General features: G+C 67.4%; 32 protein-coding genes and 1 pseudogene. 22 read left to right on the top strand and 11 right to left on the bottom strand.

What is annotated here, in order from left to right; translation table 11 throughout:
* Positions 1-267 (top strand): annotated as a pseudogene (locus FV217_RS11135) (hypothetical protein); the annotation flags it as partial.
* Positions 268-342: 75 nt separating this feature from the next.
* On the opposite strand, the gene FV217_RS11130 reads toward FV217_RS11135, so the two are convergent.
* Positions 343-780, bottom strand: a complete 438-nt coding sequence (locus FV217_RS11130) for a L,D-transpeptidase (protein WP_238232623.1) — start codon at positions 778-780, stop codon at positions 343-345.
* Between the two features lie 268 nt (positions 781-1,048).
* Here FV217_RS11130 and FV217_RS11125 point away from each other — a divergent pair, with 268 nt between their 5' ends.
* From FV217_RS11125 to addB, 13 genes are all read left to right on the top strand, one after another.
* The gene (locus FV217_RS11125; RefSeq protein ID WP_147817249.1) at positions 1,049-2,443 is read left to right on the top strand and encodes a dicarboxylate/amino acid:cation symporter; all 1,395 of its coding nucleotides are present in this window, start codon (positions 1,049-1,051) and stop codon (positions 2,441-2,443) included.
* Between the two features lie 10 nt (positions 2,444-2,453).
* A complete protein-coding gene (locus tag FV217_RS11120; protein WP_238232640.1) occupies positions 2,454-3,368 on the top strand; it encodes an ROK family protein in 915 nt (304 codons plus the stop codon).
* 105 nt (positions 3,369-3,473) lie between these two features.
* On the top strand, positions 3,474-4,766 hold the full coding sequence (locus tag FV217_RS11115) for an aminotransferase (protein WP_147817247.1): 1,293 nt from the start codon (positions 3,474-3,476) through the stop codon (positions 4,764-4,766).
* A 112-nt stretch (positions 4,767-4,878) separates the two neighbouring features.
* Positions 4,879-5,643, top strand: coding sequence for an N-acetylmuramoyl-L-alanine amidase (locus tag FV217_RS11110; protein WP_147817246.1), 765 nt, complete (start codon positions 4,879-4,881; stop codon positions 5,641-5,643).
* 66 nt (positions 5,644-5,709) lie between these two features.
* Complete coding sequence (locus tag FV217_RS11105) at positions 5,710-6,720, top strand: metalloregulator ArsR/SmtB family transcription factor (RefSeq protein WP_147817245.1); 1,011 nt, start codon at positions 5,710-5,712, stop codon at positions 6,718-6,720.
* A 61-nt stretch (positions 6,721-6,781) separates the two neighbouring features.
* Positions 6,782-7,705 carry a methylenetetrahydrofolate reductase [NAD(P)H] gene (gene metF, locus FV217_RS11100; protein ID WP_147817244.1) on the top strand — a complete coding sequence of 308 codons (924 nt, stop codon included), beginning with the start codon at positions 6,782-6,784 and terminating at the stop codon, positions 7,703-7,705.
* A 101-nt stretch (positions 7,706-7,806) separates the two neighbouring features.
* Positions 7,807-11,556: a methionine synthase gene (gene metH, locus FV217_RS11095; protein WP_147817243.1), complete on the top strand. Its 3,750-nt coding sequence runs from the start codon at positions 7,807-7,809 to the stop codon at positions 11,554-11,556.
* Positions 11,557-11,735: 179 nt separating this feature from the next.
* The gene (ahcY, locus tag FV217_RS11090; protein WP_147817242.1) at positions 11,736-13,142 is read left to right on the top strand and encodes an adenosylhomocysteinase; all 1,407 of its coding nucleotides are present in this window, start codon (positions 11,736-11,738) and stop codon (positions 13,140-13,142) included.
* Between the two features lie 369 nt (positions 13,143-13,511).
* Positions 13,512-16,028 carry a PAS domain-containing sensor histidine kinase gene (locus tag FV217_RS11085; protein ID WP_147817241.1) on the top strand — a complete coding sequence of 839 codons (2,517 nt, stop codon included), beginning with the start codon at positions 13,512-13,514 and terminating at the stop codon, positions 16,026-16,028.
* Between the two features lie 120 nt (positions 16,029-16,148).
* A complete protein-coding gene (tsaE, locus tag FV217_RS11080) occupies positions 16,149-17,810 on the top strand; it encodes a tRNA (adenosine(37)-N6)-threonylcarbamoyltransferase complex ATPase subunit type 1 TsaE (protein ID WP_147817240.1) in 1,662 nt (553 codons plus the stop codon).
* Positions 17,811-17,817: 7 nt separating this feature from the next.
* Entirely contained in the window at positions 17,818-18,243 is a 426-nt protein-coding gene (locus FV217_RS11075) for a VOC family protein (protein WP_147817239.1), read from the top strand.
* A gap of 94 nt (positions 18,244-18,337) precedes the next feature.
* Positions 18,338-19,084 (top strand): nucleotidyltransferase family protein, encoded by a 747-nt coding sequence (locus tag FV217_RS11070; RefSeq protein WP_147817238.1) that lies wholly within the window; start codon positions 18,338-18,340, stop codon positions 19,082-19,084.
* Between the two features lie 38 nt (positions 19,085-19,122).
* Positions 19,123-22,248: a double-strand break repair protein AddB gene (addB, locus tag FV217_RS11065; RefSeq protein WP_147817237.1), complete on the top strand. Its 3,126-nt coding sequence runs from the start codon at positions 19,123-19,125 to the stop codon at positions 22,246-22,248.
* On the opposite strand, the gene murJ is transcribed toward addB, so the two are convergent.
* Positions 22,234-23,763, bottom strand: coding sequence for a murein biosynthesis integral membrane protein MurJ (gene murJ, locus FV217_RS11060; RefSeq protein WP_147817236.1), 1,530 nt, complete (start codon positions 23,761-23,763; stop codon positions 22,234-22,236). The genes addB and murJ overlap by 15 nt on opposite strands.
* Before the next feature lie 261 nt (positions 23,764-24,024).
* A complete protein-coding gene (locus tag FV217_RS11055) occupies positions 24,025-24,621 on the bottom strand; it encodes a superoxide dismutase (protein WP_147817235.1) in 597 nt (198 codons plus the stop codon).
* Between the two features lie 270 nt (positions 24,622-24,891).
* Between FV217_RS11055 and FV217_RS11050 the strand changes: the two genes are divergently transcribed.
* Positions 24,892-25,833, top strand: coding sequence for a hypothetical protein (locus tag FV217_RS11050; protein ID WP_147817234.1), 942 nt, complete (start codon positions 24,892-24,894; stop codon positions 25,831-25,833).
* A gap of 188 nt (positions 25,834-26,021) precedes the next feature.
* Here FV217_RS11050 and FV217_RS11045 read toward each other — a convergent pair whose 3' ends face one another.
* The 5 genes from FV217_RS11045 to FV217_RS11025 all read right to left on the bottom strand — a co-directional run bounded on the left by FV217_RS11045 (position 26,022) and on the right by FV217_RS11025 (position 32,220).
* Positions 26,022-27,734, bottom strand: a complete 1,713-nt coding sequence (locus FV217_RS11045) for an HWE histidine kinase domain-containing protein (RefSeq protein WP_246682765.1) — start codon at positions 27,732-27,734, stop codon at positions 26,022-26,024.
* 333 nt (positions 27,735-28,067) lie between these two features.
* On the bottom strand, positions 28,068-29,021 hold the full coding sequence (locus FV217_RS11040; protein ID WP_147817233.1) for a glycosyltransferase family 2 protein: 954 nt from the start codon (positions 29,019-29,021) through the stop codon (positions 28,068-28,070).
* Positions 29,018-29,932, bottom strand: coding sequence for a glycosyltransferase family 2 protein (locus tag FV217_RS11035; RefSeq protein ID WP_147817232.1), 915 nt, complete (start codon positions 29,930-29,932; stop codon positions 29,018-29,020). Before FV217_RS11035 ends, FV217_RS11040 begins: the two co-directional genes overlap by 4 nt.
* The gene (locus tag FV217_RS11030) at positions 29,929-31,407 is read right to left on the bottom strand and encodes a M48 family metalloprotease (protein ID WP_147817231.1); all 1,479 of its coding nucleotides are present in this window, start codon (positions 31,405-31,407) and stop codon (positions 29,929-29,931) included. Before FV217_RS11030 ends, FV217_RS11035 begins: the two co-directional genes overlap by 4 nt.
* A 6-nt stretch (positions 31,408-31,413) precedes the next feature.
* Complete coding sequence (locus tag FV217_RS11025; protein ID WP_246682764.1) at positions 31,414-32,220, bottom strand: DNA-binding protein; 807 nt, start codon at positions 32,218-32,220, stop codon at positions 31,414-31,416.
* A gap of 659 nt (positions 32,221-32,879) precedes the next feature.
* On the opposite strand from FV217_RS11025, the gene FV217_RS11020 reads away from it, so the two are divergent.
* The 7 genes from FV217_RS11020 to FV217_RS10990 all read left to right on the top strand — a co-directional run bounded on the left by FV217_RS11020 (position 32,880) and on the right by FV217_RS10990 (position 39,803).
* Positions 32,880-33,290, top strand: coding sequence for a helix-turn-helix transcriptional regulator (locus FV217_RS11020; protein WP_147817230.1), 411 nt, complete (start codon positions 32,880-32,882; stop codon positions 33,288-33,290).
* A 154-nt stretch (positions 33,291-33,444) separates the two neighbouring features.
* Complete coding sequence (gene metK / locus FV217_RS11015) at positions 33,445-34,623, top strand: methionine adenosyltransferase (protein ID WP_147817229.1); 1,179 nt, start codon at positions 33,445-33,447, stop codon at positions 34,621-34,623.
* A 167-nt stretch (positions 34,624-34,790) separates the two neighbouring features.
* Positions 34,791-35,483, top strand: a complete 693-nt coding sequence (locus FV217_RS11010) for a tRNA (guanine(46)-N(7))-methyltransferase TrmB (RefSeq protein WP_147817250.1) — start codon at positions 34,791-34,793, stop codon at positions 35,481-35,483.
* 147 nt (positions 35,484-35,630) lie between these two features.
* A complete protein-coding gene (locus FV217_RS11005) occupies positions 35,631-36,545 on the top strand; it encodes a manganese catalase family protein (RefSeq protein ID WP_147817228.1) in 915 nt (304 codons plus the stop codon).
* A 744-nt stretch (positions 36,546-37,289) separates the two neighbouring features.
* On the top strand, positions 37,290-37,733 hold the full coding sequence (locus tag FV217_RS11000) for a recombinase family protein (protein WP_147817227.1): 444 nt from the start codon (positions 37,290-37,292) through the stop codon (positions 37,731-37,733).
* Positions 37,734-38,226: 493 nt separating this feature from the next.
* Complete coding sequence (locus FV217_RS10995) at positions 38,227-39,291, top strand: AAA family ATPase (RefSeq protein WP_147817226.1); 1,065 nt, start codon at positions 38,227-38,229, stop codon at positions 39,289-39,291.
* Positions 39,292-39,293: 2 nt separating this feature from the next.
* The gene (locus tag FV217_RS10990) at positions 39,294-39,803 is read left to right on the top strand and encodes a hypothetical protein (RefSeq protein ID WP_147817225.1); all 510 of its coding nucleotides are present in this window, start codon (positions 39,294-39,296) and stop codon (positions 39,801-39,803) included.
* Positions 39,804-40,132: 329 nt separating this feature from the next.
* On the opposite strand, the gene FV217_RS10985 is transcribed toward FV217_RS10990, so the two are convergent.
* The 3 genes from FV217_RS10985 to FV217_RS10975 form a co-directional block, all read right to left on the bottom strand.
* On the bottom strand, positions 40,133-41,899 hold the full coding sequence (locus FV217_RS10985) for an ABC transporter ATP-binding protein (RefSeq protein ID WP_147817224.1): 1,767 nt from the start codon (positions 41,897-41,899) through the stop codon (positions 40,133-40,135).
* Between the two features lie 195 nt (positions 41,900-42,094).
* A complete protein-coding gene (locus tag FV217_RS10980) occupies positions 42,095-43,423 on the bottom strand; it encodes an MFS transporter (protein ID WP_147817223.1) in 1,329 nt (442 codons plus the stop codon).
* A partial coding sequence (locus FV217_RS10975) for a PRC-barrel domain-containing protein (RefSeq protein WP_147817222.1) occupies positions 43,420-43,976 on the bottom strand: 557 nt, incomplete at its 5' end. The genes FV217_RS10975 and FV217_RS10980, both read right to left, overlap by 4 nt.

The raw sequence follows: 43,976 nt of genomic DNA, 5'->3' as shown, positions 1-43,976 counted from the left end.
CCTCCGGCGCCGCCCGAGCCTGTCGCCGAAACGCCGCCGGCCGCGGCCGAGCCCGCCAAGCCGTCGCCGGCTTCGGTGGAGATGAAGCCCGCCCCCGCGCCAGCCGAAGACAAGGGCGACGCGCGGATCGACGACGTGATCGAGAGCCTCTCACAGGCCCTCAGCGCGGCCATTCAACAGCCCAAGGAACCGGCCAAGGACGACGAGAACGGCAGCTCGTTCGAACGCTGGACCGTGCGGCCGCGCCGTACGAACCAGCAGACCTGATCTTTCGAGATCAGGGTCCCGTCGTCGCTCGAGAGGGGCCGGCAGCGCATGATGCGCTGACGGCCCCTCTCGCGTTCACCGAATCACGACCTGCGTGCCGCCATAGGCCTGCGTCAGAGCGTAGAGCGCCGCAGCGTTGCCCGGCGCGAGGCGGATGCAACCGTGGCTCGCCTGACGACCGAGATGCCCGACGGCATAGGTACCGTGGATCGCGTAGCCGCCCCGGAAGAACATCGAGTAAGGCATCGGTGAGTTGTGGTACTTCCTCGAGTAGTGCATCCGCGCCATGTGACCGACGCGGTAATTGCCGCTCGGCGTGACGAAGCCCCTGCGCGCCGTGGATACGGCCCAGTCGTGTGCCAGAACGCCGTTGACGTAGACCCTCATGCGCTGGCTCGACTTGCTGATCTGGGCGACAACGCCGGCCTCGGCGGGCGCTGCGGTGACGAAGACGAGCGCGCACAGCGAGAGGGCGGCCAGAATGGCCCTGTTCAAAAAGCGCGAGAAGGTCACGGGATAACTCCGCGTTAAGCAGTCGCCGCCCTCGAAGCTCTTGTAACGACGAGAAAATCTTCGCCGCAGCGAGAAACTCGGCCGCACAAGTACTCGTGCCACCAGCACGTGTGGCGGAAAAGAGGCGCCGCCACATTCTCGACAACTTTCTTGCAAGCAGAGCGCAGTCGAACTACCGACATGCCGTTGAGCAGTAACGGCAAACCCGCTAGCGTCGGCGTAGGGCCCATCAGAGGCCGATTAGGTCTAGTGTTAACGGCGAGGAAACATGGCCCAGTCGATGACGCATGCCCCGGGCGCTGCCGCTCCCGCCGGGCACCACACCCCGTGGTATAGGGTCCTCTATATCCAGGTGCTGATCGCCATCGCGCTGGGCGTATTGCTCGGCTGGCTCCACCCCGAATGGGGCAAGTCGGTGAAGTGGATGGGCGATGCCTTCATCGCTCTCATCAAGATGATGATCGCGCCGATCATCTTCTGTACCATCGTCCACGGCATCGCCTCGATCGGTGACCTCAAGAAGGTCGGCCGCGTCGGCCTGAAGGCGCTGATCTACTTCGAGGTCGTGTCGAGCGTCGCGCTGCTGATCGGCATCCTCGTCGGTGAGATCGTCCGGCCCGGCGCCGGCTTCGGCGCCGACATCAGCAAGCTCGATGCGAAGGCCGTCGAGGGCTACGCCAGCAAGGCCGCCGCCGACTCGACCATCGCCCACCTTCTCGGCATCATCCCCAAGAGCTTCTTCGAGGCGCTCGCCGGCGGCGATCTGCTGCAGGTGCTTCTGGTCTCGATCCTCACCGGCGTCGTCCTCACCGGGATGGGCGCCAAGGGCGAGAGCATCACCCACGGCATCGACGCGGCGGGGCAGGTGTTCTTCCGCATCATCGGCATCATCGTGAAGCTCGCGCCGATCGGCGCCTTCGGCGCGATGGCCTTCACGGTCGGCCAGTACGGCATCGGCAAGGTCATCGATCTCGCCTGGCTGGTGGGCACCTTCTACACCACGTCGCTGCTGTTCATCTTCGTCGTGCTGGGCGGGATCGCGGCCTTCTCCGGCTTCTCGATCTTCAAGTTCCTCGCCTTCATCAAGGACGAGCTGCTGATCGTGCTCGGCACCTCCTCCTCCGAGACGGTGCTGCCGCACATGATGACCAAGATGAAGCGCCTCGGCGCCTCGGATTCGGTCGTCGGGCTCGTCATCCCGACGGGCTATTCGTTCAATCTCGACGGCACCAACATCTACATGACGCTCACCACGCTGTTCCTGGCGCAAGCCGTGGGTGCGGACCTGACCTTCGGCCAGTATGCGACGATCTTCCTCGTCGCGATGCTGACCTCGAAGGGTGCCTCGGGCGTCACCGGCGCGGGCTTCATCACCCTGGCCGCGACGCTCGCTGCAATCCCCGGCAATCCGGTGCCGGTCGCGGCGATGACCCTGGTGCTCGGCGTCGACAAGTTCATGTCGGAGTGCCGCGCGCTGACAAACCTCATCGGCAACGGCGTCGCCACGGTGGTGGTGTCGCGCTGGGAGGGCGAACTCGACCGCGAAAAGCTGCGTCAGGTGATGGCGCACCCGATCGCCATCGGCACCGACATCTCGGACCACTCGCCGGATGCCCCCTCGCAGGTCGGCACCGACGGGCCGCGGATCGTCGCCGCCCAGTAGCCACGCCGCCATGGAGCGGGTGCGCATCGGCATCGATTTCGGCGGCACAAAGATCGCCGGGATCGTGCTGGCGGCGGATGGGCGGACGCTTGCCGCGCGCCGCATCCCGACGCCGCGCGGCGACTATGCCGGGTCGCTCGGCGCCATCGCCGGCCTGGTGGCCAGCCTCGAAACCGAGGCGGGGATCGCCGGCGGCAGTGTCGGCATCGGCATGCCCGGCGCGGTCTCGCCGGCCACGGGTCTCATCAAGAACGCCAACTCGACCTGGCTGATCGGCACGCCATTCGAGGCCGACCTGACGCAAGCGCTTGGTCGGCCGGTGCGGATCGAGAACGACGCGAACTGCCTCGCCGTTTCCGAAGCCAATGACGGGGCCGGCGCCGGCGCGCATCTCGTCTGGGCCGCGATCCTTGGGACCGGCATCGGCTCGGGCATCGCCATCGACGGGCGTCCGCTCTCCGGCCGAGGGAGGGTCAGCGGTGAATGGGGCCACAACCCCCTGCCCTGGCCCCGCGACGACGAGCGTCCCGGTCCCGCCTGCTATTGCGGCCGCCACGGCTGCATCGAGACTTGGCTTTCCGGTCCGGCGCTGGCCGCCGACCACAGGCGCCGCACGGCGCAAGCCCTGACCGGGGAGGCGATCGTCGCGGCGATGCGCACCGGTGATCCCGATGCGAAAGGCACCTTCGCGGTCCTGCTCGACCGGATGGGCCGGGGCATCGCCCATGTCGTGAACATCCTCGATCCGGACGTGATCGTGCTTGGCGGCGGCCTCTCGACGGTGCCGGAGCTCGTCGCCGGCCTGCCCGCGGCGATCGGTCCGCACGTCTTCTCCGACGTGTTCGACACGCCGGTCCGGGCGAGCCTGCACGGCGACGCCTCGGGCGTGCGCGGTGCGGCCTGGCTCTGGGACGCGCCCATCTGAGGGCTGCATGGGAGCGTTCCATGTGCGCTCCCTACACAGGGAGGCCGGCCGCTTGTATGGGGGAGCCCGATCCCGCCCCTTAGCCTTCTCGCGTTCGAGGTATCGATGACGACGCTCACCAGCCTGGATTCCGACGCGCTGCGCAGCCTGCACGACACGACGCGCGCCGAGTACGAGGCCTTCAAGGCGCGCGGGCTCAAGCTCGACATGACCCGCGGAAAACCCTCGCCCGAGCAGCTCGACCTCTCGAACCCGATGCTGACCCTGCCCGGCAACGGCGACTTCTTCGCCGAGGGCAACGTCGACGCCCGCAATTACGGCGGCCTGCAGGGCCTGCCCGAGACCCGCGCGCTGTTCTCGCAGATGGTGCAGGCGCCGGCCGAGCAGATCGTCGTCGGCGACAATTCGAGCCTCGCGCTCATGCACGGCACCATCGCCTCGGCCATGCTGAAGGGCGTGCCGGGCTCGACGGCGCCCTGGGGCCAGGGTGCTCCGACCTTCCTCTGCCCCGTCCCCGGCTACGACCGCCACTTCGCGATCTGCGAAGAGTTCGGCATTCGCATGATCCCGGTGCCGATGACCGGCCACGGACCTGACATGGACGCGGTCGAGCGCCTTGTCGCCGATCCGGCCGTGAAGGGCATCTGGTGCGTGCCGAAATACTCGAACCCGTCGGGCGAGACCTATTCGGAGGAGACCTCGCGCCGTCTCGCCGCGATGGAGACCGCCGCGCCGGACTTCCGGATCATGTGGGACAACGCCTATTCGGTCCATCACCTCACCCAGGACCACCACACCGTCCCCGATATCCTGGCGCTCTGCACTGATGCCGGAAACCCGGACCGGGCCTTCATCTTCGCCTCGACCTCGAAGGTGACGCTCGCCGGCGCGGGCCTCGCCTTCTTCGCGAGCTCGCCCGAGAACGTGCGCTGGTACCTGGAGCGCGCCGCCTTCCGCACGATCGGCCCGGACAAGCTCAACCAGCTCCGCCACGTCCGCTTCCTCAAGGACAATGCCGGACTCGAGAAGCACATGGCGGCGCAGGCCGCGATCATCGCGCCGAAATTCGAGGCGTTGCTCGAGACTCTCGAGGCGAAACTCGGTGGCACGGGCGCCGCCGAATGGCTGCGCCCGGAAGGCGGCTACTTCGTCACCGTCGACGCCGTCGAGGGTACGGCCAAGCGGATCGTGACGCTCGCCAAGGATGCCGGCATCGCCCTGACGCCGGCCGGCGCGACCTCGCCTTATGGTCGCGATCCGCACGACCGGACGTTGCGCCTCGCGCCGACCTTCCCATCCCTGTCGGACGTGCGCGCCGCCTCGGAGGGCATCGCGCTCTGCATCCTGCTCGCGGCAATCGAGAAGCGGGCGGGCGATGCGCCCGGCGCGAGCCGCTAAATCCGAGGCGGACCAAGCCGGCTCGGCACGCTCCCGGCAACCGAGCCTCGCTTGCATCGCCTGCGGCGCACCTTAAACGGGTATCATCGGGGCGGCACGGACGGGTCTTCGCATGCGCAGCTTTCGGCCTGCGGCGACGTCCTCGTGCGGCGCGGTCCTCGTGCTGCTGTGCGTGCAGGCCTCACCGGCCGCGGCACAATGCGACCGGTCCGCGTTCCGGATCGTCCTGGACGTCGGCCACAGCCCCGAATCGCCCGGCGCCACGAGTGCCCGCGGCGTCGACGAGTACCGCTTCAATCTGAGCCTCGCCGGGGTGATCGAGACGCACCTCGTCCGGCAGGGCTACGCCGAGACAACGCGGATGCTGTCCGACGGTGGTAGGGCGGGGCTTGGAATGCGGGCGGCCAAGGCGAACGCGCTCGCGCCCAGCCTCTTTCTCTCGGTGCACCACGATTCCGTGCAGAAGGCCTATTTGAAGACCTGGATGGTCGAGGGTACCGAGCGAAAGTTCAGTGACCGCTTCAAGGGGTGGTCGCTGTTCGTGTCGCAGGCCAACGGACGTTTCCGCGAGAGCGCTGCTTTCGCGCAGATGCTCGCGGACCGGCTGCTCGCCGCCGGCCTGCCCTTCACCCGCCATCACGCGGAAAAGCTCCGTGGCGAGAGCCGTCCCTTTCTGGACGCCGAGCGCGGAATCTACCGCTTCGACGAGCTCGCCGTGCTGAAGGCGACGGAAGCGCCAGCCGTGTTGATGGAAGCCGGCCTCATCATCAACCGCGACGAAGAGCTGTTGCTTTCAGCTCCAGAGCGCCAGGACCGGATCGCTGCGGCCATCACCGCTGCCGTCGATGACTTCTGTTCGGCGCAGGCCGGACCGTAATGACGGCTCAGAGACCGGACCAGAAAGCGCTTGCCAACGGTTCGCGTCGAACATAAAGATATCTTTATGTCTAACACGGGCCAGGATACGATTGCGTCGATCCCGTTCGCGGAAGCGGTCGGCATGCTGCGCGCCGTCGCCGAAGAGACGCGGCTGCGGATCCTTGCCCTGCTCGCCGACGGCGAATTGTCGGTCACCGACCTCACCGATATCCTGGGCCAGTCCCAGCCGCGCATCTCGCGCCATCTGAAGCTTCTCGTCGAGGCCGGGCTGGTCGAGCGCCATCGCGAGGGCGCCTGGGCGTTCTTCCGGTTGCGCGAGGGCCGTGCCGGCCTGATCGACCCGATGATCGCCGGACTCGATCGCAAGAATGCTCCACTTTCCGAGGACCGGGCTCGGCTGGAGGCCGTCCGCGAACAGCGCGCCGAGTCGGCGCAGGCCTTCTTCGCGCGGCTCGCTCCAAAATGGGACCGTCTGCGCTCGCTCCACGTGCCCGAGGCGACGGTGGAGGCCGCTGTGCGCGATGCGCTCGGTGATCGCCCGATCCGCAGCCTCGTCGATCTCGGCACCGGGACCGGCCGCATGCTCGGGCTGCTCGCGCCGCTGGCGACGCGCGCGACCGGGCTGGATTCCAGTCATGCGATGCTCTCGGTGGCGCGGGCCAACCTGGAGCAGGCGGGTCTCGCCAAGGTCGACCTGCGCCAGGGCGACATCCATGCGCCGCCGTTCGGCCGCGGCGGGTTCGATCTCGTCGTCGTGCATCAGGTGCTGCACTACCTCGACGATCCGGCGCGCGCGCTCCGCGAAGCCGTGCGGCTCGTGGCACCGGGCGGGCGCCTGCTCGTGGTCGATTTCGCGCCGCACGGCCTCGAACATCTGCGCGAGGCTCAAGCCCACCGCCGCCTCGGCTTCGCGGCCGACCAAGTCACCAACTGGCTCGTCGAGTCCGGCCTCGACCGTGTCGAGCACCGCGACATCGCGCCGACCGACGGCACAGAGCACCCGCTGACCGTGACCCTCTGGCTCGCCGAGGACACGGCCGTCACCGCACTCAATTCCGAACGCGCCGTCGCCTGAAAGGGCGAGCCTGCGCTATCCTTCCCGCCTCGTCTGAACCAGAGACATAGAGGACGATACGATGCCCGACGCCAACTCCCACCGCGCCAGCCGCGACGGCTTCCGCCCGATCCGCGTCTCGATCGAGTTCTTCCCGCCGAAGACCGACGAGATGGAAAAGATTCTGTGGTCGTCGATCGAGCGGCTCGCGCCGCTGCAGCCGAAATTCGTCTCGGTCACCTACGGTGCCGGCGGCTCGACGCGCGAGCGCACGCACAACACCGTCGCGCGCATGGTCAAGGAGACCAGCCTCAAGCCGGCCGCGCACCTCACCTGCGTCAACGCCACCAAGGAAGAGATCGACGAGGTCGTGCAGTCCTATTGGGATGCCGGCGTCCGCCACATCGTGGCGCTCCGCGGCGATCCGGCCGACGGCGTCGGCGCGACCTACAAGCCGCATCCGGGCGGATACGCCCAATCCTGCGATCTCGTCGCCGGCATCAAGAAGATCGGCGACTTCAAGGTCGCGGTCTCGGCCTATCCCGAGATGCACCCAGAGGCCGCCTCGATGGACGCGGACATCGACGCGCTGAAGGCGAAGGTCGATGCCGGCGCCGACCAGGCCATCACCCAGTTCTTCTTCGAGAACGACATCTACCTGCGCTACCTCGACAAGGTCCGTGCGGCCGGGATCACGATTCCGATCATCCCGGGCATCCTGCCGGTGCAGAACTTCAAGCAGGCCGCGAATTTCGCCCGCCGCACCGGCGCGTCGGTGCCCTACTGGCTCGCCGCCCGCTTCGAAGGCCTCGAGAACGATCCCGATACCCGCCGCCTCGTCGCGGCCGCCGTCGCGGCCGAGCAGGTCGTCGACCTCGTCGACCAGGGCATCAACGACTTCCACTTCTACTCGATGAACCGCTCCGACCTCGTCTATGCGATCTGCCATATCCTGGGCCTGCGCTCGCAGGGGACCAAGGTGGCGGAGCGGAAGGCGGCGGCTTAAGTCGCGCTGAATTTCCTTCCTGACCCTTCGAGGCCGCCGCTTCCTGCCGGCGCCTCAGGGTGAGGTGGTTTGATGGGACTTGGCGTCCCCGAGGATACGCAATGACAGAACTCCGCCCCGTCGACGGCACCGAGATCGAAGCCGCGCTCCGTCAGCGCGCCAGCGAAAAAATCCTCGTGCTCGACGGCGCGATGGGCACGGTGATCCAGCGGCTCGGCTACGGCGAGGCGGACTTTCGCGGTTCGCGGTTCATGGATCACTCCCATGATCAGAAGGGCAACAACGACCTTCTGATCCTGACGCAGCCCGATGCGATCCGGCAGATCCATCTCGACTACTTCCTCGCCGGCGCCGACGTCTGCGAGACCAACACCTTTTCCGGCACGACGATCGCCCAGGCCGATTACGGCATGGAATCGATCATCCACGAGTTGAACAGCGAGGGCGCGCGGCTGGCCCGCGAGGCGGCCAAGCTCGCCGAGGAGCAGGATGGCCGCCGCCGCTTCGTCGCCGGTGCCATCGGCCCGACCAACCGCACGCTCTCGATCTCGCCGGACGTGAACAACCCCGGCTACCGCGCCGTGACCTTCGATCAGGTCAAGGAGGCCTATGCCGAGCAGGTCCGCGGCCTGATGGATGGCGGCGCCGAGCTGATCCTGATCGAGACGATCTTCGACACGCTCAACGCCAAGGCCGCCATCGCCGCCACCTGGCAGGTCTTCGACGAGCGCGGCGTCAAGCTGCCGATCCAGATCTCCGGCACCATCACCGACCTCTCCGGCCGCACCCTCTCGGGCCAGACGCCCGAGGCGTTCTGGAACGCGCTGCGCCACTGCGCGCCGATGACTTTCGGCCTCAACTGCGCGCTCGGCGCCAAGGAGATGCGCGGCCATATCAGCGAGCTCTCGCGCATCTGCGACACGCTGGTCTGCGCCTATCCGAATGCCGGCTTGCCGAACGAGTTCGGGCTCTACGACGAGAGCCCCGAGGCGATGGGCAAGCTCGTCGGCGAATTCGCGGCGTCCGGCATCGTCAACATGGTCGGCGGCTGCTGCGGCACGACGCCGGACCACATCCGCGCCATCGCGGAGGCCGTCGCCGACAAGAAGCCACGCGCCATTCCGGACGTGCCGCGCCTGATGCGCCTGTCGGGCCTGGAGCCCTTCACGCTCGCGAAGGAGATCCCCTTCGTGAACGTCGGCGAGCGCACGAACGTCACCGGCTCGGCCAAGTTCCGCAAGCTCATCAAGAACGGCGATTTTTCTGCCGCCCTCGACGTCGCCCGCGATCAGGTCGCGGCCGGCGCGCAGATCATCGACATCAACATGGACGAGGGCCTACTCGACTCGCAGAAAGCGATGGTCGAGTTCCTCAACCTCGTCGCCGCCGAGCCCGACATCGCCCGCGTGCCGGTGATGGTCGATTCCTCGAAGTTCGAGGTGATCGAAGCCGGCCTGAAGTGCATCCAGGGCAAGCCGATCGTGAACTCGATCTCCATGAAGGAGGGCGAGGAGAAGTTCATCGAAGCCGCCAAGATCTGCCGGTCCTATGGCGCGGCCATCGTGGTCATGGCCTTCGACGAGGAGGGCCAGGCCGACACGCTGGAGCGCAAGGTCGAGATCTGCACCCGCGCCTACAAGATCCTGACCGAGGAGATCGGCTTCCCGCCGGAAGACATCATCTTCGATCCGAACGTGTTTGCGGTCGCCACCGGCATCGAGGAGCACAACGGCTACGGCGTCGCCTTCATCGAGGCGACCCGGATCATCCGCGAGACCCTGCCCCACACCCACATCTCGGGCGGCATCTCGAACCTCAGCTTCGCCTTCCGCGGCAACGAGCCGGTGCGCGAGGCGATGCACGCGGTGTTCCTGTACCACGCCATCCAGGTCGGCATGGACATGGGCATCGTCAACGCCGGCCAGCTCGCGGTCTACGACGAGTTGCCGCCCGAGCTGCGCGAGCTCTGCGAGGACGTCGTCCTCAACCGGCGCGACGATTCCACCGAGCGGCTTCTCGACGCCGCGGAGCGCTTCAAGAGCGGCGGCGAGGCCAAGGCCAAGACCACCGATCTGCGCTGGCGCGAGGCCCCGGTCGAGAAGCGGATCGAACACGCGCTCGTCAACGGCATCACCGAATACATCCTCGCCGACACGGAAGAGGCCCGCCAGGGCGTCGAGCGCCCGCTCCACGTCATCGAGGGCCCGCTGATGGCCGGCATGAACGTGGTCGGCGACCTGTTCGGCTCCGGAAAGATGTTCCTGCCGCAGGTGGTGAAGTCGGCCCGCGTGATGAAGCAGGCGGTCGCCTATCTCGAGCCGTACATGGAGGCCGAAAAGCTCGCCAACGGCGGCGACGGCAAGCGGCGCGCCGCCGGCAAGGTGCTGATGGCCACCGTGAAGGGCGACGTCCACGACATCGGCAAGAACATTGTCGGCGTCGTGCTCGCCTGCAACAACTACGAGATCATCGATCTCGGCGTGATGGTGCCGGCCGCCAAGATCCTCGACATCGCTAAGAAGGAGGAGGTCGACATCATCGGCCTCTCCGGCCTGATCACGCCATCCCTCGACGAGATGGTCCACGTCGCCGCCGAGATGGAGCGCGAGGGTTTTTCCGTTCCTCTGCTGATCGGCGGGGCGACGACGAGCCGCGTGCATACAGCCGTGAAGATCGACCCGGCCTACAATCGCGGCCAGACGATCTACGTCACCGATGCCAGCCGTGCGGTCGGCGTCGTGTCGAGCCTGATCTCGAAGGAGACCCGCGGCGGCGTCATCGAGAAGATCCAGGCGGAGTACCGCAAGGTCGCCGAGGCCCATGCCCGCTCGGAGATGGACAAGACCCGGCTGCCGCTGGCCAAGGCCCGCGCCAACCCCTTCAAGATCGACTGGTCCGGCTACGCGCCGAAGAAGCCCTCGTTCACCGACGCCCGCGTGTTCGGCTCCTACGAGGTCGCCGATCTCGTGCCGTATATCGACTGGACGCCGTTCCTGCAGACCTACGAGTTCAAGGGTCGCTACCCCGCGATCTTCGAGGATCCCGAGCAGGGGCCGGCGGCCAAGGCGCTGTTCGACGACGCGCAGGAGATGCTGAAGCAGATCGTCGCGGAGCGCTGGTTCAACCCGAAGGGCATCATCGGTTTCTGGCCCGCCAACAGCGTCGGCGACGACATCCAGCTCTATACCGGCGAGAGCCGGACCGACGTGCTCGCGACCTTCCACGGCCTGCGCCAGCAGCTCTCGAAGCGCGACGGGCGGGCGAACACCTGCATCTCCGACTTCGTCGCGCCGAAGGACAGCGGGATCGGCGACTATGTCGGCGGGTTCGTCGTGACGGCGGGCTTGGAAGAGGTGAGAATCGCCGAGCGCTTCGAGCGGGCGAACGACGATTACCGCTCGATCCTGGTCAAGGCGCTCGCCGACCGCATCGCCGAGGCCTTTGCCGAACGCATGCACGAGCGGGTCCGGCGCGAGTTCTGGGGCTACGCGCCCGACGAAACCATCGCGACCGAGGAACTCGTCCACGAGAAGTACGACGGCATCCGCCCGGCCGCCGGCTATCCGGCTCAGCCCGATCACACCGAGAAGGTCACGCTGTTCGACCTGCTCAAGGCCGAGCGCCGCATCGGCGTGAAGCTGACCGAGTCCTACGCGATGTGGCCGGGCTCCTCGGTCTCGGGTCTCTACATCGCCCACCCGCAGTCGCACTATTTCGGCGTCGCGAAGGTCGAACGCGACCAGGTCGAGGATTACGCCGGGCGCAAGGGCATGGACATCCGGGAGACCGAGCGCTGGCTCGGGCCGATCCTGAACTACGACCCGAAGAGCTACCTCGTCGCGGCGGAGTAGCCGGGGCGTCTGCCGGACCGACCACCGTCATCGCGAGCGCAGCGAAGCGATGACGGAAGGGGCACCCAGGCCCATCCAGCTTCGAACTTATATAAAGACATCTTTATGTCTTGATTGATTCCTATCCCGGCGCCTGCTAGGGACGCCGTCGAACACCGACACAGCAAGAGGACACACACATGGCTGCCGCCAACGACTACATCGTCAAGGACATCGCGCTCGCCGAGTACGGCCGCAAAGAGATCTCGATCGCCGAGACCGAGATGCCGGGCCTGATGGCCACCCGCGAGGAATACGGCGCGTCGCAGCCGCTCAAGGGCGCGAAGATCGCCGGCTCGCTGCACATGACGATCCAGACCGCGGTGCTGATCGAGACGCTCAAGGCTCTCGGCGCCGACATCCGCTGGGTCTCGTGCAACATCTATTCGACCCAGGACCACGCCGCCGCCGCGATCGCCGCCGCCGGCATCCCCGTCTTCGCCATCAAGGGCGAGACGCTCGAGGATTACTGGAACTACACCGCCCGCCTGTTCGACTGGCATGACGGCTCCATGCCGAACATGATTTTGGACGACGGCGGCGATGCGACGATGTTCGTCCATCTCGGCCTCCGCGCCGAGAACGGCGACACGGCATTCCTCGACAAGCCCGAGTCCGAGGAGGAAGAAATCTTCTTCGCGCTTCTCAAGAAGAAGCTGCAGGAGAAGCCGAAGGGCTGGTTCGCCGGCCTCGCCGACTCCATCAAGGGCGTCTCGGAAGAGACCACCACCGGCGTTCACCGCCTCTACAACCTCGCCAAGGAGGGCAAGCTGCTCTTCCCGGCGATCAACGTGAACGACGCCGTCACCAAGTCCAAGTTCGACAACCTCTACGGCTGTCGCGAGTCCCTGGTCGACGGCATCCGCCGCGGCACCGACGTGATGATGGCCGGCAAGGTCGCCATGGTTGCGGGCTTCGGCGACGTCGGCAAGGGCTCGGCTTCCTCGCTGCGCCACGCCGGCTGCCGCGTGCTGGTCTCGGAGGTCGATCCGATCTGCGCGCTTCAGGCCGCGATGGAAGGCTACGAGGTCGTGACGATGGAAGACGCGGCACCCCGCGCCGACATCTTCGTCACCGCTACCGGCAACAAGGACATCATCACGATCGAGCACATGCGGGCCATGAAGGACCGCGCGATCGTGTGCAACATCGGCCACTTCGACAACGAGATCCAGGTCGCCGGCCTGAAGAACCTCCGCTGGTCGAACATCAAGCCGCAGGTCGACGAGATCACCTTCGCCGACGGCCATCGCATCATCCTGTTGTCGGAAGGCCGCCTGGTGAACCTCGGCAATGCCACCGGCCATCCGTCCTTCGTGATGTCTGCATCCTTCACCAATCAGACGCTCGCCCAGATCGAACTCTGGACGAACCCCGGCAAGTACGAGAAGCAGGTCTACACACTGCCGAAGGCCCTCGACGAGAAGGTGGCCATGCTTCATCTCGAGAAGATCGGCGTAAAGTTGTCGAAGCTTCGGCCCGATCAGGCGGCCTATATCGGCGTCAGCGAGAACGGCCCGTTCAAGCCCGATCACTACCGCTACTGAGCTTTCGCCTCCGGCGCAGCGACGCCGGAGACTTCATCGAGACTGAAAAGCCCGGCCTTGCGCCGGGCTTTTCCTGTTTCGTTCTCAGTCCAAAAACGATCCACCGGCTTGAGCTGAAGTCAAGACCGGTTTTTCGAACTGTGGCTTTTCTGCGCTCGATCGCGGTGGCGTGCATTTCACCCCGATTTCCCCCTTCCGGCGCGATTCCACGCCGCGATATGGTGAACTGATTCCTCAGGTGAGGTTGCTCCGCGCCCGGCGTTTTCCGGGTTCGGGACCGGCAGAATACGCCGGACGGGACCGCTCGATCGAGCGCCCCGGCGGCACCTCGTCGGCGGTGCGTCGGCGACTCGTGAAGGCGGTGGGGACATGGGGGTCGAAAGGGCGGTGCGTGGCCTGACACGCGCCGGCACGCTCTGCGTGGTCTTCGCCTGCGCGCCCGATGCGGCGATGGCGCAGGATATCGGAACACCGACCGGGCGGCCGTTGATGCACGCCATGCCCGCTCACAACGTCACCGTGCTCGCCGTCGTCATTGGGCTCATCGTCTTCGCCACGATCCTGTCGCTGCTGTACCTGCACGAGCGCTCCGGCTGGAGCCGCCGCGAGCGGGGCCTGCAGGCGGCGCTCGCGGACTTGCAGGGTGCGCATGACAGGGCCGAACTGCTGCTCCATGCGGACAGCCAGGTCATCGTCTCGTGGGCCGGACGCGGCGAACCCATGATCGAGGGCGATGCCGGCTTCGCTCTCGACGGCACCCCGCTCGGGGCCGTCGCGGGCGGCCTCGGCGGCACTCGCCGGATCCTCGCCTTCGGCAGCTGGCTGACACCGGGGGACGCGACGGCCCTCGAGGACGAGATCGACTCCCTGCGCCGGCGCGGCGCCGGGTTCCGCCGCACGCTGCGAACGCCTTCGGGCCGCTTCGTCGAGGCACAGGGTCAGGCGGTGAGCGGCCGGGCGTTGCTGCGCCTTCGCGAGACCACCGGCGAGCACCGCGCGCTGATCGAGGCCCGCGCCGGCATCGAGGCCGCGGCCGACGAGATCCTCGCCCTTCACAGCCTGCTCGACGCGATCCCGCAGCCGGTCTGGCACCGCGACCGCGGCGGCGCGCTGGCCTTCGTCAACACGGCCTACGTTTCCGCCGTCGAGGGCGGCAGCCGCGACGGCGTCCTGCGCGCCGGCACCGAACTGCTCGACAGGAGCGCCAGAGATCGCGTGGCACGCGAGGAGACCGGCCTCAACGGTTCGCCGCAGGCCCTGCGCCTGTCGGGCGTGGTCGCGGGAGCGCGGCGCATTCTCGACGTCAGCGAGAGCACGGCCGAAGGCGGCCGGGTCGGCATTGCCGTGGACGTCACCGATCTCGAGAGCGTGAAGGCCGACCACCAGCGCCAGATGGCGGCCCATGTCCGCACCCTCGACCAGTTGCCGACGGCCGTGGCGATGTTCGACCAGGGCCAGCGCCTGATCTTCCACAACGCCGCCTACCAGAAGCTCTGGGACCTCGACACGGCCTTCCTCGACAGCCGGCCGCTCGACGGCGAGATTCTCGATCGGCTCCGGGTCATGCGCAAGCTCCCCGAGCAGGCCGACTTCCGCAGCTGGAAGGCCGAGGTCCTCGCCGCCTACCGCGCCGTCGAGGCGACGGACGGCCCCTGGTACCTGCCCGACGGCCGCACGCTCAACGTCGTCGCCGACCCCAACCCGCAGGGTGGCCTGACCTACCTGTTCCAGGACCTCTCCGAAAACCTGAAGCTCGAATCCCGCTATTCGGCGGCGATGAAGGAGCAGGCCGAGACCCTCGACACCCTCAAGGAGCCGGTGGCGCTGTTCGGTGCCGACGGCCGGCTGCGCCTCGCCAACCAGGCCTTCCAGGCGGTCTGGCGGATCAACGAAGCGAGCGTGAAGGACCATCCGCGCATCGATGCGGTGATCGCGGCCTGCCGCACGATCTCGCCGGACCCGGAACCGTGGATGGACATCCGCGGGATGGTCACGGGCCTGAGCGAGACGCGCTCCGACCTGTCCTGCCGTCTCGAGGTGCTGGACGGCAGCGTGCTCGACTGTACCGCCCGGCCGCTCAACGCAGGCGCGACCCTGCTGACCTTCATCGACGTGACGGCCAGCGTGAACGTCGAGCGCGCGCTGACCGAGAAGAACGATGCCCTGGAGCGCGCCGCGCAGCTGCGCGACACCTTCGTCCACCACGTCTCCTACGAGCTGCGCTCGCCGCTCACCAACATCATCGGCTTCACCGAGCTGTTGGGCGACGAGACGGTGGGCGCCCTCAACGAGCGCCAGCGCGAGTACTCGGACCACATCAAGGGCTCGTCCTCGGCGCTGCTCGCCATCATCAACGACATCCTCGACCTCGCCTCCATCGACGCGCATTCGCTGGCCCTGCAGCGCGAGACCGTCGACGTGCGCTCGACCATCGAGGCGGCGGCGCGCGGCGTCGAGGACCGGCTGAAGGAGTCGAGCATCGCCCTCGATCTCGACGTGCCCGGCAATGTCGGCAGCTTCCCCGCGGACGCCAAACGCATCCGGCAGATCCTGTTCAACCTGCTCTCCAATGCCGTGGGCTTCTCGAAGGCGGGCCAGCGCGTGCGGGTCGAGGCCCGGCGAACCGCGGAGGAACTCGTGCTCAAGGTGGTCGACCACGGCCGCGGCATCCCGCAGGACGTGATCACGCGGGTCTTCGAGCGGTTCGAGAGCCACACCCTCGGCACCAAGCATCGCGGCGTCGGACTCGGCCTCTCGATCGTTCGGTCCTTCGTCGAGCTGCATGGCGGCCGGGTCACGATCGAGTCGGCGCTCGGAGCCGGCACCAGCGTCACCTGCAGCTTTCCGCTGGAGACGGCGGACGGCAACCGCGAAGCCGCGGAGTAGCGGCGGCAGCCCCGTCCGGCGGGATGCGGGCGGGACAATCCGGAAGGGTTCGTGCCGGGGGCTCACGGAACGCGGAGTTTTCGGTTTAAGGTAACGACCAGAAACGTTTGATCCTCGCGCATGGCCGATCCACGCGAGGATCCGGGGGCGGAGGAGATCGCGGTGAACGAGGATCGGGAGACCATCCACGACGAGGCGGAGCCGGGCGACGAGGCGGAGGCCGTGAACGAGGCCGCCGAGCAGAAACCGTGGGAGATCGTGCTGCCGGAAGAGGGCGCCACCGAAGATCTCGGGGCCTTCCTCGCCGGCATGCTCGTGCCCGGCGACCTCGTCGCTTTGTCGGGCGGCCTCGGCGGCGGCAAGACCGTGCTCGCCCGCGCGATGGTCCGCGAACTGACCGGCGACCCCGATCTCGAGGTGCCGAGTCCGACCTTCACGCTGATGCAGCCTTATGACGGCAAGTCCCGCGACGGGCAGCCCGGCCCGGCCATCGTGCATGCCGACCTCTACCGCCTGCGCGGGCCGGACGAGCTGATCGAGCTCGGCTTCGACGAGATCACCGGGACGGCGATCACCCTGGTGGAGTGGCCGGAGCGGATGGAGCCATGCGCCACGCCGATCCTCACGGTGGAGCTGTCGCTGCGTCCCGAGTTCGGTGAGGGCTCGCGCTTCGTGCGCATCGATGGCCTCAACGGCATGCGCGCGCGCCTCGACCGGGCCCGCGCCATCCGCGCGCTGCTCGGGCGCAGCGGCTGGGACGAGGCCGAGCGCCATTTCATGCAGGGCGACGCCTCGGCGCGGGCCTATGAGCGCCTGGTGAAGCCGGACGGCGCCAACGCCGTGCTGATGATCTCCCCTGCCCGCTCCGACGGGCCGCCGGTGCGGGACGGCAAGCCGTACAGCGCCATCGTCAAGCTCGCCGAAAACGTCGACGCCTTCGTCGCCATGGATCGGGGGCTGCGGGCTCTCGGCTTCTCGGCCCCGAAGATCTACGCCGAGGATCGGGCGCAGGGTCTGCTCATCATCGAGGATCTCGGCCGAGAGCCGGTGATCGAGAACGGCGCACCGCGTCCCGAGCGCTACACGGAGGCCGTGCGGCTGCTCGCCAGGCTCCATGCCACGGAGCTGCCGGGCGTGCTGCCGGTGGCCGACGGCATCGACCACGCGCTGCCGCATTACGACCTCGAAGCCCTTCTGTTCGAGGCCGAACTGCTGCCCGAGTGGTATACCGTTCATAAGGGCACGCATCTCGACGCGGCCGCCCGCGCCGAGTTCGTGGCGGTCTGGACCGAGGCCCTCGGAGATCTGCTAACCGAGCCCACTACCTGGACCCTGCGCGACTATCATTCGCCGAACCTGATCTGGCTGCCCGATCGCGACGGGCTGGAGCGGGTCGGCGTGATCGACTTTCAGGACGCGGTGCTCGGCCATCCGGCCTACGACCTCGCCTCGCTGCTACAGGATGCCCGCGTCGACGCGAGCGCCGATTTCGAGCTGCGTCTGCTCGGCCTCTACATCCGCGAGCGCCGCGCCCGCGACCAAGACTTCGACATGCAGGCCTTCGCCCGCGCCTACGCGGTGCTGGCCGCGCAGCGCGCCACGAAGATCCTCGGCATCTTCGCACGGCTGGACAAGCGCGACGGCAAGCCGGGCTACCTCGCCCACCTGCCGCGGATCGAGGGCTATCTCGCCCGCAACCTCACGCATCCCGGCCTCGACCGGCTGCGGACCTGGCACGAGCGCCACCTGCCGAGCCTCGTCGCCAAGCCGCCGAACGGATGAGCCGGCCATGCAGCCGCGCCTGACGCTCGTCACCCTCGGCACCACCGACCTGCCGCGTGCCGTCCGCTTCTACGAGGCGCTCGGCTGGACCCGATCGGTGCGCGCCGCCGACGGCGTGGCCTTCTTCCAGCTCGGCGGCATGGCCCTCTCGCTGTTTCCCCGCGAAAACCTCGCGGCGGATGCGGGCGTGCCGGCCGAGGGCTCGGGCTTTCGCGGTTTTTCGCTGGCCTACAACACGGCGAGCAAGGACGAGACCGACGCCGTCCTCGCCCAGGCGGTCGAAGCCGGTGCGACCCTCGTGAAGCCGGCTCACGACGTCTTCTGGGGCGGCTATTCGGGGTACTTCGCCGATCCCGACGGCACCCTCTGGGAAGTGGCCTGGAACCCCGGCTTCTCCCTGTTGCCCGACGGCAGCATGGTGCTTCCGGACTGACGCGCAGCCCGCATCCCCGCTTGACGGACGGCGGCCCGTGAACACGATGCCGCTGCACGGCGGGTAGCCGGTGCCCACGAGAAAGCCGGCCGGTATGAGCGACGCCCCCGACCCGACCGCGATCACACGCGCCTTCGTCCTCGCGGCCGGCCTCGGCAAGCGCATGCGGCCGATCACCGCGACGGTGCCGAAACCCCTGGTCGAGGTCGCCGGCAAGGCGCTGATCGACCATGCCCTCGATCGGGCGGCGGAGGGCGGCATCACGGAGGCCGTCGTCAACATCCACTGGCTCGCCGACCAGATGGAAGGCCACCTCCTGCGCCGCACCGAGCTGCCCGCGATCACCATATCGGACGAGCGCGAGGCCCTGTTGGAGACCGGCGGCGGGGTGAAGAAGGCTCTGGCCCAGTTCGGCAGCGAACCCTTCGTGGTCTTCAACTCCGATTCGTTCTGGCTCGAAGGCCCCAAGCCCAACCTCTCCCGCCTGATCGCCGGCTGGAACGCGGAGGCGATGGACATGCTGCTCCTCGTCGCCCCCACCGCGACGAGCCTCGGCTATGACGGCGCCGGCGACTTCTTCATGGATTCCGGCAGCCGCCTCGCCTGGCGCGGCGAGCGCGAGGTCGCCCCCTTCATCTACGCGGGCGTCGCGATCCTGAAGCCCGAGCTTTTCGCGGACACACCGGATGGCTCGTTCTCCCTCACCACGCTGTTCGCCCGCGCGATCGAGCGCGAGCGCTGCTACGGCCTGCGCCTCGACGGTCAGTGGCTTCACGTCGGCACGCCCGAGGCGATCGCCGCTGCCGAGACGCGGGTGAAGGAGAGCGCGAGCGCGCCGTGAGGCAGCCGCCGCCCGATCGGTGATAGACAACGCGGGTCATGCACACGTCGCACATCTTCACCATCCCGCCCGGCGCGCCGTTCCTGCCGACGCTCGCCGATGCGCTCGTCTCCGGCCGGCTCGTCGGCGATGTCGGCGGCGATCCGATCGTGCTGGCCGCGGTGACGATCTACCTGCCGACGCAGCGGGCGGTGCCGGCACTCTCGGCGATCCTGTCCGAGCGGCTCGGCGGGGCGACGCTGCTGCCGCGAATGATCCCGCTCGGCGAGGCCGACGAGGCAGAGCTCGATCTCGCGGCGAGCCCGTTGCTGGAGACGGCCGCGCAGGCGCTGAACCCGGCGATGCCGGCGCTGGAGCGGCGGCTGATCCTGGCGCGTCTCGTGCAGCGATGGGGCAAGGCGGTCGACCGTGCCCTGCTCCAGATCAGCGACGACGTGCCGTTCCGCGTGCCGTCCTCGCCAGCCGACGCCGTCTGTCTCGCGGCCGATCTCGAACGCCTGATGGACGCGCTCACCGTCGAGGGCCTGCCCTGGGACGATATCGGTGCGGCGGTCGAGGTCGAGTACTCGCGCTATTTCGGTCTGACCCTCGACTTCCTGAAGATCGCCGCCGAGAGTTGGCCCGGCATCCTGGCGGAGCGTGGCCTGAGCGACCCGGTGGTGCGCTCGCGCCTGCTCGTGCTCGCCGAGGCCGACCGGCTGATCCGTGAAAGGCCGGCCGACCCGGTCATCGTCGCCGGCTCGACCGGCTCGGTCCCGGCGACGGCAAAACTCATCGCCGCCGTCGCCGGGCTGCCCCGCGGCGCCGTGGTGCTGCCGGGCCTCGACCAGACCCTCGACACGGACGGTTGGGACGCGATCGAGACGGAGGACGAGATCGCCCACGGCCATCCGCAGGCGATCCTGCACCGCCTGCTCGGGCCGTTCGGCCTGAACCGCGACCGCGCGGATGTGATCCCGCTCGGCACCCCCTCCCCCGAGGCGACGGCGCGGCAAGACATGCTCTCGCAGGCGCTGCGGCCGGCAGAGACCACCGATGCCTGGGCGCGGATCGAGCCGGCCGCGCGGATCGACACCGCCCGGCGCGGGCTCGACGGCATCGCCGTGGCCGAATGCCTCGACGAACGCGAGGAGGCGCTGGTGATCGCGCTGGCTTTGCGCGAGACGCTGGAAACGCCCGGCGCCACCGCCGCCCTCGTCACGCCCGACCGGACGCTGGCCATGCGGGTTTCCGCCGATCTGGCGCGCTGGGGCATCGCAGCGGAGGATTCGGCTGGTGCGAGCCTTGCCCGCGCCCCCGCCGGCCGCTTCGCCCGGCTCGTGGCGGAGCTCGCCGTAGACGTTGGGCCAGCGCGAGTCGTCGCCCTGCTCGCGCATCCCTTCGTGCGGCTCGGGCTGACGCGCGGCGACGTCGTGCGGGGCGCGGCCGCTCTGGAAATCGGAGCCCTGCGGGGCCCTGCGCCGCGTGATGGCTTCGACGGACTGCGCGAGGCGCTTCGAAGCAACCGCGCCGCCACCGGCCGCGTGCCGCGCGCACGCCGCCGCCTCCGGCCGGTCGACTGGGAACTGGCCGAAGCCGTCGTGGAACGACTCGAGAAGGCCTTCGCCGGTTTCGCCGGCGTCGCGGACGACGTCGGCAACCTCGTCGCCATCGGCGAGCACCACCGCGCGACCTGCGAAGAGCTGATGCGATGCGTGGCGGGCGACGCGGCCGGTGCGCCCGACGATCCCTCGCTCGACACGCTCGACGGGCTGTTCGACGATCTCGGCTTCGCGTCCGGCGAGGAGTTGCCCGGATACCCGCGCGACTACCCCGCCTTCTTCACCGCGCTCGCCCGCGAACGCACCATCATCGCAACGCCGCGGGCCGCGCATCCGCGCCTGCGCATCCTCGGACTTCTCGAAGCGCGGCTGCTCCATGTCGACCGCATCGTGCTCGGTGGGCTCGACGAGGGCGTCTGGCCGATGCGCACCACCACCGACGCCTTCCTCAACCGGCCGATGCGCATCCGTGTCGGCCTGAACCCGCCGGAGCGGCGCATCGGCCAGAGTGCGCACGACTTCATGCAGGCCCTCGGCTGCCACGACGCCGTGATCACCCGCGCGGCCAAGCGCGAGGGCACGCCGACGGTGCCCTCGCGCTTCCTGCAGCGGTTGGGGGCGTTTTCCGGTGGCGAGGCTTGGCAGGGCGCGATCACGGCCGGGCAGCGACTGCGCAGCTACGCCACCGCGCTCGACAGCAGCGGCGACGTCCGCACGCCGCGCCTGACGCGGCCGGCGCCGAAGCCGGACCCGGCGCTGTTTCCGCGCCGTCTCAGCGTCACGCGGATCGAGCGGCTTGTCCGCGACCCGTATTCGATCTTCGCCGAGTACGTACTGGGGCTGGAAGCGCTCGATCCCCTGGCCGTGCCGCCGGGCGCGAGCGAGCGCGGGACCCTCGTCCATGATATGATGGCGAAGTTCGTCGAGCATTTTCCGGATACGATCGCGGACCCGGCGCAGGCCGAGGCGCAGCTGAAGGCGCTCGCGACGACGGGCTTCGCCAGGATCCGGCAGGACCATCCCGCGCTCTATGCCGAGTGGTTCCCGCGTTTCGAGCGGATGGCCGCGAGCTTCCTCGCCTGGGAACGCGCGCGCCGGCCCGACATCGCGCAGATCCGGCCGGAGATCTCGGGCAAATGGGCGATCCCGCTCGGCTCCGAGACCTTCACCCTCTCGGGTCAGGCCGACCGGATCGAAGCGCGGCGCGACGGGACCTTCTGCATTATCGACTTCAAGACCGGCGTGCCGCCGAGCAACAAGACCGTGTTTGCCGGATTCTCGCCGCAGCTCACGCTGGAAGCCGCGATGCTGATGCACGGGGCCTTCGACGGGATGAAGGCGAACAGCGTGCCGGAGTTGCTCTACGTCCATGCTTCGGGCGGGCGCGAGCCGTTCCGGCCGGTCCCGGTGAAGCCGCCGCAGGGCGAGGCGCGCACCGTGGACGGGATCGTCGAGGAGCATGTCGCGCGGCTGCGCGGGCTGATCGCGCGCTTCCTCACCGGCGAGGCGGCCTATGTCTCGCGGCCCTACCCGCAATATGCGCGCGCCTACAACGAGTACGACCACCTCGCCCGCGTGCTGGAATGGTCGCTCGCCGGAGAGGAGCCATCAGGCCCGTCGTAGCCTGACGCCGCAGGCGGCCAGCACCGCGGCAAGCGTTCCGCCATAGGCGATGGCGCCCGCGGTGCCGAGCACGGCGAGCACCGCGATCTCGCGCAGATGCGGCAGCGCCGGCACGACGCCGTCGGCGAAGGGCAGTCCATAGACCGCGAGCAACGCCAGGACGATGCAGGCGATCGTCACGCCGAGCACGGTCACGCCGAGGGTTCGCCCCGGTGCAGTCCAGCCGCGCCTCAAGGCAAGGCCGTAGAGCAGCACGAGATTGATCCACTGGCCGACCGCCGTTGCCAGCGCCAGGCCGGTGACGCCGTAGGGGCCGGTGAGGACGAGCTTCAGCAGCACGTTGACGGCGATGCCGGTGAGCGAGGCGACGAGCGGCGTCACCGTGTCCTGGCGCGCGTAGAAGCTTGCCACGGCGCTGCGCACCAGCACCACCGCCGGCAGCGCGAGGCCGTAGGCGGCGAGCACGGAGGCCGAGCGCGCGGCGTCTTCCGCAGAGAAGGCGCCACGCTGGAACAAAGCGGCCATGATCAGCCCCGGCAGCGTCAGGAAGGCCACCGTGAACGGCGCCGACAGCGCCAGCGAGAACCCGGCCGCACGGTTCTGTGCCGCATGCGCGCCGACGGCATCTCCAGCAGCGAGCCGGCGGCTCATCTCGGGCAGCAGCACCGTGCCGGCCGCGATGGCGATGACACCGAAGGGCAGCTGGTAGAGCCTGTCCGCATAGTACAGCGCCGAGACCGCGCCGACGGGCAGAAAACTCGCGATGATGGTGTCGGCGAAGGAGGCGATCTGGAAGCCTGCCGAGCCGATCACGGCGGGCCCGAGCACCTTGAAGAACCGCCGCATGTCGGGATCGCGCAGGGTCGGGCGCGTCGGGCCGGGTGCGAAACCGCCCCGCCGGCAGGCCCACCAGACCAGCGCGAATTGCAGCACGCCGGAAACTGTCACGCCCCAGGCGGCGGCATAGGCGGCGTTCGGAAACAGGAAGGCCAGCGCCAGCGCGACCAGCATGGCGAGATTCAAGAGAACCGGCGCGCCGGCCGCCACGGCGAAGCGGCGATGCGCGTTCAGGACGCCGGAGAACAGCGTCACCAGCGTCATGAACAGCAGGTAGGGGAAAGTGATCCGCGTCAGCGACACGGCGAGGTCGAACCGGGTGGGATCGTCGGAAAAGCCTGGCGCCAGGGACCGCACCACCCACGGCATCGCCGGCCAGGCCAGCGCCAGCAGGAGCACCTGCACGATCAGCATCAGTGTGAACACGCGGTCGGCGAACGCTTTCGCAGCACCCGCCGCGCCGGCCTCTTCCAGCCGCGCATAGGCCGGGACGAAGGCGGTGTTGAAGGCGCCCTCGCCGAAGATCGCGCGAAAATGGTTCGGCAGGCGGAAGGCGACGACGAAGGCGTCGGCGATCGGTCCGGCACCCATGATCGCGGCCATGACCACGTCGCGGGCGAAGCCGGTGACCCGCGAAACCAGCGTCCAGCCGCCGACGGAGAGGATCGCGCGGATCATATTTTGCGACAGACGCTGGGCGAGAGGGAGGGTTCGGTGCGCACGTGCCGTCTCACCTTCACCGTCCTGGTTCCCAACACGGACCCTCATCTTGAGGTGGGTTGGTTGGACGAACCACCGCGTGCTAATCAGGCGAAGGTCTAAGCTCGGCAAGGCGCCGTGCGCAAGCCGAGCGATCCGCCGACAAAAACGAAAGAAGCCGCACCTCCGAAGAGGAGCGGCTTCATTGGCAACCCGCCGAAAAGTCGGAGAGGAGCCGGCTTACTTGGCTTCGCCGTAAAGCTTCTCGACGTATTCCCAGTTCACCAGGTTCTCGACGAAGGCCTTGAGGTAGTCGGGGCGGCGGTTGCGGTAGTCGATGTAGTAGGAGTGCTCCCAGACATCGACGCCGAGGATCGGCTTGGCGCCGTGGACGAGCGGGTTCTCGCCGTTCGGGGTCTTCTGGATGACGAGCTTGCCGTCCTTGACCGCGAGCCACGCCCAGCCGGAGCCGAACTGGCCGATGCCGGCTTGGATGAAGTCGGCCTTGAACTTCTCGTAGCCGCCGAGGTCCTCATCGATCTTCTTCGCGATCTCGGCCGGGGGCTGTCCGCCGCCGTTGGGCTTCAGCCAGTTCCAGAAATGGAGGTGGTTGAAGTGCTGCGCCGCGTTGTTGAACAACGGCTGGTTCGAGCCGTGCGATGCCTTGACGATCTCCTCGAGGCTCTTGCTTTCGAGTTCGCTGCCCTCGAGCAGCTTGTTGGCCGTGTCGACATAGGTCTTGTGGTGCTTGTCGTGGTGAAACTCGAGAGTCTCCTTCGACATGTACGGACCCAGCGCGTCGTAGGCGTAGGGAAGCTCGGGAAGGGTCAGGGTCATTCAGATCACTCCGTGTCGGTTGAGCCCCGGGGCGGAGAGCGGTCGGCGCGCATCGGATAGGCGCGCGGCCTCTCGGGGCGACGAATGTGTAGGTAAGTCACGCATCCGTCTCGGCAACGCCGCCATGCGGCATAAGCGTCGCGCCGCCCTCTCTCGGACGGACTGATGGCTGTGCGCAAGCGCACCGTTCGATTTTGAAAAAGCAGGTCAGGGCTTTATCGTCGCCGCAGTCATGCTGCGGCCGTCGCCGCCGTCGTATCCGAGTATCCCATGGTCATCGCGCTGTTCGCGCTCAGTCTCGTCATGATCGTCGGCGGCGCAGCCGCGGTGGTGCAGGGCTTCCCCTACGTCCGCCTCGAAAGCGGACTCGCCATGGTCATCGGCGGCACCACGGCCGCCTCGGCAGGTGCGGTACTGCTCGGCATCGCCGCCGCGATCCTGCAGATGAAGAGGCTCGCCGGCGCCCTCGGGCATCGCGGCGACGCGACGACCGGCGAGGTCGCGTTCGTCCCGCCCCCCGGCAAGGCCGGTCCGGCTCCCTCCGTCCCGGAGTTCCGGGCGCCGGCCTTCGAGGCGACCGCCCTTGTCGCCACCGAACCGGCGACGGCCACGGCCGGCGCGGCGGGTCTCGCGGGCATCAGCCTCGGCGGCATGCGCGATCTCCTCGGCAGCGGGGACGACCGCTCGACGGCCGATCTCCAGCAGGGCCGCTCCGTGGAGATCGAACCTCCGCTACCGAACCTGCTGCCCCCGGCCGCTTCCGGCGAGTCAATCTCGCCCGACGAAGACCTGTTCGCCTCGCCCGGCGATCGTCCCGGCCACGGCCCGAGGGCGGCGGCCGACGCGTTGCCGGAAAATCTTGCCGACGCATCGCCCGACGACGCGCGGGAGACCGATCCGGCCCAGGAGGAACTCGCTTTGAGGCCGTCCCTCGACGGGCCTTCCGCTTCCTCCGAACCCGAGGTCGAGCCCCCCGCAGTGGAACTACCGCCTGCCCCGCTCGAAGAGCCGGCAGAACAGGCGGACGAGCCGAAATCCGAAGCGCTGCAGGTCGTCGGCACCTACGCGTCGGGCGCCAACACCTATGTGATGTTCGCCAACGGCACGATCCAGGCGGACACGCCGCGCGGACAGTTCACCTTCCAGTCCCTCGACGAGCTGAAACAGTTCGTTGATTCCGGCGGCGAGACCAACGCGCGCGGAGCGGCCTGATAGACGGCGAAATCGGCCCATGCCGGTCGGCGCCTCTTCCCGGACGCCCCCAGGCATGAACGGAAGGCAATCCGCGCGATCCAGGGAGACAGAGGACCGCGTCAGTGCCTCGATATTGAGTCGCTGAGATTTCGATTTTTGGGCCGAGCCGGATCGTGGTCTGACGAAGGTCTAGGCTGAAGCCTTCGTCACACCAGCGGGTTGAGCGCCGCGTTTCGGGCCGGCAGCGGCGCCAGCATGGAGAGGCGAAATCCCTCGGGAGCGTATTCGCTGCGGACTTCGGCCTGGACCTGGGTGGTCAGCACCCGCTGCAGCAGACGGGAGCCGAAGCCCTGGCGCGACGGGACGGAGACCGGCGGCCCCTCGCTCTCGCACCACGCGAACTGCAGGATGCCGGCTTCGCCCCCGGGGACGATCGACCAGCTGACCGTGATGCGGCCCTGGCGGGTCGAGAGCGCGCCGTACTTGGCGGCGTTGGTGGTGAGCTCGTGGATCGCCATACCGATCGGCACCGCGATGTCCGAGGGCAGGTCGACCTCCGGGCCAATGAGGGAAACACGCGATTCGAGGCTGCCGTCCTCCTCGGTCTCGATGTAGGGCGTGAGCTCGTTCACCAGCAGGCCGTGCAGCTTCGCCGTCTGCCAGGTGTCCTCGGTGAGCACCGAATGCGTGTGCGACAGCGATTTGATGCGGCCGACGAAGGCCTCGTAGAAGCTATCGATGCTGCTTGCCGTCCGCGCCGTCGAGCCGACGATCGCCTGCACCGTCGCGAGCGTATTCTTCACGCGGTGATGCAGTTCGCGGATCAGCAGGGTCTGGCGCTCCTGAGCCTGGAGGCGGTCGGTGACGTCGGCCACGACCCCGATCAAGCGCCGCGGCAACCGATCGGGCTCGTCGCGTTCGAAGCGGCCGGCCATCTCGATGCTCCGCCATGCGCCGGTGCCGAAATGCCGGATCCGGCCCGAGACCTTCAGGATGCCGTCCTCGCGGAGCGCCTTGGTGATCGCGCGGCGGACATGGGGACGGTCCTCGGGGTGCAGGAAGCGGTTGAGGAACTCGCCCTTTCCGACGCCGCCCTCCTCCGCCCGGCGGCCGAAGATCTCGAACATGCGTTCGTTCTCCCAGACCGCAGCATCATCGAGCAGGTGCCATTCGAAGATGCCGAGCGACGCAAGGGACGTCGCGACGCGCAGGCGCTGCTCGCGCTCGCGCAGCAGCTTCTGCGCCTCGATGCGCCTGGTCACGTTGCGGACGATGCCGACCATGCCGGTGAGCGTGTCGTCGGCGCCGTAGGTCGGCGCGCCGCGCACACCCACCGCGACCTCCATGCCGTCGTTGCCGCGGGTGAAGCGGCTCTCGAACTCCCAGGGCTCACGTCGCGCGAGTGCCGCCGCCACGATTCCGTGGATGCGCTCGTGATCCTCGGAGACGAATCCCGTCTGCATCGTCGACCAGCGCGCCGAGCGGCCTGCGGGATAGCCTAGGATCCGGCCGGCGCGGCGCGAGAGCGAGACCTGTCCGCTGGTCGCCTCCCAGCGCCATTCGCCGAGGCCGGCGGCGACGAGGGCGTCGCGGTTCTGCTCGGCACGAACCAGTTCGTCCGCGTCCACCGGCTCGACCACGGCGACGAGGTCGGCATCGCCGCGGCCGTCATGGGGCGCAGGCGTGATGGTCAGGCGCAGATCGACGCCGTTACCGTCGGCACGGCGCCAGCGGCGGATGCCGGGCGCGAGCACCGGCGTGCGGTCGGTCAGGAGTGTGGTGACGGACGCGCCGGCAAGGCTGCCGGGCATGTAGCCGAGCAGGCGGCAGAGGAAAGGGTTGGCGTCGCGCAGGGTTCTCCCATCCGCGGCGATCAGCGCCAAGCCTATGGACGCTCCCGCGAAAACCGCCTCGTGCAGACCGGGGGCACGGAGGTCCGCCCCTCGGTCGTCCTCGCCGCTATTGTCCAAGACGCAACCTCGTTCGGCGGGCTTCCGACCGTGCCGTGGCGCGGAAGATGGGATGCTCGCAGGCCCTGTCCAGCGGGGCGGGCGCACCATGAACGCCGGGACGGGCCACGGCAAGGCTTCGCCCGCCGCGGCTCCAAGACCGACGGCCGCAAGCTCCGACTCTTCAAGCCGTCGGCAAGCGCGAATGCGCATCGCCGCGCGCAGTCGGATGTCTGCAGACTGTGCATACTTGTCTGCATGCGACGGCAGCTCGGAAGGCAGCGGACGGAAGGGCCACTGCTATCAAGCCCCGCTCCCGGCGCGCAGAAGGCGCGGCGTCGCGCTGGCCAGCATCCGTCCGGCCCGCAGGACGGCAACCGCCTCCCCCGGGGAACGACGCGCCAGAGCATGCAGGATCCGGATCGGCATCTGCCCGAGGAAGGCGCCCGCCAGCACGGCGAGAGCCGCGACCCGCCCATGGTGCTTTGCCGTAAACAGCACCTGCGAACGCAGAAAGTAGAACAGGCGCCGGTCCCTGACCTGTCCGGTGGTGCCCTGGCCGCGATGCAGCACTACGGCATCGGCCGCATGGTTCACGCTGCGGCCGCTCGCCAGCACGCGGACGCAGAGGTCGGTATCCTCGAAATAGACGAAGAAGCGCTCGTCGAAGCCGCCGAGACCCTCGAAGAGCGGACGCGGGATCATCAGGAACGCGCCCATCACAGCGTCGACCGGCCGGCTGTCGGCATGGTCCCACTCGGTCATGAAGTGCTGGCGCACGAGCCGCGGCAGCAGCCGGTCGAGCATCGCTGCATTCGCGACGAGGCCGCAGGCCGTGGGCGTGCGGGCGCAGGTGCGGTGGGTCGTGCCGTCCTCGTCCACGAGCCGGGCGCCGACGATCCCCGCGCCGGGGCGAGAACGGAAGGCGGCGAGTGCCGCCGGGATGCCGTCGCGCGTCGCCTCGGTGTCGGGGTTGAGAAACAGGATCGTGCCGCTCCGGCCGAGGGCAGCGCCCTGGTTGCAGGCCTTGCCGAAGCCGAGATTGTCCGGGTTGGACAGGACGGTGAGGGCGAGGCGCTCGGCGTCGAGGCCCTCGGCCGAGCCGTCGGAGGAGGCGTTGTCGACCACGACGACGTGCAGGTCAGCGGCGTTGGCGCTGGCGGCGAGGCTCCGGATACAGGCGCGCAGCTGGTCGCCGGCATTCCAGTTGACGATGACGACATCGATGCGGCGCGGATCGTCTCCCGCGATCGTCATGGCGCGCCGGCCGGACGGCCGAGACGTCCGCGGAATCCGTTCGCAGCGGCCCGCAGCAACCGCCCGAGAACGGCGGGCTTGTAACCGGAATCCGACCAGTACAGGGCGGTCTGGAGGGGCAGGTAGGCCATCTGCGTCAGCTTCCAGCGTCGCGGCACATGCGCGAGCCGCCAGCCATAGACCGTGTTGCGGATGTAGGTTTCCATCCGGAAGAGAGGCTGGCGCGCGATCGCGACCGGCAGCCAGCGCGCGCGGATGATCCCGCTGCCGACGCATTGCGCCATCGGCGTCGCACGGTCGACCCAGCAGGAATGCCCAGCCGCCCAAGCGCGAAAGCACCATTCGAGGTCGATCGCGTCGATGAAATAGTCTTCGCGAAAGGGGCCGATGCGGGCGAAGGCGGCGAGATCGAGGAGGGAGCCGGAGGTCGCCATGAATTCTACCGGATCGAGGCCGGGCAAGGCCGGCACACCCCGGCGCAGTGGATAGCGCGGCGTCTTGCGGCCCTCGACCGGCCGCTGGACCGGGCCGACCATCGCCGGTCCCTGCATCGGGGAGAGCCGGCCCATGGCAGCCCTGAGGCCGAGGATCAGTTCGGGGGACGGCTCGCTGTCCTGGTCGAGCAGCAGGAGGTAGCGGGCACCAGCGGCGGTCGCCGCCTCGGCCATCCGGTTCAGCGCCGCCCCGACGCCGACATTGTCGCCGGTGCCGATCACCCGGACGCCGTCGCTGCGGTCGAGCACGGCCCGGGTCTCGAGCGATACCCCGCCGTTGTCGTAAGCGAAGACGTGCGGGACAGGCACCGAGAAGGCCGCGACGAGGGCTGCGACGTGCTCGGGCCGGGGATGGAACAGCGTGACCCCAGCGGCGATGTCCGCGAGCGGGCTGCGTGTCTGCGCCGGCCCGGTCATTCGCCGACGAGCTTGTAGCCCTGGCCCGGCTTCACTGCGGCGCCGCGCTCCAGGCCGTTCAGCACTAGGAAGCGGTCGAGCGCACGGTCCGGCGCGACCATGCGGGCGGCGAGCGCATCCGCCGTGTCGCCAGCTGATGCCGTGACGATGCGCAGGTGCAGGGGCTTCAACGCGCGTGCCTCGTCGGGGTCGACGCTCGACAGGCTGTCGACCCAGCGCCGGAACGCGGCGTCGGGATCTGCCGAGCCCTTGGCCGCCATGATCATGCGGTAGGTGTTCTCGCCCACCCGGATCGCGGCGAGGCGGAAGGTCCAGTCCTTGCCCTTCGAGACCGCGAATACGGCGGGCCGGCCCTCGACGATGCGGTTCTCGATGGTGCCCGGGTCGATGCCGTCGTTCCAGGTGGCCTTGAGCACGTCTTCGAGGCTGCGCCCCGTGCTGCTCTCGACCTGATCGAACAGAATCCGCCGAGTTCCGTCCCGTGTGGTCCCGAGCACGGCGTTGCGGGTGTTCTCGATGGCGATACCGTCCGGCACTTCGAAGGCGATGCCGAGGCTCGGATGCAGGAAGCGCGTGCCCCGCACCATGCCGTCCCCGGGGTTGTCGCCGTAGGCGATGCCGTCGATCGCCGCGAGGAAACGCGCGCGCTCGTCGACTCCGAGCCCGGGCGCGCCGATGCGCCGGGCGGCGCGGGTCACCAGGGTGATGCGCTCGACGGTGCCCGGATGGGTCGCGAGCATGTCGGGCTCGCCGTTCGATCCCGTGCCGGTCTTCAGCGCGAGCGTGCGGTTGAGGGCGGTGAGGAAGCGGGCGGCGCCGAACGGGTCGAAGCCGGCGCCGGCCAGCGTCTTTACGCCGGCGGCGTCCGCCTCGAGCTCTTGGTCGCGCGAGAATCGGGCCAGCGTGACCTTGGACTGGCTCTCCATCTGCGCGCCGGCGGCCGGATCGTTCAGGACGTCGGCGACGACGCGACTGACGAGCTGCGAGCGCAGGGCCATCTCGGTGCGGGCGGTGGCATGGCGCAGGGTGACATGCGCGATCTCGTGGGCGAGCACGGCCGCCACCTCCGACGAATCCGAGGCGAGCGCCACGAGGCCGCGAGTGACGTAGAGCCGGCCACTCGGCAGGGCGAAGGCATTGACGACGGGCGAGTCGAGCAGAGTGACCGCGTAGGGCTCCTCCGGCCGCTCGCTGGCGCGCACCAGCCGGTCGGTGATCTCGGTGAGCAGGCGCAGAGTCGCGGGTGCGCGGTATTCGCCGCCGAAGGAGGCGACGAGCTTGGCGTGGTCGGCCTCGTCGGCGACGCGCCGGCCGGTGGTACGGGGAGCCTGCGCCGGCACGGAGATCGCGGCCGGCGTCAAAATGGTGCCGGTCTGGTCGCCGGCGCACCCACCGAGCACGGCAGCAAGCCCCGCCAGCGCCATCAGGCGCCGTGCGAGCCGTGTCCGTGCCGTATGCCGCAGAGCCCCAGCCATCACAATTCAGCGCGTCAGCGCCCGCTCTCCTTCCGGCACCTCGATCATGTCCGCGCTGACGATGTCCAGGGTCGGACCTCTCCGGACCTCGACCCTGCCGCGAACCCGCGCGAGGCGCCCCCTCAGCGTGGCGGCAGTCAAACCACGCTCCTGCATGATCCGCCAAGTGCGTTTCATCACGATTACGGTCAAGCCTGCCGTGGAGTTTCGGACGAAGTCCAGATAGGTGCGATCGGCCCGTTCGCCGACGCCGACGATGCGTCCTTCCGCGACGACGAACCGGCCGGCCAGCGCTCCGAGCGCCGGTCCGTCCCGGGCGTCGAGCACGGCTGCGCCCCAGACCCCACGCCGGGCGGAGCGGGGTTCGGCCTCCAGCGCGATCAGGTCGCCGCGGCACAGGATGTCGCTCTCGCCGGCATCCGCATGCGCCAGACCAGCCGCGACGAGGCCGGCGGCGAGATCGACGGGCTCGTCGGCGTCGGAGGCCGGCTCGGCCACGGCCTCGATCCGGGCGCGGCCCCAGCGATCGTCCCCGCCCCTGGCGCTCACGGCCAGGGGCCGGCCGCGAAAGCCCATCAGGTAGGACGCGGCCTGCGTCGCCTCTGGCTCGGTCTCCGGCCAGTGCAAATCGGCTAGGATGGCGCGGGCGCCGGAGGCCATGACGAGCTCCCCGCGCGGGCCGAGGCTGTCGATGCTTTCGTCGCGCAAAGCCGAGGCCCGGCACGATTCGGGTTCGGCGCGCGGCACGGCCGCTGCCGGATTCGCGAAGACCGCGAAGGCGCAGACCAAACAAGGAGCGAGGTGGACGGACATACGGAACACGGGAAATCGGACCGCGATGGGCGGGGCGACGGGGCCCCGTCGCTTCTAACTCCACGTGATCCGTCGCTGAAATCTGCGGCGGATCTTCGGTCGGGCGTGCCGGCGAGGCCGCAACGATCGCTTTTGCGGACGGTGCGGCCATGAGGCCACAGCGCTGCTCGCGGAGTCCCTGTTGGCGGCAATCCGCCGCGATGCTATGGCAGCTTCGGTTGTCTCCGTAGCTCAGCTGGACAGAGCACAGGTTTCCTAGAAAAATTGGGCGTCGCGAGGGGAAACCGCGCGGCGGATCCGCTCAAAGTCGGGGAAAGCTCACAGCGCTCGTCAGGGCGCCTGCCGATCCCGAGCCAAGCCCGCCTCACCGCGGGAAGGTGTAGAGACTAGACGGGCGGCACCTAAAGGCTTCACTCCGAGGCTCATGGTGAAGGGATAGTCCAGGCCACGAACATCTTAAGGACACCCTTGAGGATGGCGGCGAAAGCCGAAGTGGTATGAAACCTGGGGTCGCAGGTTCGAGCCCTGCCGGGGACGCCAACGTTTTTCGAATGCATAATTTGCTTACTAATTATCTTTTGTTGTGATTTTAGACCTTGCGCAACGCCGGATTTCGCCGGAATGATCCGGCAAAACGGCAATGCTGCGCAGGACGCGACATGGCGGGTCAGAAGACCGACGAGCGGGACATCCACCTGGGCCTTCGTATGGCGGAAGAGCGCAAGCGCTCGCATCTGACACAGCGCAAGGTGGCACAGAGCTTCGGCATGTCCGCGGCCCAGCTTCAGAAATACGAGAAGGGCGTGAACCGCATCAGTGCGGTCCACCTCGAAATCCTGAGCCGGATGACGGGCGTGCCGATCGGCGATTTCTTCGAGGGCATCCCCCATCTCGACGACGTGCCCGACCGCGGCTTCTCGGATGCCGAGCAGCATGCCTTCGTGCCGGAGGGCCCCTGGGCCGGCCTCGCCCTGGTCATGGCCAAGCACGTCGTCAACACCTTCGACGAGCCGAACCGGCGGGACTTCGCCAGCGCGGTCGATACGCTGCAGCGCGAGTTGAGCCGCTAGGATCCGACGCCGCGAAGTCTCTTTGGGATCGTTCGATATAACGGACGATTTCGTTGCATCGGGTTGACCGGTCGGAATACGGGTGCAAGAACCGCGGCTTTCCGGGTCAAGCGCCGCGATAGGTCTGGCGCGCCCGTAGCCGGGGGTGCGTCGCATGCCGCGTTCAGATTACCTGTTCACGAGTGAATCCGTCTCCGAGGGCCACCCCGACAAGGTGAGCGACCGGATCTCGGACACCGTCGTCGACGCCTATCTCGCCGCGATGCCGGAGGCCCGCCTCGGCGTCGAGACGCTGACCACGACCAACCGCGTCGTGATCGCCGGCGAGGTCCGCGGCCCCGATTCCGTGACCTTCAAGGACCTGGAGGAGCTCTCCCGCGAGGCCGTGCGCGACATCGGCTACGAGCAGGCCGGCTTCCACTGGAAGAACAACGACGTCCAGATCTACCTGCACGCCCAGTCCGCCGACATCGCGCAGGGCGTGGACGCCGCCGGCAACAAGGACGAGGGCGCGGGCGACCAGGGCATCATGTTCGGCTACGCCGCCGACGAGACCCCGGACCTGATGCCGGCGCCGATCTACTACGCCCACAAGATCCTCAAGGACCTCGCCGACGCCCGCAAGGCCAAGCAGGGCGATGCCGCGAAGCTCGGCCCCGACGCCAAGAGCCAGGTGACGGTGCGCTACGTCAACGGCCGCCCGGTCGAGGCCACGCAGATCGTGCTCTCCACCCAGCATCTCGACGAGTCCCTCGACTCGGCGGACGTGCGCGCCATCGTCGAGCCCTATATCCGCGCGGCCCTGCCGAAGGATTGGATCACCGAGGGCACGGTCTGGCACATCAACCCGACGGGCAAGTTCGTGATCGGCGGCCCCGACGGCGATGCCGGCCTCACCGGCCGCAAGATCATCGTCGACACCTACGGCGGCGCGGCGCCCCACGGCGGCGGCGCCTTCTCCGGCAAGGACCCGACCAAGGTGGACCGCTCGGCCGCCTACGCCGCGCGCTACCTTGCCAAGAACGTCGTCGCCGCCGGCCTCGCCTCGCGCGCCACGATCCAGCTCGCCTACGCCATCGGCGTGTCGAAGCCGCTCTCGATCTATGTCGACCTGCACGGCACCGGCAACGTCGACGAGGCCCGCCTCGAAGGCGTGCTGATGGATGCCCTCGACCTCTCGCCCCGCGGCATCCGCACGGCGCTGCAGCTCAACAAGCCGATCTACGCCCGCACCTCGGCCTACGGCCATTTCGGCCGCAAGCCCGACGCCGACGGCGGCTTCTCCTGGGAGAAGACCGACCTCGCCGACAAGCTCAAGTCCGCCCTGAGCTGAGCCAAAAAACCCTCCCCCCTCTGCGGGGGAGGGTGCCTCGCGGATGCGAGGCGGGAGAGGGGAAAGCCCTTTCCGGATAAGGCGTTCCCCTCTCCCGACCCGCTTCGCGGGCCACCCTCTCCCGCAGGGGGGAGAGGGTTTTTCGCGTTCAGCACGAGGCCACGTCCATTCAACCCGAATCCCCAGAGCGCGCCTTCTTCGGCCGCCGCAAGGGCAAGCGCCTGCGCCCCGGCCAGGAAGACCGCCTCGCCGCGCTGCTGCCGTCGCTCCGCGTCGTGCTGCCCGAGAACGGCGGCCGCCTCGATCCGCCGGCCCTCTTCCCGAACCCCGTGGACGAGGTCTGGCTCGAGATCGGCTTCGGCGGGGGCGAGCACCTCGCCGACAACGCCGAAAAACATCCCGGCACGGGCCTCATCGGCTGCGAGCCCTTCGTGAACGGCGTCGTCAAGCTCTTGGGCGAGATCGACGAACGCGGCCTCACCAACGTGCGCATCCGCGACGAGGACGCGACGCAGCTCCTCGCCGCCCTGCCCGATGCCAGCCTGGCCCGGGTCTACCTGCTCTATCCCGATCCCTGGCCGAAGCGCCGCCAGCGCAAGCGCCGCTTCGTCTCCGACGCGTCGCTCGCCGAGATCGCCCGCGTGCTCAGGCCCGGCGGCGTTTTTCGCTTCGCCACCGACATCGACGACTATGCGGGCTGGACCCTGGTGCGCGCCGCGCGCTGCGCGTCCTTACGCTGGACGGCCGCGCGCGCGGCGGACTGGCTCACCCCGTTCCCCGGCTGGCCCGGCACCCGCTACGAGGCCAAGGCCAAGGGGGCCGGCCGCCGGCCGAGCTACCTCACGTTCGAGCGGATCTGAGCGCGGCCCGCCTGCCGGCCGCTCGCGGCACGGGACGAAGCGCATCTGCGACATAAACGGACGCTTTCGGACAAAGCCCTCTCCGGCGGGAACATGGGTCGGCACCGGGGGCTACCCCTCTGCGCACCTCGCGCGAGGACCAGCCCCATGTTCATGCGAATCGACAAGCTCCAGGCCGAGCTTCCCTTGCCGAAGCGGCCCGATCCGAACGCGGCGGCGGCCTTGCAGGAGCTGCTCGGCGGCAAGTACGGCGAGATGTCGACGCTCGGAAACTACATGTTCCAGAGCTTCAATTTTCGCAACAAGACCAAGCTGCGGCCGTTCTACAGCCTCGTCTCAAGCATCTTCGCCGAAGAGCTCGGCCACGTCGAACTCGTTTCGACCGGCGTGGCGATGCTGAACAACGGCCCCGGCGACGACACCGAGAACGTCGACATCTCGAAGGCGCCCTTCGAGGACATGAAGGACATCCGGCTCGCCGGCAGCTTCCTGTCGAACGGCGGCGGCGCGATGCCGATGAACTCCAACGCCGCGTCCTGGAACATGGACATGGTCACGACGACCGGGAACCTGATCATCGATCTGCTGCACAACTTCCACCTCGAATGCGGCGCGCGCCTGCACAAGCTGCGCGTCTACGAGACCCTGACGGACCCGACCGGCCGCGAGGTCTGCGGCTACCTCTTGGTGCGCGGCTCGGTCCACGCCCACGCCTATGCCCTCGCGCTGAAGAAGCTCACCGGCGTCGAGATCGAAAAGATGCTGCCGACCCCCAACATCGTCCTCGACAAGATTCCCGAGTGTCAGAAATACCTGCAGGAGGGCAGCCACCGCCGCCTCTACAGCTTCAGCCCGGATGATTACGCCGAGGCAGCCGGGGTCTGGTCCAACGACGAGGTCGCGCTGCCGGGCGACCCGCCGGGCCAGCTCGAGATCGTCGACGGCCATCCCGAGGGCGGCAAGATCCCCGAGCTCGACGGCAATTACGGCGCCTTCGCCCCCGATTACGCCCCGCAGGAAATCTTCGAGATCGCGAGCAAGCTCTACAAGAAGAGCCGCTGAGGACACGGGCGGACACCCGGGCCACCCCACTACTGACAAGACAAGCGCCTCGCACAAATCGTGCGGGGCGCTTTTTCGTGAGCCGACCCCGGCCCCGCGACGAAGCCGACGCCACGTCATGTCGATCGGAGCGGGCTCCGCGCATCCCCCTCGCCCCGCACGCGGGGAGAGGGCTTCGGCGACCTCGTCGTCGCCGAAGCGAGGCGGCAGCCGAAGGTGAGGGGGCTTCGACGGAAGACTCTCGTCCGGCACCACCCCCTCACCGCCGCTTCGGCTTCGCCTCCGCTTCCTTCATGGACGACGAGGTCCATGAAGGCCTCTCCCCACCCGAAGTCGGGCCTGCCCGACTTCGGCGCATGAAGCAGATCTCGGGCAGGCCCGAGATCTGTGCGGGGAGAGGAGACTGCGCACGACCGAACCGATCAGCCGGAGACGGTATCGACCGTCATTGCGAGGCAAAGCCGAAGCCATCCACGGCCAACGCCCCGACGTCGGCATGTTGGCCATGGATGGCTTCGCTACGCGCGCAATGACGGCCGAGGCACGGAAGACCGCATCCCCGAACCCGCGATCGTTCGACCGAACGGAATTCGGGACGATCGTCCCGCCTGTCCCAGGCCGTCCCACGGCCCCCTTCGAGCCCCGCACCGGCCCCTGCGCGACCGACCTCCGAGCCGAAGCGAAAATCTTGACATCCGGCTCGCTATATGACACAATTCCTATATGTGGGGAAGTGTACTCAGATTGTCGGCGGCGCTCCCGGAGGAGCCGAGGCTTTCGCCGGTGCGGGGACGGCCGAATGATCCGGCGGCGTTGGCCGAGGTGCGGCGGCTGATCGAGACGAGCGCCCTGTCCTACCGGGCCATCGCAAAAGTCACCGGCGTGCCGCGCACGACCATCTCGCGCCACGTGCTGGAGCGCGGCTGGATCCGGCCGACGGGCGGCGACGTGCCGCCCCTGAGCGCGGAGGGCGAGCGCCGCATGCGGCGCGGTCTCCTGGCGGAGCGGGTGCTGCGCGCGGCCGAGGATCTGGTCCAAAGAATCGAGCTGGACCCGACAGCAACCCCCGCCGCCTTCGCCCGCGCCGTGCGGGTGCTCGCGCTGGCGCAGCGGCTGGATCGGCCTTGTATGGCGCGTTCGCGGGTGTCGCGGGCGCAGCGGGTGAAAGAAGGCAAAGCGGCGGGATGAGCTACTACCACAATCGTAATATTGAATTTCTACCCTTGACCTGGCGCTCAAGACAGTACTCAGCTTATTTGCTGGAGCGCTCGGCCCTCTACTCAAGATGTATTTTATGTTTACCATCCTAGCTTTCGAGATGCTGATACGATATAACTTTATTTTTAAAAATATTTAACATTTAATCTGTATCTTATATAATATATTTAATACTATAATGGAATTATAAGAATACGGTCTTAGAGTAAATATACTATGTAGCCCGCCGGGCATCTTAGAATTTATCGTTCGATAGCAATCTAGCACCGTTAAAACATCCTTCACGCCGGAAGAGCCGTCTTAGGAAAGAAGGGTCCTGCGTAGCTAGACCCCATGCCTCGATTGCCCTTTCAGTTTTCAGCTGGCAGCCTATTGCCGGGCGGAGACACGACGTGCTTGATGCGCGGAGGTTGCAGAAAGCGACCTCGCTGCCTAGCGAGATCATGGCGCAGCAGAGAGCCATATGAAACAGATTGCCATCTTCAATCATAAAGGCGGCGTGTCGAAAACGACAATGACGTTTCACCTCGCCTGGATGTTGGCAACATTCGGCAAACGAGTAATGGTGGTTGATTGCGATCCGCAATGCAATCTTACCGGTATCTTCATCGGCAATTTAGACACTGATGATTATCCCTTTGAAAGCGCATCCCCCCAACGCCCTAGAAATATCAGAGATGCTGTTCGGCCTGCCTTCGAGTCCCGCCCATATTCTATTACGGCAACGGAGCTGTATGAATCCAGCCTACAACCTGGTCTTTTCCTGCTTCCCGGTCATGTTGGATTATCCGAATACGAAAGTCAGCTAGCGGTTGCACACGAGCTTAGCAATACTCTTTCGGCGCTACAAAATATACCGGGCGCCCTTCATCATGCGATAGAACGGTCGGCCGTTCTTAACAACATTGATTACGCCCTTGTGGATATGAGCCCAAGTCTAGGCGCCCTCAATCAAAATCTATTTATGACGAGCGACGCATTCATCCTTCCGATGGCCCCTGACTTATTCTCGTCAATGGCGCTTCGCTCATTAGCGCGCACTCTTCCAAAATGGGCAGAATGGGGCCGGAAGGCTTCTGCAAATACGATTCTAAAAGAAGCGGATTATCCGTTTCGACCGATTACTCCGTCGTATCTGGGTGCAACCGTTAATAATTTTCGCAAGAGAGCGAGAGGGGGCGAAGAAGCTAGACCCACTCAAGCTTTCCAGAAATGGTTTGATCGACTTGCCGAGGCCCGAGATACTGAATTAATATATGCGCTGGATTCAGCGCGGATGCTATTGTCACCTGAAATTTACGCAAATGCGCACGCGCCGACAAACGATTTTCTTATGGAAATTGGATCACTAGATGGCCTTATTGCTACAGCCCAGGAATTGGCCAAGCCCGTATTTGCTATCGACCTTGCTGTGGATACGACTTTTCGCGGAACCGTAGGAGAGAGCTATCAAACGAAAATCGATGACATTGAGGGCGGCTTCAGAGCTGGTGCGGAAAAGGTAATAGCACTTACGGACCAATTTTAAGTATGGAACGGTTCGAGGGCGCAACGACTACTTTCGTGCACGCTATGGATCGGGCGCGTCAGATGATATCGCTATTCGATGCCTTGTCGGCATTGCGACCGCGTGAGCCTGCCAATGACGATGCTCTGCGATCAGCATACTTCCTTGCGGTGAGCTCTTTTGATTTCTTCGCTCACGAACTTGCGGCTGTCGAAGCAAAGCATCGATTCACGAATGGCCTGAAAACCCGGAATATACATCTGCCCATGGAGGTAATGACTATTATTGACATAGATACTAGAATTTCGACAGCAGAGGCCCATGTTAGGCAAGCGAACTCTTATAAAGCGTTCGTTGATCCTGGGAAACTAGCTGAAATGCTGTCCTGTTATTGCCAAAGACCTTGGGATAATTTGGCCGCACGTATTAATGCGGCCTTACCTGAAATCGAACGAAGGTCAGCGGATGACATTAAAGGGCAACTTAAGAGCATTTGGAAGAGAAGAATTAAATTGCCCATGAAGCAGATGTAAACCCGTCATTATCCGGAGTTGCTCTCTGGCCAATCGACAAGGTAGACTCCATGATTACAATAGATTTTATTGCATCGATTGGAAACCATATGCCAATGGTCATTTCCGAGGCATTGGCAGACGAGGGTGCAGAGTAAATTTCATAAATTTGCAATCAATTTTTGATTTTAATTTTCCTCTCCTCATATTGGGCAGATTGTCGCCGAACAGGCCTTAATCGCTGAATTCACTATAATGGTTCAAGCCGAACTCTACCCAATCTAGATCCCGAACTTGACTGAGCTCATCAATGTATACGCGGTCGTGGCCGTGACCCCATCAAGCAGCAATCACGCCGCCGCCAGCGACATCGACATCGATTCCTTCTTCATCAGCTCCCGGTAGAAACCCTCCTTGTGGGTGAGCATCTCGGGCGAGCCGTCCTGGGCGATGCGGCCGTCGTCGAGGACGACGATGCGGTCGAAGTCCTTGAGGGTCGAGAGCCGGTGGGCGATGGCGATCACCGTGCGACCCTGCATCAGGTTGGCGAGCGCGTGGCGGATCGCCTCCTCGGATTCGGCGTCGAGCGCCGAGGTCGCCTCGTCGAGGAGCAGGATCGGCGAGTCCTTCAGGATGGCGCGGGCGATGGCGATGCGCTGGCGCTGGCCGCCCGACAGCTTGACGCCGCGGTCGCCGACGATGGTGTCGAAGCCCTCGGGCAGCGCCTCGATGAAGTCGGTGCAATGGGCGGCGGCGGCGGCCTTCCAGACGTCCTCGTCCGACGCGTCCGGCCGGCCGTAGCGGATGTTTTCGCGCAAGGTGCGGTGGAACATCGAGACGTCCTGGGGGACGACGGTGATCGCCTCGCGCAGGCTCTCCTGCGTCACGAGGGTGATGTCGTGGCCGTTGATCAGGATCTTGCCGCCGACGGGCTCGTAGAAGCGCTGGATCAGCGAAAACAGCGTCGACTTGCCCCCGCCGGAGCGGCCGACGAGGCCGACGCTCTGGCCCGGCTGGATGGTCAGGTTGAGATCCGAGAAGACCGAGCGGCCGTCGGGATACTTGAAGGCGACGTGGTCGAAGGTCATCTCCGCGCCGGTCGTGCCCTTCAGCGCCACGGCCTCGGGGTGGTCGACGAGGTCGTGCGGCTGCAGCAGCGTGTGCAGGGCCTCGGAGAGACGCGCGGTGTGCTGGGTGGCGTCCACCAGCGCCACGGCGAGGTCGCGGGTCGCGGCGAGGATGCGGATGCCGAGGGTCGTCACCAGCACGACCTGACCGTTGGTGGCGTTGCCCGCCTCCCACATCTTGATGACCCAGTAGAGCAGGCCGAGGATCGAGACCACGGTGAGGAAGGCGTGCGTGATGCGCAGCTTCTCGAGGTAGAGCAGCGAGGAGCGGCGCGAGCGCATCTCGGTGCCGATGGTGCCCTCGAAGCGGTGCTGCTCACGGCGGAAGGCGGAGAAGGCCCGCACCAGGCTCATGTTGCCGACGAGGTCGACCATCTCGCCGTCGACCGACGCGGCCTTCGAGGCGAAGTCGTGGTGCAGCGGCTTGCCGGCCGAAGCCATCTTGAACATCAGCAGCACGACGGCGCCGAAGATGCCGGCGAGCACCAGCGCCATGGTGAGGTTCACGGTGCCGATGAAGAAGATCGACAGCGTCGCGGCGACGCAAGGCGGCATCACGTTGAAGGTCGCCATGTTCTCGACGGTGAAGATCGCGTTCGAGGTGGCGGTGATGCGCGAGGCCAGGGTACCGGGCTGGCGGTCGGCGAAGAACGAGGGCGAGTGCCCGGTGAGATGGCGAAACAGGTCGCGGCGGATGTCGCCGGTGACGCCGACGAAGGTGAAGGCGCCGACGAGGGCCGCCACGCGCCAGAGCAGGTTGTCGGCGGCGATGAAGGCGATCAGCACGATGAGCGCGGTCCAGACGTAGCCCGACGCCGGGCCCTTGCTCAGCGAATCCACCACGCCCTTCAGCGCCCAGTCGGTCGAGACCGAGAAACTGACGGCGCCGAGCACCGAGAACAGGATGACCAGATGCGGCAGGAGGCGCCGCCGGAGATAGCGCCCGACGAAGGCGAACGGCCTGTTCGCGTAGTGGTGGAGTTCTTCCATCGCGATCGTTCGTCCCGATTTCGATCGATTGCGTCAGCGCTGGAGGAGAACGGCCCCCGACGCAAGGGGGCCCCCTGAACGCAACGCGAAGCGTCACCCGATGTTTCGACCGGCCAGAGATTCTGCCAGCATAAAGCCGGAACCTGAACCCGAGTTGAGCACGTCGTCCGCCGCAGCGTGATTTTTTCGCGGCGGTCAGGCCGCGGGCCGGCGGGTCTCAGGCATGACCAGTGCCACGAGGACGGTGCCGAGCGCGCCGACGATGGCGAGGCCGAGGAAGGCGGTGTGGCTGCCGAGGCTGTCGGCCATGTAGCCGCCGAGCGAGGTCGAGAGCGCGGCCCCGAGCCCCATCGCCGTGCCCACGGCACCGAGGGCGAGGTTGAAGCGGCCGGTCTTGCGGGTGACGTCGGAGACGATGAGCGGCACCATCACCCCGAGCACCGAGGCCGAGACGCCGTCGAAGACCTGGATCGCGACGAGCCAGTAGGGGTTGTCGACATAGGCGAAGAGCAGCCCGCGGATCGGCAGCGCCGCGAAGCCGATCAGCAGCAGCGGCTTGCGGCCCCAGCTCTGGGCGAGACGGCCGGCGAGCGGCGCGGTCAGCGCCAGCACGGCCTGCGGGACCATGATGCAGGCGGCGACCAGCGCGGTCGCGGTCTCGCTGGCGCGCAGCGTCAGCACGCTGCCGACCAGCGGCATCATCGCGGCGTTGGCCAGGAAGAACAGCACCATGCAGGCGGCGAAGCACAGCAGCGCCCTGTTGGTGAGGAGCGCCTTCACCGAGCCGGAACCCTCGGTGTCCTCGGCACCGGCCTCCGGCTGCGAGACTTCGGTCACGGCCCGCGCCGGGATGAAGGACAGGGCGAACAGGGCCGGCACCACCAGGGCGCCCGCGAAGTAGAACACCGCGTCGTTGGTGAGATAGTAGCCGATCGCACCCATGGAGGCCGCGCCGAGCGCGTTGCCGATGGCGGAAAAACTCGCGTTGCGGCCGAGCCGCGTGCCGGCCCGGGCATGGCCGACCATGCCGATGCCGATGGCGGCGATGGCAGGCGTCAGCACGCAGCTCGCGGCCGAGTGGATCGCCATGGCGAGCAGCACGACGAGGTAGCTCGGAAACGCCGCGAGCATCACGGCGCTGGCCCCGACGAAGATCGCGGAGAAGGCGGCGGCGAAGCGCTTCGAGCGCGAGGCGTCGACGAAGGCGCCACCGGGCACCTGGCCTAGCAGGCTGACGAGGCCGCCGACGGTGAGCGCGAGGCCGATATCGGACTGCGTCCACTTCTGCTGGGTGAAGTAGACGGCGAGGAACGGGCCGAAGCCGGTCTGCAGGTTGGCGATGAAGAAGGTGAAGGCGTCGAGCCCCCGGCCGCTGGACTTCGACGGCGCCGGCGCCTCCGGGATCGGCCCGCCCACCGAGGCGTCGCGGCGCAGCGCCGGGCGGGAGCCGCGTCCGCGCGGTTCCGGCCGGACCGTGTCGCGCGTTCCGATGGCGCGTCTCTCCAGGGGGCGGTTCGCCATCATCTATCCGGCGCCTTCTCCGGCTTCTCGACCGCCTTGTCGGGGGTGCCGGGCTTGTCGGCCACGGTCGCCTTGTCCTGAGGCGACGCGGCGGCGGGCAGATCGCCCTCGGCCTGCGGCGCGCTCACACCCGAGGCGCCGAGCACGACGATCGGCTCGCCGGTCTTGTATTCGGGCGAGACGCGGACCTGGTTGCGGTTGAGCGCCAGGGTGATGCGGCCGACCTTGCCCTCGGTGACGAATTTCAGCACGCGCCAATCCACGGCGATCTTGCGCGAGCCGACGCCGAGGAAGCCGCCGAAATCGATGATCGCGGCGCGCGGGCGGCCGTCCCGGTCGATGATCACGTCGATGATCCGGCCGAGGTCGTCGCCGTTCTGGGCGCGCACGCTCTTCCCGAGCAGGCCTTCGTAATCCTCGGTGTCGAGGACCAGCGCGGGGGTCCCCTTGCTCGGCGCCGTCGCCGTGCCTGCAGGAGGAGCGGTAACAGGAGGAGCGGCGACAGGGGGAGCGATCGGCGTCGCGGCAGGCGCGGAGCCGGTGGGCTGCGGGACGG

It is taken from the genome of Methylobacterium sp. WL9, assembly GCF_008040035.1.
GTDB classification, from domain to species: domain Bacteria; phylum Pseudomonadota; class Alphaproteobacteria; order Rhizobiales; family Beijerinckiaceae; genus Methylobacterium; species Methylobacterium thuringiense.
Note: the sequence above shows the minus strand (reverse complement) of the source record. Positions and strands in the feature narration are given on the sequence as shown.

Bases quoted from the DNA above. Each gene is read 5' to 3' on its own strand.
- FV217_RS10980 (WP_147817223.1), bottom strand. From the start codon at position 43,423: ATGATGGCGAACCGCCCCCTGGAGAGACGCGCCATCGGAACGCGCGAC.
- addB (WP_147817237.1), top strand. From the start codon at position 19,123: ATGCACACGTCGCACATCTTCACCATCCCGCCCGGCGCGCCGTTCCTG.
- FV217_RS11110 (WP_147817246.1), top strand. From the start codon at position 4,879: ATGCGCAGCTTTCGGCCTGCGGCGACGTCCTCGTGCGGCGCGGTCCTC.
- tsaE (WP_147817240.1), top strand. From the start codon at position 16,149: ATGGCCGATCCACGCGAGGATCCGGGGGCGGAGGAGATCGCGGTGAAC.
- FV217_RS11085 (WP_147817241.1), top strand. From the start codon at position 13,512: ATGGGGGTCGAAAGGGCGGTGCGTGGCCTGACACGCGCCGGCACGCTC.
- FV217_RS11025 (WP_246682764.1), bottom strand. From the start codon at position 32,220: ATGTCCGTCCACCTCGCTCCTTGTTTGGTCTGCGCCTTCGCGGTCTTC.
- FV217_RS11035 (WP_147817232.1), bottom strand. From the start codon at position 29,932: ATGACCGGGCCGGCGCAGACACGCAGCCCGCTCGCGGACATCGCCGCT.
- ahcY (WP_147817242.1), top strand. From the start codon at position 11,736: ATGGCTGCCGCCAACGACTACATCGTCAAGGACATCGCGCTCGCCGAG.
- FV217_RS11070 (WP_147817238.1), top strand. From the start codon at position 18,338: ATGAGCGACGCCCCCGACCCGACCGCGATCACACGCGCCTTCGTCCTC.
- FV217_RS10995 (WP_147817226.1), top strand. From the start codon at position 38,227: ATGAAACAGATTGCCATCTTCAATCATAAAGGCGGCGTGTCGAAAACG.
- FV217_RS11125 (WP_147817249.1), top strand. From the start codon at position 1,049: ATGGCCCAGTCGATGACGCATGCCCCGGGCGCTGCCGCTCCCGCCGGG.
- FV217_RS11115 (WP_147817247.1), top strand. From the start codon at position 3,474: ATGACGACGCTCACCAGCCTGGATTCCGACGCGCTGCGCAGCCTGCAC.
- FV217_RS11030 (WP_147817231.1), bottom strand. From the start codon at position 31,407: ATGGCTGGGGCTCTGCGGCATACGGCACGGACACGGCTCGCACGGCGC.
- metH (WP_147817243.1), top strand. From the start codon at position 7,807: ATGACAGAACTCCGCCCCGTCGACGGCACCGAGATCGAAGCCGCGCTC.
- murJ (WP_147817236.1), bottom strand. From the start codon at position 23,763: ATGATCCGCGCGATCCTCTCCGTCGGCGGCTGGACGCTGGTTTCGCGG.
- metF (WP_147817244.1), top strand. From the start codon at position 6,782: ATGCCCGACGCCAACTCCCACCGCGCCAGCCGCGACGGCTTCCGCCCG.
- FV217_RS11005 (WP_147817228.1), top strand. From the start codon at position 35,631: ATGTTCATGCGAATCGACAAGCTCCAGGCCGAGCTTCCCTTGCCGAAG.
- FV217_RS11105 (WP_147817245.1), top strand. From the start codon at position 5,710: ATGTCTAACACGGGCCAGGATACGATTGCGTCGATCCCGTTCGCGGAA.
- FV217_RS11040 (WP_147817233.1), bottom strand. From the start codon at position 29,021: ATGACGATCGCGGGAGACGATCCGCGCCGCATCGATGTCGTCATCGTC.
- FV217_RS11050 (WP_147817234.1), top strand. From the start codon at position 24,892: ATGGTCATCGCGCTGTTCGCGCTCAGTCTCGTCATGATCGTCGGCGGC.
- FV217_RS11120 (WP_238232640.1), top strand. From the start codon at position 2,454: ATGGAGCGGGTGCGCATCGGCATCGATTTCGGCGGCACAAAGATCGCC.
- FV217_RS10990 (WP_147817225.1), top strand. From the start codon at position 39,294: ATGGAACGGTTCGAGGGCGCAACGACTACTTTCGTGCACGCTATGGAT.
- metK (WP_147817229.1), top strand. From the start codon at position 33,445: ATGCCGCGTTCAGATTACCTGTTCACGAGTGAATCCGTCTCCGAGGGC.
- FV217_RS11075 (WP_147817239.1), top strand. From the start codon at position 17,818: ATGCAGCCGCGCCTGACGCTCGTCACCCTCGGCACCACCGACCTGCCG.
- FV217_RS11055 (WP_147817235.1), bottom strand. From the start codon at position 24,621: ATGACCCTGACCCTTCCCGAGCTTCCCTACGCCTACGACGCGCTGGGT.
- FV217_RS11020 (WP_147817230.1), top strand. From the start codon at position 32,880: ATGGCGGGTCAGAAGACCGACGAGCGGGACATCCACCTGGGCCTTCGT.
- FV217_RS10985 (WP_147817224.1), bottom strand. From the start codon at position 41,899: ATGGAAGAACTCCACCACTACGCGAACAGGCCGTTCGCCTTCGTCGGG.